50 protein-coding genes, 1 tRNA gene, 1 pseudogene and 1 other annotated feature (1 of these 53 running past the window's edge) are annotated in these 57,671 nt (G+C 69.7%); of the genes and pseudogenes, 29 read left to right on the top strand and 23 right to left on the bottom strand.

All coding sequences use genetic code 11. The features are described 5' to 3' along the window. From der to IE250_RS00245, 3 genes are all read left to right on the top strand, one after another. Window positions 1-419, top strand: the end of a protein-coding gene (der, locus tag IE250_RS00255; protein WP_189667295.1) for a ribosome biogenesis GTPase Der. Its footprint begins 1,129 nt before the window's first position; only the last 419 of its 1,548 coding nucleotides appear in the window; the start codon falls outside the window, past its left edge; the stop codon is at window positions 417-419. A 72-nt stretch (window positions 420-491) separates the two neighbouring features. After that, complete coding sequence (gene lgt / locus IE250_RS00250; protein ID WP_189667294.1) at window positions 492-1,472, top strand: prolipoprotein diacylglyceryl transferase; 981 nt, start codon at window positions 492-494, stop codon at window positions 1,470-1,472. A 3-nt stretch (window positions 1,473-1,475) separates the two neighbouring features. Further along, window positions 1,476-2,672: an MFS transporter gene (locus tag IE250_RS00245; protein ID WP_189667293.1), complete on the top strand. Its 1,197-nt coding sequence runs from the start codon at window positions 1,476-1,478 to the stop codon at window positions 2,670-2,672. Window positions 2,673-2,741: 69 nt separating this feature from the next. Here the strand turns inward: IE250_RS00245 and IE250_RS00240 are convergent, their stop codons facing one another. Both IE250_RS00240 and IE250_RS00235 read right to left on the bottom strand, forming a co-directional pair. After that, window positions 2,742-4,016 (bottom strand): glycoside hydrolase family 6 protein, encoded by a 1,275-nt coding sequence (locus IE250_RS00240; RefSeq protein ID WP_308434097.1) that lies wholly within the window; start codon window positions 4,014-4,016, stop codon window positions 2,742-2,744. A gap of 361 nt (window positions 4,017-4,377) precedes the next feature. Then, window positions 4,378-5,847, bottom strand: a complete 1,470-nt coding sequence (locus IE250_RS00235) for a glycoside hydrolase family 43 protein (RefSeq protein WP_229872014.1) — start codon at window positions 5,845-5,847, stop codon at window positions 4,378-4,380. Window positions 5,848-6,145: 298 nt separating this feature from the next. Between IE250_RS00235 and IE250_RS00230 the strand changes: the two genes are divergently transcribed. Then, a complete protein-coding gene (locus IE250_RS00230) occupies window positions 6,146-7,438 on the top strand; it encodes a pectate lyase family protein (RefSeq protein WP_229872013.1) in 1,293 nt (430 codons plus the stop codon). Between the two features lie 54 nt (window positions 7,439-7,492). Here IE250_RS00230 and IE250_RS00225 read toward each other — a convergent pair whose 3' ends face one another. Next, a complete protein-coding gene (locus IE250_RS00225; protein WP_189667291.1) occupies window positions 7,493-8,350 on the bottom strand; it encodes a UbiA family prenyltransferase in 858 nt (285 codons plus the stop codon). Window positions 8,351-8,417: 67 nt separating this feature from the next. On the opposite strand from IE250_RS00225, the gene IE250_RS00220 reads away from it, so the two are divergent. Genes IE250_RS00220 through IE250_RS00210 form a run of 3 tightly spaced genes read left to right on the top strand, consistent with a single transcriptional unit; the run spans window position 8,418 to window position 11,174 of the window. Next, a complete protein-coding gene (locus tag IE250_RS00220; protein ID WP_189667290.1) occupies window positions 8,418-9,533 on the top strand; it encodes a type III polyketide synthase in 1,116 nt (371 codons plus the stop codon). A gap of 1 nt (window position 9,534) precedes the next feature. Then, window positions 9,535-10,062: an isoprenylcysteine carboxyl methyltransferase family protein gene (locus IE250_RS00215; protein ID WP_189667289.1), complete on the top strand. Its 528-nt coding sequence runs from the start codon at window positions 9,535-9,537 to the stop codon at window positions 10,060-10,062. Further along, window positions 10,059-11,174 (top strand): NAD(P)/FAD-dependent oxidoreductase, encoded by a 1,116-nt coding sequence (locus IE250_RS00210; RefSeq protein WP_189667288.1) that lies wholly within the window; start codon window positions 10,059-10,061, stop codon window positions 11,172-11,174. The genes IE250_RS00215 and IE250_RS00210 overlap by 4 nt, the downstream gene beginning before the upstream one ends. Window positions 11,175-11,185: 11 nt before the next feature. Here IE250_RS00210 and IE250_RS00205 read toward each other — a convergent pair whose 3' ends face one another. Then, window positions 11,186-13,162 (bottom strand): thioredoxin domain-containing protein, encoded by a 1,977-nt coding sequence (locus IE250_RS00205; RefSeq protein WP_189667287.1) that lies wholly within the window; start codon window positions 13,160-13,162, stop codon window positions 11,186-11,188. Window positions 13,163-13,258: 96 nt separating this feature from the next. Here IE250_RS00205 and IE250_RS00200 point away from each other — a divergent pair, with 96 nt between their 5' ends. Continuing rightward, the gene (locus IE250_RS00200) at window positions 13,259-14,296 is read left to right on the top strand and encodes a DNA topoisomerase IB (RefSeq protein ID WP_189667286.1); all 1,038 of its coding nucleotides are present in this window, start codon (window positions 13,259-13,261) and stop codon (window positions 14,294-14,296) included. Window positions 14,297-14,311: 15 nt separating this feature from the next. Here IE250_RS00200 and IE250_RS00195 read toward each other — a convergent pair whose 3' ends face one another. Continuing rightward, window positions 14,312-14,770: a hypothetical protein gene (locus IE250_RS00195; protein WP_189667285.1), complete on the bottom strand. Its 459-nt coding sequence runs from the start codon at window positions 14,768-14,770 to the stop codon at window positions 14,312-14,314. A 406-nt stretch (window positions 14,771-15,176) separates the two neighbouring features. Between IE250_RS00195 and IE250_RS00190 the strand changes: the two genes are divergently transcribed. Both IE250_RS00190 and IE250_RS00185 read left to right on the top strand, forming a co-directional pair. Beyond that, a complete protein-coding gene (locus IE250_RS00190; protein WP_229872012.1) occupies window positions 15,177-16,544 on the top strand; it encodes an MFS transporter in 1,368 nt (455 codons plus the stop codon). A 46-nt stretch (window positions 16,545-16,590) separates the two neighbouring features. Then, window positions 16,591-18,441, top strand: coding sequence for a glycoside hydrolase family 15 protein (locus IE250_RS00185; RefSeq protein ID WP_189667283.1), 1,851 nt, complete (start codon window positions 16,591-16,593; stop codon window positions 18,439-18,441). Here IE250_RS00185 and IE250_RS00180 read toward each other — a convergent pair. The 4 genes from IE250_RS00180 to IE250_RS00165 form a co-directional block, all read right to left on the bottom strand. Next, a complete protein-coding gene (locus IE250_RS00180) occupies window positions 18,438-19,493 on the bottom strand; it encodes a hypothetical protein (protein ID WP_229872011.1) in 1,056 nt (351 codons plus the stop codon). The genes IE250_RS00185 and IE250_RS00180 overlap by 4 nt on opposite strands. A 47-nt stretch (window positions 19,494-19,540) precedes the next feature. After that, entirely contained in the window at window positions 19,541-20,347 is an 807-nt protein-coding gene (locus IE250_RS00175; RefSeq protein WP_189667281.1) for an ABC transporter permease, read from the bottom strand. Beyond that, the gene (locus IE250_RS00170) at window positions 20,344-21,378 is read right to left on the bottom strand and encodes an ATP-binding cassette domain-containing protein (RefSeq protein ID WP_229872010.1); all 1,035 of its coding nucleotides are present in this window, start codon (window positions 21,376-21,378) and stop codon (window positions 20,344-20,346) included. Before IE250_RS00170 ends, IE250_RS00175 begins: the two co-directional genes overlap by 4 nt. 73 nt (window positions 21,379-21,451) lie before the next feature. Further along, entirely contained in the window at window positions 21,452-22,336 is an 885-nt protein-coding gene (locus IE250_RS00165; RefSeq protein ID WP_189667280.1) for a PhzF family phenazine biosynthesis protein, read from the bottom strand. Window positions 22,337-22,537: 201 nt separating this feature from the next. Here IE250_RS00165 and IE250_RS00160 point away from each other — a divergent pair, with 201 nt between their 5' ends. The 3 genes from IE250_RS00160 to IE250_RS00150 all read left to right on the top strand — a co-directional run bounded on the left by IE250_RS00160 (window position 22,538) and on the right by IE250_RS00150 (window position 26,555). Beyond that, window positions 22,538-22,948, top strand: a complete 411-nt coding sequence (locus IE250_RS00160; protein ID WP_189667279.1) for a hypothetical protein — start codon at window positions 22,538-22,540, stop codon at window positions 22,946-22,948. Between the two features lie 776 nt (window positions 22,949-23,724). Next, window positions 23,725-25,242 (top strand): GGDEF domain-containing protein, encoded by a 1,518-nt coding sequence (locus tag IE250_RS00155; RefSeq protein ID WP_189667278.1) that lies wholly within the window; start codon window positions 23,725-23,727, stop codon window positions 25,240-25,242. 32 nt (window positions 25,243-25,274) lie between these two features. Continuing rightward, on the top strand, window positions 25,275-26,555 hold the full coding sequence (locus IE250_RS00150; protein WP_229872009.1) for a wax ester/triacylglycerol synthase domain-containing protein: 1,281 nt from the start codon (window positions 25,275-25,277) through the stop codon (window positions 26,553-26,555). A 103-nt stretch (window positions 26,556-26,658) separates the two neighbouring features. Here the strand turns inward: IE250_RS00150 and IE250_RS00145 are convergent, their stop codons facing one another. Continuing rightward, on the bottom strand, window positions 26,659-27,630 hold the full coding sequence (locus tag IE250_RS00145) for an NHL repeat-containing protein (RefSeq protein WP_189667277.1): 972 nt from the start codon (window positions 27,628-27,630) through the stop codon (window positions 26,659-26,661). Window positions 27,631-27,756: 126 nt separating this feature from the next. After that, entirely contained in the window at window positions 27,757-28,218 is a 462-nt protein-coding gene (locus IE250_RS25130; RefSeq protein WP_505909242.1) for a DUF8836 family protein, read from the bottom strand. Here IE250_RS25130 and IE250_RS00135 point away from each other — a divergent pair. Together IE250_RS00135 and IE250_RS00130 are read left to right on the top strand one after the other, a co-directional pair. Further along, complete coding sequence (locus IE250_RS00135; protein ID WP_189667275.1) at window positions 28,217-28,954, top strand: phosphatase PAP2 family protein; 738 nt, start codon at window positions 28,217-28,219, stop codon at window positions 28,952-28,954. The two genes, IE250_RS25130 and IE250_RS00135, sit on opposite strands and share 2 nt — an antisense overlap. Beyond that, window positions 28,954-29,703 (top strand): phosphatase PAP2 family protein, encoded by a 750-nt coding sequence (locus IE250_RS00130; RefSeq protein ID WP_189667274.1) that lies wholly within the window; start codon window positions 28,954-28,956, stop codon window positions 29,701-29,703. Before IE250_RS00135 ends, IE250_RS00130 begins: the two co-directional genes overlap by 1 nt. 96 nt (window positions 29,704-29,799) lie before the next feature. On the opposite strand, the gene IE250_RS00125 is transcribed toward IE250_RS00130, so the two are convergent. Continuing rightward, window positions 29,800-29,985: a Flp family type IVb pilin gene (locus IE250_RS00125; RefSeq protein ID WP_189667273.1), complete on the bottom strand. Its 186-nt coding sequence runs from the start codon at window positions 29,983-29,985 to the stop codon at window positions 29,800-29,802. Between the two features lie 606 nt (window positions 29,986-30,591). Between IE250_RS00125 and IE250_RS00120 the strand changes: the two genes are divergently transcribed. From IE250_RS00120 to IE250_RS00095, 6 genes are all read left to right on the top strand, one after another. Beyond that, complete coding sequence (locus tag IE250_RS00120) at window positions 30,592-31,392, top strand: SDR family oxidoreductase (RefSeq protein ID WP_189667272.1); 801 nt, start codon at window positions 30,592-30,594, stop codon at window positions 31,390-31,392. Between the two features lie 682 nt (window positions 31,393-32,074). Next, entirely contained in the window at window positions 32,075-33,532 is a 1,458-nt protein-coding gene (locus IE250_RS00115) for a non-reducing end alpha-L-arabinofuranosidase family hydrolase (RefSeq protein WP_229872008.1), read from the top strand. Between the two features lie 307 nt (window positions 33,533-33,839). Then, window positions 33,840-35,309, top strand: coding sequence for a non-reducing end alpha-L-arabinofuranosidase family hydrolase (locus IE250_RS00110; RefSeq protein WP_229872007.1), 1,470 nt, complete (start codon window positions 33,840-33,842; stop codon window positions 35,307-35,309). Window positions 35,310-35,441: 132 nt separating this feature from the next. Next, on the top strand, window positions 35,442-37,220 hold the full coding sequence (locus tag IE250_RS00105; protein WP_189667269.1) for a family 43 glycosylhydrolase: 1,779 nt from the start codon (window positions 35,442-35,444) through the stop codon (window positions 37,218-37,220). A 144-nt stretch (window positions 37,221-37,364) separates the two neighbouring features. Beyond that, window positions 37,365-39,431, top strand: coding sequence for a family 43 glycosylhydrolase (locus tag IE250_RS00100; RefSeq protein ID WP_229872006.1), 2,067 nt, complete (start codon window positions 37,365-37,367; stop codon window positions 39,429-39,431). Window positions 39,432-39,743: 312 nt separating this feature from the next. Next, the gene (locus tag IE250_RS00095) at window positions 39,744-40,367 is read left to right on the top strand and encodes a hypothetical protein (protein ID WP_189667268.1); all 624 of its coding nucleotides are present in this window, start codon (window positions 39,744-39,746) and stop codon (window positions 40,365-40,367) included. Window positions 40,368-40,520: 153 nt separating this feature from the next. Here IE250_RS00095 and IE250_RS00090 read toward each other — a convergent pair whose 3' ends face one another. From IE250_RS00090 to IE250_RS00075, 4 genes are all read right to left on the bottom strand, one after another. Next, window positions 40,521-40,688 carry a hypothetical protein gene (locus IE250_RS00090; RefSeq protein WP_189667267.1) on the bottom strand — a complete coding sequence of 56 codons (168 nt, stop codon included), beginning with the start codon at window positions 40,686-40,688 and terminating at the stop codon, window positions 40,521-40,523. Continuing rightward, complete coding sequence (locus IE250_RS00085) at window positions 40,685-41,695, bottom strand: zinc-binding alcohol dehydrogenase family protein (protein ID WP_189667266.1); 1,011 nt, start codon at window positions 41,693-41,695, stop codon at window positions 40,685-40,687. The genes IE250_RS00090 and IE250_RS00085 overlap by 4 nt, the downstream gene beginning before the upstream one ends. Then, on the bottom strand, window positions 41,692-42,246 hold the full coding sequence (locus tag IE250_RS00080) for a PadR family transcriptional regulator (RefSeq protein ID WP_189667265.1): 555 nt from the start codon (window positions 42,244-42,246) through the stop codon (window positions 41,692-41,694). The genes IE250_RS00085 and IE250_RS00080 overlap by 4 nt, the downstream gene beginning before the upstream one ends. 117 nt (window positions 42,247-42,363) lie before the next feature. Further along, window positions 42,364-43,572, bottom strand: coding sequence for a Glu/Leu/Phe/Val dehydrogenase dimerization domain-containing protein (locus IE250_RS00075; RefSeq protein ID WP_229872005.1), 1,209 nt, complete (start codon window positions 43,570-43,572; stop codon window positions 42,364-42,366). 23 nt (window positions 43,573-43,595) lie between these two features. Here IE250_RS00075 and IE250_RS00070 point away from each other — a divergent pair, with 23 nt between their 5' ends. After that, complete coding sequence (locus tag IE250_RS00070) at window positions 43,596-43,991, top strand: VOC family protein (RefSeq protein ID WP_189667264.1); 396 nt, start codon at window positions 43,596-43,598, stop codon at window positions 43,989-43,991. 255 nt (window positions 43,992-44,246) lie between these two features. On the opposite strand, the gene IE250_RS00065 is transcribed toward IE250_RS00070, so the two are convergent. Then, a complete protein-coding gene (locus IE250_RS00065) occupies window positions 44,247-44,918 on the bottom strand; it encodes a DUF6183 family protein (protein WP_229872004.1) in 672 nt (223 codons plus the stop codon). Between the two features lie 20 nt (window positions 44,919-44,938). Between IE250_RS00065 and IE250_RS00060 the strand changes: the two genes are divergently transcribed. Both IE250_RS00060 and IE250_RS25115 read left to right on the top strand, forming a co-directional pair. Beyond that, a protein-coding gene (locus tag IE250_RS00060; protein WP_229872003.1) for an IS3 family transposase occupies window positions 44,939-46,173 on the top strand; the annotation gives its coding sequence in 2 pieces (ribosomal slippage) (window positions 44,939-45,218 and window positions 45,218-46,173; 1,236 coding nt in all). Beyond that, window positions 45,217-45,330: a sequence feature (AL1L pseudoknot), on the top strand. It overlaps the preceding gene by 114 nt. Window positions 46,174-46,179: 6 nt before the next feature. After that, window positions 46,180-46,377: pseudogene (locus IE250_RS25115) on the top strand (IS481 family transposase); the annotation flags it as partial. 62 nt (window positions 46,378-46,439) lie between these two features. On the opposite strand, the gene IE250_RS00055 reads toward IE250_RS25115, so the two are convergent. Continuing rightward, window positions 46,440-46,513, bottom strand: a tRNA-Pro gene (locus IE250_RS00055). 143 nt (window positions 46,514-46,656) lie between these two features. After that, a complete protein-coding gene (locus tag IE250_RS00050) occupies window positions 46,657-47,328 on the bottom strand; it encodes a VOC family protein (protein ID WP_189667262.1) in 672 nt (223 codons plus the stop codon). 50 nt (window positions 47,329-47,378) lie between these two features. Between IE250_RS00050 and IE250_RS00045 the strand changes: the two genes are divergently transcribed. Beyond that, window positions 47,379-49,088, top strand: a complete 1,710-nt coding sequence (locus tag IE250_RS00045; protein ID WP_189667261.1) for an acyltransferase — start codon at window positions 47,379-47,381, stop codon at window positions 49,086-49,088. A 34-nt stretch (window positions 49,089-49,122) separates the two neighbouring features. Here the strand turns inward: IE250_RS00045 and IE250_RS00040 are convergent, their stop codons facing one another. Next, window positions 49,123-50,142 (bottom strand): LacI family DNA-binding transcriptional regulator, encoded by a 1,020-nt coding sequence (locus IE250_RS00040; protein WP_189667260.1) that lies wholly within the window; start codon window positions 50,140-50,142, stop codon window positions 49,123-49,125. Window positions 50,143-50,272: 130 nt separating this feature from the next. Between IE250_RS00040 and IE250_RS00035 the strand changes: the two genes are divergently transcribed. Both IE250_RS00035 and IE250_RS00030 read left to right on the top strand, forming a co-directional pair. After that, entirely contained in the window at window positions 50,273-50,980 is a 708-nt protein-coding gene (locus tag IE250_RS00035) for a ThuA domain-containing protein (protein ID WP_189667259.1), read from the top strand. Further along, window positions 50,965-52,047 (top strand): Gfo/Idh/MocA family protein, encoded by a 1,083-nt coding sequence (locus IE250_RS00030; RefSeq protein WP_189667258.1) that lies wholly within the window; start codon window positions 50,965-50,967, stop codon window positions 52,045-52,047. The genes IE250_RS00035 and IE250_RS00030 overlap by 16 nt, the downstream gene beginning before the upstream one ends. A 44-nt stretch (window positions 52,048-52,091) precedes the next feature. On the opposite strand, the gene IE250_RS00025 is transcribed toward IE250_RS00030, so the two are convergent. Genes IE250_RS00025 through IE250_RS00015 form a run of 3 tightly spaced genes read right to left on the bottom strand, consistent with a single transcriptional unit; the run spans window position 52,092 to window position 54,651 of the window. After that, entirely contained in the window at window positions 52,092-52,961 is an 870-nt protein-coding gene (locus IE250_RS00025; protein ID WP_189667257.1) for a metal ABC transporter permease, read from the bottom strand. Further along, window positions 52,958-53,719, bottom strand: a complete 762-nt coding sequence (locus IE250_RS00020; RefSeq protein WP_189667256.1) for a metal ABC transporter ATP-binding protein — start codon at window positions 53,717-53,719, stop codon at window positions 52,958-52,960. Before IE250_RS00020 ends, IE250_RS00025 begins: the two co-directional genes overlap by 4 nt. Beyond that, window positions 53,716-54,651, bottom strand: a complete 936-nt coding sequence (locus IE250_RS00015) for a metal ABC transporter substrate-binding protein (protein WP_189667255.1) — start codon at window positions 54,649-54,651, stop codon at window positions 53,716-53,718. Before IE250_RS00015 ends, IE250_RS00020 begins: the two co-directional genes overlap by 4 nt. 203 nt (window positions 54,652-54,854) lie before the next feature. Between IE250_RS00015 and IE250_RS00010 the strand changes: the two genes are divergently transcribed. Both IE250_RS00010 and IE250_RS00005 read left to right on the top strand, forming a co-directional pair. Further along, window positions 54,855-56,714, top strand: coding sequence for a PA domain-containing protein (locus IE250_RS00010; protein WP_189667254.1), 1,860 nt, complete (start codon window positions 54,855-54,857; stop codon window positions 56,712-56,714). A 243-nt stretch (window positions 56,715-56,957) separates the two neighbouring features. Next, window positions 56,958-57,671 (top strand): 13E12 repeat family protein (locus IE250_RS00005; RefSeq protein WP_189668232.1); only part of this gene is annotated, 714 nt, incomplete at its 3' end.

Below are 57,671 nucleotides of genomic sequence, written 5' to 3'. Positions count from 1 at the left end.
TCATGGACGAGGACCGCCGTCCCTTCCTCGAGCGTGAGATCGAGAAGGAGCTGGTGCAGATCGCGTGGGCGCCGCGGGTCAACCTGTCGGCGCGCACCGGCTGGCACAGCGAGCGTCTGGTTCCGGCGATCGAGCGGTCGCTTGCGTCGTGGGACCGTCGCGTCCCTACGGGCAAGCTGAACGCGTTCCTGGGCGAGCTCGTGGCCGCTCACCCGCACCCCCTGCGCGGCGGCAAGCAGTCGCGCATCCTGTTCGCCACGCAGGCCTCGACCCGTCCGCCGCGGTTCGTCATCTTCGCCACGGGGTTCATCGAGGCCGGCTACCGCCGGTTCATCGAGCGTCGCCTGCGCGAGACGTTCGGCTTCGAGGGCACGCCCATCGAGATCTCGGTGCGGGTGCGGGAGAAGCGCAAGCGCTGAGGTAGGGCCCCCGGAGGCTCGGCGCGTGGGCTCGATGCCCACGATGTCACCGTCTCGCGGTACCTTCGGGTCGTGCTTCCGGCCAGTATCCCCAGCCCCGACCCGGTGTGGTCCCAGTTCAGCCTGGGCCCGCTCACCATCCACACCTACGCCCTGTGCCTGCTCGCGGGCATCGTCGCCGCCGCGTACATCACCGACCGGCGCCTCCGCGCACGCGGAGCCGCCCCCGGGCTCGCTCTCGACATCGCGATGTGGGCGGTGCCGATCGGCATCGTCGGCGCCCGGATCTACCACGTGCTCACCCACCTCGACGACTTCACCGGGCCTGAGGTCGACGCGTGGGCCTGGGTGCGGATCTGGGAGGGCGGCAACGCCTTGTTCGGGTCGCTGCTCGGCGGCGCCGTGGGCGTCTGGATCGGGTGCCGCCTGACGGGCCTGCGGTTCGGGTCGTTCGCCGACGCGCTCGCGCCCGGCCTGCTCGTCGCCCAGGCGATCGGGCGGCTCGGCAACTACGTGAACCAGGAGCTGTTCGGGCTGCCGACGACGCTGCCCTGGGGCCTGGAGATCCGGTCCGACGCACCGATGTTCCCGGCCGGTACGCCCGAGGGCACCTTGTTCCACCCGCTGTTCCTGTACGAGATGATCTGGAACCTCATCGGGGTCGCGCTGCTGCTCGCCATCGAACGGCGGGTCGAACGCCGGAACGCCGCCCTGGAGAACCCGGGGCCAGGCCTGCGCTGGGGCCGCATGTTCGGCCTCTACCTGATCTGGTACGGGCTGGGCCGCATCTGGCTCGAGTCCATCCGGATCGACCCCACGAGCGACGCCCCCCTGGGCGTCCCGGCGAACATCTGGACGTCGGGGGTAGCGATCCTGCTGGGTATCGCGATCGTCGTGGTGCAGGGACGGCGGCACCCGGAGCCCGAGCTGTCGGTCTACCAGCCGGGGCGGGAGCCCGCGGAAGAGGACGCCGAGAGTGCAGCCGAGACCGAGAGCGCCGGAGACGCCAAGGGCGAGGGCGCCGAGCCGACCGGGCCGTCCGACACCAAGTAGCCCATGGGACGGCGAACCTGGTGGGCGGTCGCCGCCGTCCTGGTGGCCGTGGCGTGGGGCGGTAACGAGTTCACCCCGCTGCTCGTGATGTACCGCGAGCAGGGGAACATGGGGCCCGTCACCGTGGACGCCCTGCTGGCCGTGTACGTGTTCGGACTCGTGCCCGCGCTGCTGCTGGGTGGGCCGCTGTCCGACCGGTTCGGCCGCCGTCCGCTCCTGCTGCCCGCGGCGCCGGTCTCGGCGCTCGGTTCGCTCGTGCTCGCCCTGGATCCGGCCAGCCCGGTGGTGCTCGCGATCGGGCGGCTGCTGTGCGGCGTCGCGCTCGGCCTCGCCATGGCAGTCGGGTCCACCTGGCTCACGGAGCTCAGCGCCGCGACCGGAGACCGGGGCGCCGGGCCGCGCCGCGGATCGCTGGCCCTCACCGCCGGATTCCTCTCGGGCGCGGGCGTGGCCGCCATGCTCGCGCAGTTCGCCCCCTGGCCCACGCTCCTCTCGTACGTGCTGCACGCGGCCGGCGCGCTGCTCGCCGGTGCGTGGCTGCTGCGTGTCCCGGAGACCCGTCCGGCCCTGCCGGCCGGCGAGCGGGCGCCCCTGCTCGACGACCTGCGCATCACCGCCGTCCGGCACCCTCGGTTCCTGCGCGTCGTGGTGCCGCTCGCGCCCTGGGTGTTCGGCTGCGCCGGCAGCGCCTTCGCGGTCCTGCCCAGTCTGCTCACCGATCATGCCGGCGGCATCCCTGTCGCCTTCGCCGGGATCATGGCCGTGCTCGCCCTCGGTTGCGGCATCGGCATCCAGGTGGTGGCGCGGCGGATCGACACGCCGTCGTCGGCCCGCGCGTCCATCGTGGCGCTCGGCATCGTGACCGTGGGGATGGCGCTCGCCGCCTCGGCGTCGGTGGCGCTCTCGCTGCCGCTGGGCGTGCTGGCGGCCGTGGTGCTCGGGACGGGTTACGGGCTGGCTCTCGTGGCCGGGCTGAGCGAGGTAGCGCGCATCGCAGGGCCCGGCCGGCTCGCCGGGCTGACCGCCGTGTTCTACTCCCTGACCTACCTCGGGTTCTTCGTCCCGATGGTGCTCGCCTGGCTGCGCGAGACCTGGTCCTACGGCGAGATGTTCGGCTTCGGCGCGGTCGCCGCGGCGCTGTGCCTGACGATCGTCGCGATCTCGTCGCGGAGCGCGCTCCCGGACCCGATTCGCCGGTAGGCCCGGGCGGCATGCTGTCGCACGTCGGGACCTCGGGTGTGTACCGGGTCCCGACGTGCGACACGATGCCTATGGGATGGTCGGCACCGCCTGCACGATCAGCTCGCGCGCCTGCTGCACGAACCAGCCGCCGGCAGCGGGATCCTCGATGCCACGCGCGGGGTCGAGCGGGCCGCTCGTACCGCGATAGCACTTGCCGTCGGACTCACCCGGGACCTTGATCCACAGGTGGGCGTCGACCAGCTCGTTGCCGGTGTCGAGCGTGGGGCGAGGCCCGAGGCCGCGTCCCGGCGGGTTGCACCATTCCTCAGGGTCGCTGTAGACGCCGTTCGGGGAGTCCCAGGCACCGCGTCCGTTGCGCGACGTGTCGATCACGTAGTGCGTCGACGGCTCCACCGACCCGAGGATCAGGTCGTAGCGGGAGTCGATGCCCGACGTGTTCAGGGCCGGATCCGGGTTGCCCGCCGACCACACGCCGTAGTTGTTCATCGCCACACCGGACCAGCCGGTGGCCGGGCCGCCGTTCCAGTACTGGTTGGGGCAGCCCGAGTAGTTCAGGGGGACCACCTGCGTGACGTAGGCGATGCAGGACGAGACCCAGCTGCCGTAGGCCGTGACGTTCGCCGTGTACTGGAAGTTCGACGTGTTCACGAAGAAGCCGTCCGCGTCCTGCACGCCGGCGCGGATCAGGCGCGAGGCGTTGTCGCCGACGGTGAGCCAGGCACTGTGACCGCCGTCGAGATAGACGGTGGTGCCAGGCAGCGCGCCGAGCTCGTCGACCGCGTAGTTCAGCATGTCGAAGCGATCGATCGCCGCCGTGACCGGATTGGCCTCGGCCGGGCGGCACCACTCCAGCGTGCCCTCGATGCTGGTGTACCACGGGATGATTCCGAGCCCGTCGGGCTCGAGGATCACGATGGCCGTGTCGTCGCCGATGCCGGCGACGACACCGTCGATCCACGCCTTGTACGCGGCGACGCTGGTCGCGCCGCCCGCGGAGTACTGCGAGCAGTCGCGGAACGGGATGTTGTACGCGACGAGCATCGGGATAGCGTCCGCGGCGTTCGCACGGCCGACGACGTCGGCCGTCCGGGTTTCGACCTGAGCGGGCGTGCCCGAGGTCAGCCACGTCGCCGTGGGGTAGCTGCCCAGCAGCTCGGCGTCGGCCTTCGCCTGGCCGGTGAGACCGGCTGCCGCAGCGAGGGTCGTGCTGAACGGGTCCACGTAGAGCTCGGGCGGATCGACCAGAGCGCTCGACTGCGTTCCGGTCGCCTGGGGTGGCGGCGCGGCCAGTGCGGGACCCGCGAAGGCGAGGCTCGCAACAAGACCGGCCGTGACAGCCAACCCCCTGGCTGTAGTCCGAAGTGCATGGCTGCGTTCGAGATGGAGCATGGGAATCCTCCGACCTGGGATGACGGCACTGTCTCGTGGTCGAACTGGCGAAACGCCGGGAGCAAGCGCAGCCAGCGCTAACCGGACAAAATTATCGCAGAGGTCGTATCGGACGGCAAGTATTTTCCAGGTCAAATGCGACTTGCAGCATCCCAGACGAGAACGCCCGCGGGATCCCAGATGTGGCTGGTGCCACCGTTCGACCAGACCGCGTGGAAGCCGGCCCGCAGCGCGGGGCTGCGGGCGGACGCCTCAAGGCGGTGGCGCGCCCCGTGCGGGAGACGCGCCACCGCCGTCGGGCGGCTAGGCCGGGTCAGCCCACGGCGCGGAAGGTCGCGTCAGCGCGACCGGTCGCATTGGTGATGGTGTCGAGCCGGAGCTCGTAGCCCCAGTGCCTGATGTACCGGTCGGGGTAGTTGTACGACTGGTAGGACGTCCACGAGGACTCGGCCAGACCGGCGACGGCCTTGAAGCTGGCGTCGGCCCGGAAGCTCGACGTGCCGTCGTAGCGTGCGAGGACGAAGTCGAAGCCCGCGTGCCGCATGTAGTGGTCGGGGTGGTTCACGGACTGGAACGAGACCGTGCCGGTGCCGGCCAGGCCCGGGACGATCCGCCACTGCCCGTCCTGGGCGGGCGACACGTTCGGGTCGATGCGCACGTCGTAGTTGGCGTGGCGCACGTACCGGTCCTGGAAGTTGTAGGACTGGATCCGGGTGGCCGCCGTGCTGCCCCAGCGGGCGAGGACCCGGCTCTGCTCGGCTGCGGTGATCTGCAGGATCGACCCGTGCCGCTTCTTCGTGCCGCCCAGGTTGTAGGAGCTCACGGTCTGGAAGTTCTGGGTGCTGCCGAGGTTGGTCGAGCGGATGGGCATGTACCCGCGGCCGGTGGCGTACTGGTCGAGCCAGAGTCCCCACGAGGTGCCGTTGTTGAACGGCATCCACATCGGGCCCTCGACCACGTTGCCGCCGCCCGTGCCGTTGGAGATGCCCATGTGGGAGAGGTTCCCGATCGTGGTCCACGTGCCGAGGATCGAGTTGCTCCCCTCGATGGTGATGTGGCCGTCGGCGGAGGCGCGGTAGTAGCGGAAGCCGCCGACGCTCGTCGGCGACTCGACGATCTGGGTGTCGATGATGCCCTGCGTGCTGCTGGGGCGATCGATGTAGAGCTGCGCGGTGGTGAACGTCCGGAAGTCCGTCGTGCGCGAGTAGTAGATACGGTGCTTGGTGACGCCGTTGAGGGGAGCGCTCGTGGCCCAGTAGACGACGTAGTCACCTGTGGCGGGGTTGTAGATCGCCTCGGGGGCCCAGGCGTTGCCCGCGCCCGGGATGCCGCCGGCGACGTCGACGAGGCGGGGCTCGGACCAGTCCACGAGGTTGGTGGACTCCCAGACGACGAGCGACTTGCTGCCGCGGCTGACGGCGTCGGACCATGACGTGCCGCTCGCGATGCGCAGGTCGGTCGCGATGATCCAGTACTTGTCGCCCTGCGGGGAGCGGACGATCGCGGGGTCACGGACTCCGCGGGTGCCGACAGTGGACACCACCACCGGGGCGCCGTTGTTCAGGTCGGACCAGTTCAGCCCGTCGGTGCTGTGGGCAAGGTAGATCTGCTCGCCGTTGGTGGACTCGCCGGTGAAGTGGGCCATCAGGTAGCCGGTGAACGGGTCGAGGGCGGCCGCGCGCTGGGCGGTCGCGACCACCCAGGTCGCGGTCAGCAGGGCCAGGGCGACGAGCATCGCGACGGTGGTCGTCATTGTGCGCCGCAGGGGGCGGGTGGGGTTCACGTGCACACTCCTTCGTGTCATGTGGCTCGATCGGGACCGAGGCCGGGGCCGCCTGGTTCTCTCCTTCGAGGACCGCGACGGGCGGGCGTCAGCGCCCGAGTCGCGCCAAGCGTCGCTCATGTTAGCGCTCACACAGGGGGAGGGGAAGGTCGTTCCTCGGCGGAGGGGCACCGCAAAGCCCAGATCGGACGGTTGAAGGCTTGACGACCTGCACGAACACCGGCAAGGTCAGGCCTCAAGCCGAGGGCGGCGCGCCCCTGCGGCCTTCCCTCCATCACTCACGACAGGGAAGACCCCCATGGCATCACTCGTGGACCGTCTGCGTCCTCGCTGGCTCCTCCTTGTCATCGCCGGTATCGCGGTCGTCCTGGGTGCCGCCGCCGCTCTCGCGCCGACGATCGCCGGTGGCGACGGGCCCGGCCGGTCGGACGGTCCGGTGACGTCCGGGGCGAGCCCCACCGCCATCGCGGCCATCCCGAGCCCCAGCCCTTCGAAGTCGTCGTCGGCGGAGGAGGCAGCCGCCGCCAAGGCAAAGGCAAAGGCGAAGGCCAAGGCAAAGGCCAAGGCGAAGGCGGAGGCCGAGGCGGCCGCCCTGGCCGCCGCCACACCCGTGGGCTACGCGGCGATGAACGGCGGCACCAGCGGCGGCCAGGGCGCGGCCACCGTGCACGAGTACGTGCTCTCCGCGGTGGCAGGCACCTACGGCGGCGCCGGCGACGCGCTCTACACGCTGCTCGACGAGCACCAGGATCGCGGTGCCGACGAGGGCCTCGTCATCTATGTCGACACCACGATCTCCGAGGAGAACCTCTCGGAGAGCGCTATCGACGTGAAGGACGTGCAGCACGTCTCGATCCTCGGCGTCGGGACGAGCGGCCGGCTGGACGGTGTCGGCATCACGGTCACGCGGTCGCACGACGTCGTGATCCGGAACCTGACGATCCACCACGTCGACACCGGCGAGAAGGACGCGGTCAGCATCACCGACCACTCGACCAACGTCTGGGTCGACCACAACGAGCTCTTCAGCGACCTTTCGGTCGACGAGGACTACTACGACGGCCTCGTCGACGTGAAGCGGAACTCCGAGTACGTGACCATCTCGTGGAACTACATCCACGACCACTGGAAGACCTCCCTTGTGGGGCACGAGGACGACCCGTCGCTGGCGCCCGACAACATCACCTACGCCTTCAACCACTTCCAGCGCGTCAACTCACGCGTGCCGCTGGTCCGGTACGCGCACGTGCATGTGCTGAACAACTACTTCGACTCCATCGGCAGCTCGGCGATCAACGCCCGCGGAGGCGCCCAGATCCTGGTGGAGGGGAACTACTTCTACCGGGCGGGCAGCGGCGAGGAGGACTCGCACGCCAACCAGGTCCAGGGCCCGGTCGGGTGGTGGTACGGCACCGACACCACCGGCTACTGGAACCTGCGGGACAACGCGTTCGAGGAGACGGCTTACGAGCACCTGAGCTCGACCACGGACTTCACCGTCCCGTACGACTACGCGGCACTTTCACCCGGGAAGGCGCGGGCCGCCGTCCTGTCCGGCGCCGGCACGGGTGTGCTGAACATCCGGCCGTGAGCCGGGCGATCGTGTCCGGCGATCGCTCGCACGGGCCTGCCGCCGGCGATCGGGTCACGGGGCGACCGCGATGTCGGCCGTGGCCAGGGCCAGCAGCGCCACGCACACCACGGCGACCCCCATGCTGAGGCCGAACGGCGCGCGGCTGCGCGGCCGGGCGACCGTCACGGCGCCTGCGGCAAGGGCGAGACAGACGGCGACCGCGCCGCCGATCCACGACGCGGGCCTCGGGGCACCGGCCGGGCCGGCAAGCACCACGGCGACGGCGACCACCAGGAGGCACGGGGCGAGGATGCCGGACCCCCGGCGACCGAGTCGGTGGGGCAGCCCCCGCACGCCCGTCGCGGCATCGTCCTCCAGGTCGGGGAGGGTGTTCGCCACATGCGCTCCCACGCCCAGCAGTGCCGCCGCTGCGACCGCCCAGCCGGCGGGGACGCGTGGGCCGGGCGCGGCCAGCACGACGCAGACTGCCAGCAGGCCGAACGACAGCGCGTAGGGCAACCAGGACCAGGCGGTCGTCTTGAGCCGGGCGTTGTAGGCCCACGCCCCGGCCACCGCCACGAGATGGGCAGCCCCCGGCGCCAGGCCGAGCGCGAGCGACGCGACGACGCACACGGCCAGCGCCGCGAGCGCCGCGTCGCGCAGGGTGCGGGCGGTGAGAAGCCCTGCTACCACCGGCTTCTCGGTGCGGCCGACGGCGACGTCGCGCGGGGCGTCGATCCAGTCGTTGGACCACCCGACGGAGAGCTGGCCGGTTCCGACCGCCACCGTGATCAGAGCGACGGTGCCCCATCCGGAACCGAGGGCAGCGGCGAGCGCGGCGGCCAGGCCGGTCACGACGGCAGCCGGAGCGGCGTGGCTCGCGGTCACGAGACCGCGGGCCAGGCGGCGGGCTTCGGTGCCGGACGTCATGGGCCGCACGCTAGTCGCCGTGCGTTCTCGCCGCGCGGGCTGACGGGTCCTGCGTCACGATGCTGAGATGTCGAGTGTCGTCGCGGTCGAGCCGGTCCTGCCAGGGCACGTGTACGCCCAAGAGGCGATCACCGAGGTAGTGGGGCCGCTGGTGGCGCCGGATCCGGAACGGACCGCGCTGCTGCACCGCCTGCACGGGAGCGCCGGCGTGAGCCAACGCCACCTGGTGCTGCCGCTCGAGGAGTACGCGGGCCTGCGTTCCCTGGCTGCCGCCAACGCGGTCTTCGTCCGCGAGGGCGCTTCGCTGGCCGAGGAGGCGTGCCGGCGGGCGCTGGCCGCCGCCGGGCTCGAGCCGGAGGATGTCGACCACGTGTTCGCCACCTCGGTCACGGGGGTGTCGGCGCCGTCGCTGGACGTGCTGCTCTCCGAGCGGCTCGGCCTGCGCAGCGACGTGCGACGCACGCCGTCGTTCGGCCTCGGCTGTGCGGGCGGCGCCGCCGGGCTGGCCCGCGTGCACGACCATCTGCTGGGCCGGCCGTACGACGTGTCCCTCCTGGTGTCCGTCGAGCTCTGCTCCCTGACCATCCAGCATGGCGACGACTCCGTGGCCAACATGGTGGCCTCCGGCCTGTTCGGCGACGGCGCCGCGGCCGTCGTCGTCGTGGGCGCGCTGCACCCTCTGGCGCAGCCGCCGTCGACCAGTGCCGCGGCGCAGCCGGCGGCGGGCGGCAGGCGGCGCACGGCCCGAGTGATCGACACCCGCTCGCGGCTGTACCCCGGCACTACTGCCGCGCTCGGCTGGGACGTGCGCGACACCGGTTTCGCGATAGTGCTCTCCGCCGGTCTGCCGGACCTGCTGCGTGCTCACCTGCTCGCGGACGTGAAGTGCCTGCTCGCCGAGCACGGCCTCACGCCCGACGAGGTGCCCACCTGGGTGGTGCACGCGGGCGGACCCCGCGTGATCGACGCCGTGCGGGACGCGCTCGGGCTGTCCGAGGTCGACGTCCGGGAGAGCCGGGCGAGCCTTGCCGGTGCGGGCAACCTGTCGTCGGCCTCCGTGCTCGACGTCCTGGCCAGGACGCTCGCGCGCTCCGACGCCCCGGCGGGTTCGCCCGCCGTGCTCATGGCCTTCGGCCCGGGCGTGTCGTGCGAGCTCGTGCTGCTGCACCTCGAGGGGCGCTGAGATGCTCGGGTTCTATGTCGCGCTCGTGGCCGCTACCGCGGTCGAGCGCCTTGCCGAGCTCGTCGTGTCGACCCGCAACGCCCGGTGGTCGTTCGCCCGCGGCGGTGTCGAGTCGGGGCGGGGGCACTTCCCGGCGATGGTGGCTCTGCACAGCGGGCTGCTGGTGGCGTGCGTCGCCGAGGCCGTGCTCGCCGACCGGCCGTTCCTGCCGTGGCTCGGCTGGCCGATGTTCGTCCTCGTGCTGGCGAGCCAGGCGCTGCGGTGGTGGTGCGTGACCACGCTGGGGCACCGCTGGAACACCCGCATCATCGTGGTGCCGGGCCTGCCGCTCGTCTCGGCCGGCCCGTACCGGTGGATCCGCCACCCCAACTACGTCGCGGTGGTGGTCGAGGGTGTCGCCCTGCCGATGGTGCACACCTCCTGGGTCACGGCCCTCGCGTTCACCGTGCTCAACCTGCTGCTGCTGGCCCGCTTCCGCATCCCGGCCGAGAACCGGGCGCTCGGGCTGGCCGCGCACGGGGCGCGGTGAGCAGCAGGAGCCACGGCGCCGGGGACGCGGACGTCGTGGTGGTGGGGGCCGGGCCGGTCGGGCTGGCGGCGGCGATGCACGCGCGGGCCGCCGGGCTCGAGGTGCTGGTCGTGGACAGGAGGACAGGCACGCTCGACAAGGCCTGCGGCGAAGGCCTGTTCCCCGGCGCGCTGCGGGCCGTGCAGGCGCTCGGCGCCGACCCGCCGGGCCACCCGCTCACCGGGATCAGCTACAGGGCACCCGGCCGGCACGCCGACCACCAGTTCGCTGCCGGGCCTGGCAGAGGCGTCCGGCGCACCGCGCTGCACGAGGCGCTGCGGAAGCGTGCCGCCGACGTCGGCGCGCCACTCCTGCACGGCAGGGTCACGGGCCTGCGGCAGGACGCCACGGGCGTCGAGGTCGAGGTGGTGCCCCCCTCACGTGCCGACGGCGGCGAGGGGAGAGCCGCTGTCACGCTGCGCGCCGGATGGGTGCTGGGGTGCGACGGCCTGCACTCCACGGTTCGTCGGCTGGCGGGGCTCGACGCGGCCCCCGACCAGCGCGGCGGCCGACCGGAGCGCAACCGGTACGGCCTGCGCCGGCACTTCCACGTAGCGCCGTGGACCGACCTGGTCGAGGTGCACTGGTCGCAGCACGCCGAGGCCTACGTGACGCCGGTCGCCGCCGACCTTGTCGGCGTCGCGCTGCTCGGGTCTCGTGCCGTGGCCGGGGTGGGGTTCGACGCGCTGCTGCGCTCGCAGTTCCCGGAGCTCGGCGCCCGGCTTGCCGCCGCCACGGCCGCAGGGTCGCTTCTCGGCGCGGGTCCGCTGCGCCGTCGGTCGCGGCGGCGCTCCGCGGGACGGGTGCGACTCGTGGGCGATGCGTCGGGCTACGTCGACGCCCTGACCGGCGAGGGGGTCCGTGTGGGCCTCGCTCAGGCGGAGGCGGCCGTCCGCCACCTGGGCGACGCCGCCGCGTACGAACATGCGTGGCGCACGGTGACCCGCGACTACCGCACGCTCACCACGGGGCTGCTCGCCTGGGCCTCGAGTCCAGCCCGCGGTGCCATCGTGCCCGCGGCGTCGCGGGCGCCATGGCTCTACGGCGCGGTGGTCGAGCGGCTGGCCCGTTGACCCGAGTCCTCCTAGGCCCCGAGCGCCGCCGTGAGGTCCTCGGTCGTCGTCACCGGCCGGTCGCACACGAATCCCCGGCACACGTACGCCGCCGCCCGCCCGTCGACGAGCGGACGGTCGGCGAGCAGGGGCACGCCCGGTGCGTCCGGCTCGCCGACGGCGACCACCAGCCCCGGCGACATCGCGCCCCGCGCCACGTCCGCGAGCGCGGCGCGCGCCTCGTCGTCGTGCCCGACGACGGCGACCTGCAGCGGGCCGGCCGCGAGCGCCTCCGCGACGGCGAGCGCCCATCCCGCGAACCGCGGCGCCTGCCGGGCCAGCCCGCCGGCCGCGGCGACCGCCGCCTCGGCGGCAGCGCGGTGCCGGGGCGAACCGGTCAGCGCGGCGTAGGTGCACAGTGCGCCGGCGAGCGAGGACTGCCCCGCGGGCTCGGCCCCGTCGGATGGATCCTTCGGCCGGCTCACGAGGCGCTCGGCGTCATCGGCCACGTCGAAGAAGCCCCCGGCACCGTCGCCGAACCGAGCCAGCGCGACGTCGAGCAGGTCGCCGGCGGCCTCGAGCCACCGCGCCTCGCCCGTCGCCTGGTGCAGCGCGAGGAGGCCTTCGGCGAGATCGCCGTGGTCGGCCGCGACGCCGGGCGCGGCCCCGACGACGCCCTCGCGCGACGCCCGCCGCAGCCGCCCGTCGACGACGTGGAGGCGCAGGACCAGCTCGGCGCACTCTCGCGCGGCGGAGACGTAGCCGGGGACGCCGAGCAGGGCGCCCGCCTCGGCGAGGGCGGCGATCGCCAGGCCGTTCCACGCGGTGACGACCTTGTCGTCGCGCGCGGGCTGTAGCCGCGCCGTCCGGGCGTGGGCGAGCCGTGCCCGCACGCCCGTCCACCAGTCCGGGTCGGGATCCTCGGGCAGCTGGAGGGTCGAGGTGCCCTCCTCGAACGTGCCCTCGGGCGTGACGGCCAGGACCTCCGCGGCGCGAGCGCCGTCGTCGGGCCCGAGGACCTCCGCGAGCTGCTCGGGAGTCCAGACGTAGGTGAGGCCCTCGACGCCGTCGGTGTCGGCGTCGAGCGCGGAGGCGAACCCACCCTCGGGCGTGCGCAGGTCCGCCAGGAGGAAGCCGGCGGTCTCCCGGGCGACGCGTGCGGCGAGCGCCGAGCCGGTGGCTCGGTACAGGTGCAGGTAGACGCGCAGGAGCTGGGCATTGTCGTACAGCATCTTCTCGAAGTGCGGCACGACCCAGGCGGCGTCCACCGCGTAGCGGGCGAACCCGCCAGCGAGCTGGTCGTAGATGCCGCCGCGGGCCATGGCGTCGCACGCGCGCTCGACGAGGTGCAGCGCCTCGGCGTCGCCCGTGCGGGCGTGGTGGCGCAGGAGGTGCTCGAGCGTCATCGACGGAGGGAACTTGGGCGCGCCGCCGAACCCACCCCGTGCCGGGTCGGCGTAGCGCGCCATGAGCCGCGTGGCACGATCGAGCGCGGTGCCGTCGAGCACCTCGGGGGTCAGCGGCGAAGACCGGCGCGCGACCGCGTCGGTGATCGCGGCACCCTGCTGCACGACGGCATCGCGACGCTGGGTCCAGGCCTCCGTGATCGCGTCGAGCAGCGCGAGGAAGGTCTCGCGGGGGTAGTACGTGCCGCAGTAGAACGGCTCGCCGTCCGGGGTGAGGAAGCAGGTCATGGGCCAGCCGCCCTGCCCCGTGAGCTCGGTCGTCGCGGTCATGTAGACGGCGTCGACGTCGGGACGCTCCTCACGGTCGACCTTCACCGCGACGAAGCCGGCGTTGACTGCCGCGGCGACGCCGGCGTCCTCGAACGACTCGTGCGCCATGACGTGGCACCAGTGGCACGCCGCGTACCCGACGGACAGCAGGACCGGCACGTCGCGCCGCCGGGCCTCGGCGAACGCCGCGTCGCCCCATTCCCACCAGTCGACGGGGTTGGCGGCGTGCTGGAGAAGGTAGGGACTGGTCGCGGTCACCAGACGGTTCGGCATCTCACCAGCCTGACATGCCAGCCAGTGGGAGCGGGGCCATAGTGGCTGGAGGGGAGAACTGCGGACACGGGGACGAGGGCGCGGAAAGGAGCGGCGATGAGCGGCGTCGGGGACCTGCTCACCCACAGCTGCGACGCCGACCGCGGCATCCACCGCCGCCGGCGCGGCAGGGGCTTCACGTACGTGGACCACCGCGGCGCCAGGATCACCGACCCGGAGACGCTCGCGCGGATCCGCTCGCTCGCCATCCCGCCCGCGTGGACCGACGTGTGGATCTGCGTGGACGCCACCGGCCACATCCAGGCCACGGGGCGCGACGCCAAGAAGCGCAAGCAGTACCTGTACCACCGCAAGTGGCGCGAGTTTCGCGACGCCGCCAAGTTCCAGGAGCTGGTGGAGTTCGGGGAGGCGCTGGCGGCGCTGCGCAAGCGCGTCGACGCCGACATGCGCTCACCGCGGCTCAGCCTGGATCGCGTGGTCGCCACCGTCGTCTGGCTGCTCGACGCGACGCTGATCCGCGTCGGCAACGACGAGTACGTGCATTCCGGCGAGTCGTTCGGGCTGACGACGCTGCGAGATCGGCACGCCACGATCGAGGGCGCCGAGCTGCAGTTCCGCTTCCCTGGCAAGTCCGGCAAGCCCCACGATCTCGTGGTCCACGACCGACGGGTCGCGAACATCGTCCGCCGCTGCCGGGAGCTGCCCGGTCAGCAGCTGCTGCAGTACGTGGACGGCGACGAGGTCCGGAGCATCGGCTCGCGCGACGTCAACGCCTACATCGGGTTGGTGACCGGGGCGGACTACACGTCCAAGACGTTCCGGACGTGGGGAGCCAGCACCGTCGCCTTCGGCCATCTGCGCCGCCTCGACCCGGCAAACGGGCGTGAGCACGACGCGCAGCGCGCCGAGGCCGTCCGGATCGCCGCCGCCCAGCTCCACAACACCCCGGCGGTGTGCCGCAAGAGCTACATCCACCCCGCGATCCTCGCCGACGACCGCGACGAGCTCGACCGCCTGATCGAGCGGTCGCGCGCCAACGCCGCCCGCGCGTCCCGCTGGATGGATGCCGACGAGCGCGCCCTCCTGAAGTTCCTGACCGCCGCAGAGCGGGCGGACCGTAGCCTCGCCGCGTGAGCACCGAGCGCCCGGTCAGTGGCCTGAGGCGTGCTGCTGGGCTGCCCGGGCTCGACCGCGGGAGCCGTCGACGCCCCGTGCGCCGTTGGACTTTCCCGCGTCCCACGCGCGCGCGATACCGAGGCGCCGCAGGTGGTCACCGGTCACGGTGACCCCATCGGGCCCTATCCAGTGTTCGGGACCGAAGCGTTCATCGGTCGCCGCGTCCCAGCGCCGCATGAAGGGCGTGCCGTTGTCGGCGATGACGACCGACCCGTAGGTGGCCGGCAGCGGCTCGGCGGGCAGATGGATGAGGGTGTAGATCTCTGCGAGGTCAGACGGGCCGACGGAGGACACGCTGTACCAGTTGCCGTCCACGTCCCGCTGAACCGCGTATCCGCTGGCGTCGAGTGCGACGCTGAGGTGGGGCAGGTCGGCGTCGAGGAGCTCCTGGCTGGTCTGGTAGACCGTGCCGACCTGGGCTGCCTGGGTCATCGCGGGATCTCCTTGAGGTCGACGGCGGGGACCCACCTATCAAAGCGGATTTGTCATGATTTCGTTGGTCTAACTGATCCCACCTCAGGTTCGGCGTGCCCGCCACGTCGATCGCCCAGACCTTGCTCACGAGCAGGAGCACGCGAAGGACCCTGTGTGGCGCCGGTAAGAGGGTCCACCTAGGCTGGCTGAACCACACGAACGTCACGCGTCGGCGGCGGGGCCCGAAAGGCTCCTCCAATGCGCGGTGGCGATTGGGCCGACCCTCGACCGCACATCGCCATCGCGATCCGCACGGCGTGCTGGACGGCGACAAAGGCGGTCCCCGATGCACAACGTCGTAGCTCGGTAGAGCCCGATGGCATCCCCGGCTGAGGTGCGGAGCGCAGCCCCCGCGAAGTGGGCCTTGCTGCCCCTCGCGCTCGCGCAGTTCATCTGTTCCTTCGCCGGTTCGAACATGAACGTGATGCTCACCGACATGAGCAGGGACCTCGGTACGACAGTTCAGGGCATCCAGATCTCGATCACGCTGTTCCTGCTGGTGATGGCAGCGCTGATGATCCCCTTCGGCAAGCTGACCGTTCAGCTCGGGAGGAAGACGTGCTTCGTCCTCGGGCTCTCGGTCTACGGGGCCGGGGCGGTCATCAGTGCGTTGTCACCGAATATCGGCGTGCTCATCCTGGGCAACTCGGTGCTGGAAGGGGCGGGAACCGCCCTGCTCATCCCTCCGGTCTACATTCTGGTCACCATGTACTGGACCGGTCTCGCCGAGCGGGTTCGCGCGTTCGGGATCGTCAGCGCCGCCGGAGGGATCGGCGCCGCGACAGGCCCCCTGATCGGCGGATGGATCACCTCGACCGTCGGCTGGCGGGCCGCGTTCGGATTCCAGGTGCTCATCATCGTCATCATCCTGATCTTCGCGATGCGCCTGAAGGATCCGCTCGCGCGCGAACCGGACCGGCCCTTCGACATCGTCGGTGCCGTGTTGTCCGCCCTCGGGCTGATCGTGTTCGTGGTCGGCATCCTCGCTGCTGACAACGACCTGTTCCTGTCGGTAGGGCTGATGGCGGCGGGCGCCGGCGTGATCGCGATGTTCTTCGGCTGGGTGCGTCGCCTGGAGCGTCGCGGGCGAGAGCCGTTGCTCTCGACGGGGTTGTTCCGCAATCGGCTCTCCAACCTGGGCCTGGTGACGCAGAACCTCCAGTGGCTGCTGCTGATGGGGATATCCATGCTCGTGGCGAGCCATCTGCAGGTGGTCCGCGAATACGATGCGATCGAGACCGGGGTCATCTTCAGCGCCGCCACGCTCGGCATCCTGCTGTCGTCCTTGGCCGCCAGCTCGCTCGTGCGCCGGTTCACACAGCGCTCGCTTATCGTGGCCGGTTTCCTGATCACCGGCGTCGGCCTGCTCCTGCTGCTCATCGTGGCGGCCGTCCCGGGCGCTTGGGCGTTCGCACCCGGCCTGCTGGCGATCGGTCTGGGAATCGGCTTGATGCTCACCCCGAGCGTCAACGTGGTGCAGTCGGCCTTCCCGGAAGAGCTTCAGGGGGAGATCTCCGGGCTCTCGCGCAGCGTCTCCAACCTCGGCTCGAGCTTTGGCACCGCGATCGTCGGAACGCTCCTCGTGCTGTCCGTGACCGGACCGGCCGACGGGTACGTGCTGGCGATGGTGCCCCTGATCGCGGTCGCGATCGCAGGAATGATCGTCGCCAGCTTCCTGCCGGGGCGCACAACGATCTCAGCGCGGACTGAGGCATCCGCGAAGCAGCCATGAGCGTCACACTCCGCGGACCGGAGTGTGGGAATCGAGGACCACCATGATGAACAGCCAACCCGCGATCGCCGACCACGGCTTGATCGGTGACCTGCAGACGTCGGCGCTGGTCGCGACGGACGGCACGATCGACTGGTTCTGCAGCCCTCGCTTCGACTCGCCGAGTATTTTCGGCTCGCTGCTGGATCGCGAGCGCGGCGGACACTTCAGCGCGCATCCCCACGACGACACTTTCGAGACGAAACAGCTCTACTTTCCCGACACCGCGATCCTCATCACCCGCTTCCTGACGGAACAAGGTGTGGGCGAGGTGATCGACTTCATGCCGGCGACCTCCGACACGCCGAGCGAGCACCACCGACTCCTGCGGGTGGTGCGCTGCGTGCGCGGGACGATCCAGTTCGACATCGAGATCGCTCCGCGCTTCGAGTACGGTCGGCAGGCACATCGGTTGACGACCACCGACGACGGTGCAACCTATACAGCGGGCGACACCACCCTGACGCTCAGTGTCATCCGAAACCCCGACGACGACCGGCTAGCGCGGCTCAAGCCGACGGACGAGGGCGACCTGCGCCTCTCGCTGCGCCTCGTGGAGGGCCAGATGCGCGGCGTCGTCCTCCAGACGGGCGGCGACACGCCTCCGAAGGCCATGCCCGTCGCCGAGGCCCAGCGCCTCTTCGACGGCACCGTGGAGTTCTGGCAGGACTGGGTCGGGCAGTCCACGTACACCGGCCGATGGCGTGAGGAGCTCCAGCGGTCGGCGATCACGCTCAAGCTGTTGACCTACGCACCGTCGGGCGGCCTCGTCGCGGCACCGACGGCGGGCCTTCCTGAACAGATCGGAGGCGAGCGCAACTGGGACTACCGCTTCACGTGGGTGCGCGATGCCTCGTTCTCGGTCAACACGCTGGTGCGCATGGGTTTCTACGACGAGGCAGCGGCGTTCGGGCAATGGCTCCGCGCCCGCGTGGCCGAACCGACGGGCAGCGACACCGGCCCGTTGAACATCATGTACCGGGTCGACGGGGACCCGCACCTGTCGGAGGAGACCCTCGAGGACTGGGAAGGGTATCGCGGCTCCTACCCGGTGCGGATCGGCAACGGGGCCGCCGGACAGCTGCAGCTCGACATCTACGGGGAGGCGATGGAGGCGATCTGGAACGCCGACCGCGCCGGCGTCGAGGTCGGACAGCCCGGCTGGCTGGCCATCTGCAGACTGCTCGACTGGCTGGCCGACAACTGGGACCAGCCGGAGGAGGGAATCTGGGAGACCCGAGGGGGACGCAAGAACTTCACGTACGGGCGCCTGATGTGCTGGGTCGCGTTCGACCGCGCCATCCGGCTCGCTACAGTGCGCGGGCGGCCGGCCCCCCTGGACCGCTGGATCGCGGAGCGCGATGCGATCTACGACCAGATCATGGCCAAAGGGTGGAGCGCCGAGCGCCGAGCGTTCGTCCAGCAGTACGGAGAGCCCGTGCTCGACGCCTCACTGCTGAAGATGGCGCAGGTGGGTTTCGTGTCGCCGCACGACCCGATGTGGACGGACACCCTGACGGCAATGGAAGAGCTCGTGTCCGACAGCCTCGTCTACCGGTACGACCCGAGCGCATCGCCCGACGGACTTCGGGGTTCTGAGGGGACCTTCTCGCTCTGCACCTTCCTGTACGTCGATGCGCTCGCGCGCGCCGATCGGCTCGACGAGGCTCGCGTGACGTTCGAGAAGATGCTGACCTACGCCAACCACCTCGGCCTGTTCTCGGAGGAGATCGCGCTGACCGGCGAGCAGATCGGCAACTTCCCGCAGGCGTTCACGCACCTGGCGCTGATCGACGCCGCCATCACGCTCAACGATCGCCTCGACGCGGCGTCGGCCCGGCGTCGACGGCGGCGCTAGGTCGAGCTCGAGCTCGCCCGCTGCCCCGCCGGCGCGTCCGACGCGGACGCGCCGGTGTTGCGGAGGAACAGGATGACCCAGCTGAAGATGAGCACAGCAGCGACCAGCTCGACCGCGGTGAGGTTGTAGTACCCGGTGAAGAAGAAGATCGCCAGGGCCACGATGACGCCGACGTAGACGTAGCCGAGCAGGATGAAAACCCGGGGCATCGATGGAAGCAGCCATCGAAGGCTGACGACCATCGCGATGTACACGATCGCCATTCCGCAGGCCGCAGCGGTGTGTGCCGCGAAGAACTCGTCGACGGGAAGGATCCCCACGCAGGCGAGGAACACGCCGATGAGCACGAGTGCGAGGCGGACGAGATTACGTCCCCGCCGCTCCGCGCCGGTCGCGTGCGGGAGGAACGCTGTGGCGTAACGGGCGATCGTCGTCACCATGACGCCGGCGATGATGAGCGTCAGGTTGAATGCCAGCGCGGAGATGTCGTCGCTGATCCCGAGAGTGCTGAGGTTCTTCTGCCACCAGAGCGGATCGGTGGCGCTGAGCATGCTGGCGAGGGCCCCGACGGCCAGGAACAGCGCCAGGACGAGCGACAGCATCATGGGGGAGAGGTTCACCGCCGAGAGGTAGACCATGTACGCGGTGACGGCCAGGGCGACACCGGCGAGGATTCCGGCGGAGAGCGAGTACAGGCTCGCCCCGATGAAGCTCTTGCTCAGGACGGATGCGAGCCCGGCCCACCCGAGCAACGCGATGACCCCGTGCGCCAAGGACACGGCCGCGATATCGAACCAGTGCAGGTGCGGTCGCGTTCCGCCTCCGGCCGGCACATCCCTGGCCTGGGCACGCCTCAGTGCACCTCCGAGCAGGAACGCGGCAATCGCGATGAGCCCTCCGCCTATTGCCACGAAATCGCCCACGGAGCCCCGGCCGGAGATCGGCGCATCGCGACCCCAGAACACGAAGAGCCCCACGACAGCTCCCAGGACGAACGCGCCGGCGCCCACGATGAGGGCAGAGGACTCCCGGGATTCCATGTTGGTGGCCATGATCGGTCCTTCCATGGGTAGGACCGATGCTACGCCGACCGGAGGTCCTAGGTCCTGGTGCGGTAGATCCGCATGGCGATAGGGCCCAGCACCGCCGTCAGGATGACGGACGCGATCAGGACCCAGACGATCTCACCGGTGTCCGGGCTGCCCGCCATCAGGCCGCGCACGGCGGTGACGAGGTGGCTCACCGGGTTGATCTCCACGAACGCGCGCAGGCCCGATGGCATGGTGGCCGGGTCCACGAAGACGTTCGAGGCGAACGTGAGTGGCATGAGCACCAGCATCGACACCCCCATCACGGCGTTGGGCGAGCGCACCAGCAGCCCGAGGATGATGAATGTCCAGCTCAGCGCGAAGGCGAACACCAGAAGGAGCAGCACGCCGAGCAGGACGCCCAGGAAACCGCCGTCGGGCCGGAACCCCAGCAGGAGTCCCAGCGTGATGGTGATGACCGAGGCGGTCGTGTAGCGCACGGTGTCGCCCAGCAGCGCGCCCACGATGGGCGACGGCCGCCAGATGGGCAGGGAGCGGAACCTGTCGAACACGCCCTTGGAGATGTCGGTGTTGAGGGTGTAGCCCGTGTAGATCGTGACGAACAGGATGGTCTGCACCAGGATGCCGGGCAGCAGGAACTGGATGTACGCCTGCGTGGAGCCGGCCAGCGCCCCGCCGAACAGATACGTGAACATCAGCGTGAAGATGATGGGGGAGACCAGCACGTCGAACAGCTGCTCAGGGACGTGCTTGATCTTCAGCAGCGCGCGCCAGCCGAACGTCAGCGTGGTCGACACGGGCGACGGACGGGAGGGCCGGTCGGTGAGGGCGATGGCATCACGCAGGGTGGTCGTCATCGGGACGCCTCCGTCCTCTCACGAGGGCCCGGCTTCGCGGGAGCCCTCTCCGCGCCCTCCTCCTCGTCGGGGGGCAGGGGCTGGCCCGTGAGGGCGAGGAACACCTCGTCGAGGCTCGGCTGACCCAGGCTGAACTCGGGCACGCTGATCCCGGCCGCGACCAGGGCGGGCAGGAGGCCGGGCACGGCGTCGGCACCGTCGTCGGGCACGCGGGCGGCGATGGCGTGCGGGTCGGAGTCAAAGGTCACCTCGGCGCCGAGCACGCGCTCGGTGATCTCGGCCGCCCGGGCGCGGTCGGCCACCTCGGCGACGCGCAGGTGCACGGCCCCCTCGCCGACAGACCGCTTGAGCTCGCTCGGGGTCCCCTCGGCGATGGTCCGCCCGTGGTCGACGACGGCGATGCGGTCCGCGAGCTGGTCCGCCTCGTCGAGGTACTGGGTGGTGAGCAGCACGGTGGCGCCGTCGTCCACGAGCACGCGGATGATGTCCCACACCTGGTTGCGGCTGCGCGGGTCCAGGCCGGTGGTCGGCTCGTCCAGGAACAGCACGCGCGGCGCGAGCACCAGCGAGGCGGCGAGGTCGATGCGCCGGTGCATGCCGCCGGAGTAGGTCTTGACCTGCCGGGACCCGGCGTCGGCCAGGTCGAACGCCTCCAGCAGGCCCTGGACGCGCCGCCGTGCGGCGGCGGGCGCGAACCCGTACAGCCGGGCGAGCATGATCAGGTTCTCGGTACCGGTCAGGTCCTCGTCCACGGAGGCGTACTGCCCGGTGAGGCCGACGGCGGAGCGCACGGCGTCGGCGTCGTGCACGACGTCGTGCCCCAGCACGCTGGCGGTGCCGGCGTCGGGCCGCAGCAGGGTGGCGAGCATGCGGACCACCGTGGTCTTGCCCGCACCATTGGGGCCGAGCAGGCCGAAGACGCTGCCCTCGGCGATAGAGAGGTCGATGCCGTCGACCGCCTTGGTGACGGACTTTCGGGTGGTGAAGTGCTTGACGAGGCCTCGTGCCTCGACGGCGAGCGAGTCGGACATGTGATCCCTCCTGCATGCCACTGTCGCACCGCAGGACCCAACCCTCAATCCGTTTCGGCCGGGGAAGTCGGTGTCAGAGGTGGAGCACTCCCTCGGCGGCGACGACCCCTGTGCCGGTGATCGTGACGAGGGGTCCGTCGACGCTGAGGCCGATCCGGCTGGGGCGGCCGAGCTTGCGGCCCTGCTCGATGATGATCCGTGCATGGTCGTGAACGAGTCCGTCGCGGACCAGCACGGCGGCGAGCGGACCGGCGGCCGTGCCTGTCGCAGGGTCCTCGACGATACCCACGGTCGGGTTGAAGAACCGCGCGTAGGCGCTGACACCTGCAACAGGGTCGAGGTCGACGGTGTAGAGGTAGCAGCCTTCGGCACCGGCGTCGGCCAGCAGCTTCCGTAGTCCAGCGGTGTCCGGTTGGGCGGCGTCGACCGCCTCGATGTTCCGCACGGGCACGAGCAGGTGCTCCGCGCCGGTGGAGGCCACCTCGGCCAGGCGGTCGCCGGCGAGGTCCTCGACGTCGAGACCGAGGACCGCGGCCAGCGCCACCCGGTCTTCTACGCGCCCCAGGAACCGTGGAGCGGACTGCTCCATCGACACCTCGACGCCGGACTCAGATCGCCCGGACACACGTACCTGCAGCAGCTCGTCCCCGATCTGCTGAACGAACGTGTCCCGGCCCGGGTCCAGGCGGCCGGACCGGGCCAGCCAGATCCACGCGCCCATCGCGTTGTGCCCCGCGCCGAAGACCTCCACGCCCGCAGGGGTGAAGGAGCGGAGCCGGTGATCGGCGCCGGGCCGGTCAGGACGGACCAGGAACGTCGTCTCGGACTGGTTGAACTCCCGTGCGATCGCTCGCATCGTCTCGTCCGGGAGCGCGTCGGCGTCGGGAACGAGAGCGAGCGGATTTCCCGCCAGTGCTGTGGTTGCGAATGCGTCTACCCAGAAGAACGGCACGTCCACGAGTCGGCTCCTTGTTGTTCATCGACGACGAGGGGTCCCATGTTAGGGACCGCGCCCCCACCGCTCTCGCTCAGGGGAAATCTGCGTCGGGGCAGGTCACAGGACCAAACCACTTGCGCGTTTCACCCCGGCCGGTGCCGCGAAGATGTTAGCGTTCGGCCAGTCGGCGCCGGCGTGGTGCCCCACCCCTCGGAGGTCGTCTTGATCCGGATCGATGCTGAAATTCCCGGGATTGACGCCTTCCTCGAGGAGGGCGGCGACCCGGTCAGCGGTGACCCATTTGAGGGCGGGCTGCTCTGGTCGGGCTTTGACGCCCTGTTCACCATCGTCCCGATTCTCATCGTCGGTGGTTTCGTCCTGATGGTCATCCTCGCCGTCGTCAACGCCCGGCGCCTCAAGCGCAAGGGCATCAATCCGCTGGCGACAGAGGCGGAGATCATGGCCGACGCCATGCGCGGCTCCTCGGCACAACGGCCCGGTGCGCAGCCGGCGGTGGCCCCAGCGAAGACGCTCGAGGCGCGTCTGGAGGAGATCGAGCACCTGCACGCGGCGGGCAAGATCACTGCGGCCGAGCGTGACGCCGCGCGGGCCTCGGTGCTTGGCACCCTCTGACGACCGTAGGACGGCGCGCTACGAGCGCGCGCCACGGCATTGTCGAGGCTGTACGCGAGCCCGACGATCGAAAGAGTAAGAACGACAACGACGATGATCCTGGCGCGCCACGAGACCCCGTTGGGCGTCGGCTTGGGATAGTTGTGCTCCCAGATCCACGTCGCCTTGGGGGAACCGGGACCGATGAGGACACAACAACCCCTATGTCGGGAAAGCCGAACTAAACATGACTTGTCATCCGCGCAAGCAAGGCAATTCTTGGGTGTAGCTCGAGCTGCTCTGCACCCTCGGAGTGGAATCCGCCCCGAACCGGCCGATGAATCCGGCCGAAGTCAGTTAACTTTGGCTCCCTGACAGGTGCACCGTCCCAATTTTGCCACCGGTCGCGGACCTGACCCGGTCAGTGTGAGGGTTCGAGGGTGGCCCTCGACGGGACGATCGTGATCGGCCGGGTTCGTAACCCGGGTGACGGCGTCGTTCGTTAGCCTCGAGGGCTCACCCGAACAGTGCGAAGAGGGGGAGAAGCGATGAGCGAATTTCGTGCGTGGTTGCTGAACCGGTGTGGGAACGCTGCGGTTCAGGCTGCCGGGCTGTTCGCTCTTTCGGGTGTGCTCGCGCTGATGGCCGTTCCGACCAGCCCTGGTCGGGAAACGTTGCTCGTAGTGATCGCCGTGGCGGACCTGGCCACGGCGGGCCTGACTCTCGCCTGTCCGTGGGCATCATGGCCGGCTGAGCGGACGGCGGTCCTGGCTTGGCCGGCATTCACGTTGATCGGTGTGTCCACGTGGGCGTTCGGCGGGTTCGCGGCGGGCACGGGGCCGTTCTTCGTGCTCTTCTTCGCCTGGCTGGGCCTGCATCATCGCCTGAAGGTCATCATGTGGTGCGCCCCCCTGGGGGCCGTGGCCTACGCGGTGCCCCTGGTGCTCTCGGGCGCGGATGCGCGCCTGATCGGCTCCACGGTGATCCTGATGCCGATCGCGGTCGGCGTCGCAGTGGTCATCTCCACCCGAGTGCACGCGCTGGCCCGCACCCAGGAACGCCTGGCCTTCCAAGCGACCCACGACCCGTTGACCGACCTGCCCAACCGCGCTCAGGCGATGCGAACACTGCACGCGGCCCTGAGCCGTGCACAGCGCAGCGGGGACCTGATCGCCGTGATGTTCATTGACCTCGACGCGTTCAAGACCGTCAACGACACCCACGGCCACCAGGCCGGTGACAAGGTCCTGCGCACGGTCGCCGACCGGCTGCGAGCCAACAGCCGTGCCGGAGACGTCGCCGCCCGGCTTGGCGGCGACGAGTTCGTCGTCGTTCTCGAACCCGTCGACCGCGAGACCTCAGCCGTAGCGGTTGCCCAACGGATCATCGAAGCGGTCTCCCTACCGATCGATGTCGGGGATGGCAACGAGGTGCGCGTCGGCGCCAGCGTGGGGATCACCTTCAACCTGGACGCTTCCACCGATGCCGACGCCGTGCTGAACGAGGCCGACCAGGCCGTCTACCGCGCCAAGAACAGCGGCCGCGGCCACGTCGTCGTCTACGGCAAGACACCTGGGTCGACCCGAGTTATCGAGCCGGTGCCGGACGCCGCACCTACCAGCGACAGGACGGCCACGACGGGGCAAGGGGCCGAGGACGACGAGTCGCCGCCGCCTCCCGCCTCGACGCGAGTGGAGCCCGCCGACCTGTTCGACGTGGGCACGCAGGCCCCACCGGACGGCACCGTGGAGGTCTACCTGCCCGCGCCCCTGACCGTGTCCCTCGCACGCGAAGCGATGGCAAAATCCACCGACTCCCGCCGCGGCTTCCTCCTCGAGTGGCTGACCAACCTCCACGTCGACGCCGTCGACGTGGCGGTCAGGTGGCTGCAGCGCGAGGCCGGCCACGTGGAGGTGGAACACGGGGTCAACGACCCGGCGCGACTGTCGATCACCCGGGTTGCGCACAGCCAGATCCCCGGGCACGACTTCTCCCAGCTGCATGCGCACCTGTACATCGGTCCCGTCGGGACCTCTCTCGAGGACGGGCAGACATACCCCGTGGACCGGTCCCGCCTCGAGGGCGCCCTGGACTCGCTGTACGCCGAGTACCGCCGCGCGCTGGAGCTCACCACGGCCGCCTTGGGCTTCAAGTGGGGCCCGGTACCGGGCCACGACCCGGCGCACCGCGAGATCATCGCCCCGCCGTTCGCGAAGCATCTGAGTGACGACCTGAGGGCCGACTGTCCGCCGGCCTACCCCGGCGTCAGGAGGCTCGACGCAGAGGCCCGGGCTCGCCGACCCGACGTCGACTGACTCAACCAGGCTGGCGCCGATACCCTGGTGGTATGCGCCAGGCGACACAGCGGCTCGCCGCGGTCGACGAGGCGAACCTTGTGCTCGACCACGCCGGCCAGGTCAACGTCTTCCTCGTCGCCGGCCTCCTGGTCCCGGGCGGGTTGATCGGTCCCGACGGCACGCCTGACGTCGCGACGCTGCGCTCCGCGCTCGCCAAGCGAATCGCCGAGCTGCCACCGCTCCGCAAAGTCCCCGTCGCCACCGGTCGTCGGCACCGCTGGGACGAGACGTCGCCGGACCTCGAACACCACATCCGGCTCGTCGCGTCCGTCGATGGCCTCGCGGGCCTCGAACGGCTGTGCGGAGAGCTGATGGGGGTGCCACTACGGCTCGACCGTCCGCTCTGGGAGATCTTGGTCGTGCCCGGTGCGAGTCCCGGACAGATCGGGGTCGTGCTCCGCATCCACCACGCGGTTGCGGATGGAATGGCCGCGGTTGCGATCGCGCAGCAGCTGTTCGATTCCGCGGAACCTGGACTGACCTCGGCGTGGGCGCCTGCGGTCCCACAGTCCCGGCCGGGCGCCGAATCAAGACCACGACGCGACTTGCGGCGCGTTCTCCGGAGGCTCGGCTACGCTCTGCGCCGCATCCGGATGGTGCTCGCCGGTCGTGAGGTGGGGTCCACGGTGCTGCTCGGCGAGATCAGTCCGCGCCGCGGCGTCGCCTTCGTGGACGTGGACCTCGCAGCGCTCGAGGCGCGTGTGCGACCGTTGGGTGCCACCGTCAATGACGCGCTGCTCGCGTCCGTCGCTTCGGGCTACCGAGCGGCGCTGCCAGCAGCCGGTGAGCAGGTTCCTGCACGACTGCCCGTCTCCGTGCCGGTCGCGCTGCAGCGGCGTGGCACATCGGGCAACCAGGTCGGGGTCATGCTCGTGCGGCTGCCGCTCGACGTGCCGGCGCCCGACGAGCGCCTTCGGCTGATCGCGGAGCAGACCCGAGCGGAGAAGGTACAGGCGCGGGAGCAGGGGACACTCGAGTTCATGCGCGGCCCGGTCGGGGCGCGCATCATGGATCGCATCGGGCAGCGGCAGCACGTTGTCGGCGGGTTCGTCACCAACGTGCCGGGTCCGGCGGGAGCGCTGCGCCTCGCTGGCGCTCCCGTGGTCGCGATCTGGCCGGTTGCGGTGCTCGCCGCGAACGTCCGGCTGGGCGTCGCGGCGGTCTCGTATGCCGGCCGGCTCTCGTGCGGCGTCCACTTCGACGCGGCGAACGTGCCCGGTGCCGCCTTTGTGCGCGCCATGAGCGAGGAACTGACGCGCCTCAGTGCGTAACCGGTCTCCTGACCTCCGCGGTGGAAGGAGACGACGTCGCCGGCGTCGACGAGTTGCATCAGGTCGGCGCCTGGAGAGGCGTTGACCTATGGCTGGGTGGCTCTCACACCAGCGAGGCCAATCCCGAGACGGACGCGACGTGCAACTTCTTCGTGCGCCACTCGCTGCCGTCGTACTCCGACGCGCCGCTCTCGAACAGCAGGTAGACCTTTCCCTGGTAGACAGCCATCCCCTCGGCCATTGGCGGCGCATGGAAGCACCGGGACCGTGCCTGCGTCTCGAAGTTCGTCGTGTAGTCCCGAGTGGTCACGTAGACGTTCGAGCGGATGCCCCGGCCCCACGACGTCGAGAAGAAGTAGCGGTCCTGCTGCACGACGAGGCCCTGCGTCTTGAGCGGCACCTGTCGCCGGGCCCAGTCGGTGTCCCGCGAGAGCCGGCCGTCCGTGCCGAACTCGTACCGGTACATCCAGTCGCGTGAGGAGGAATTGAACTTCCCGGCGTACAGCCTGCCGTCGTACACGTACATGAAGCTCGCGGCATAGCCGAGGCTCTGCAGAGTGCCGTAGTAGGTCACGTACGGCATCCGGGCGGCGCTGGCAATCCGCTGCGCCACCGCGTTCCGCACTGACGTCTTCGAGTAACGGCGAACCTTCGTGTTGTCCGCGTCCGTGATGTAGATGTAGCTCCCGCGGACCGCGATGCCGCCGGCATGGGTCTCCTTGATCTTGAACCCGCCGACCACGTTTCCGTCCGGCGTCATCGCGTAGACGAGACTGTTGCCCCCGTCAGCGTGGTACATCGCCACCAGGAAGACGTCCGCCGTGCCACCGTTCCAGTCGTGCCACGTCGTCACCGACTGCGGCACGTAGCTCGTCAGGTAGTGGTCGCCGTCTATCCGCCCCGTGAAGTTGTTCTCGTAGGTCGGCGACGCCCATTCGTCGCCGCCGCTCTGGCACGTGATGGCGGACGCCGTCGCGAGGGTCGGTACCACTTCCTGCGGCGCGACGACGGTCGCAGTGGTCGCCATCGCGGCCACACCTGCGACGGCTGCGAGCCTGCCGAGCAACTTCTTCATCGTCCGCCTCCGACGGTCCGGATCCGGGCCGCTGAATGCGACCCGGCTTCCCGGAGCGTTACACAGGTGTCGTCCACGAACGATGGGGAGAACTCCCCGGCCGCACCCATCCGCACAGGAACGGGCCTACAGCGCTGGCCGGTCAGCCGGGCGCGGCAGGTGTGTCACCTGGGCGTCGTCCGGTTGCGCGGGTCGGGGCGCGGGGTGCTCGACCAGGGCGAGGACCCTGGCGGACATGAAGCGGGCCGTTCGAACCGGCGTGCCGCCGCGGGTGACCTCGGTGACCTCGACGATCCCACGGCCCTGCGTCACTTCGACCCGTCGACCGGCACGGGTAGCTTCAACCTCATAGGTTCGGGTCGCTCCACCAGCGTCGATGACGACCTCGACACGATCACCCTTCACTGCGCCTCTCCCTTCGCCGAGCGCTGGACGGTCAGGCGACGAGTGGGCGTCGAAGTCTCGATCGCCCGGCACTTGATACAACCGGAGATCGGCAGTTGGTCTTCCCACCCAGGCCACTGACGGCGCCCTCGCCGGCCCGTCACGACGAGCCAGTGGCGGCGCTCTGTGGCAGCGTGTCGTCATGAAGCCCGCACTGCACCGCAGTCCCGAGAGCGGTCCGCAGACCGTCGGGCCAGCGCGAGCGACCGCGGGTCGTGCGCGCCGCCTCGTACGTGCTGTGCTCGCTGGTGTCGCCACCGGCGTCGCCGTCGTCGTCATCGCCCTCCTCGTGCGCGAGCAGTGGCCGCCGCTCGTCCTGCTCGACGAGCGCGCCGTGACCGCGGGCACGGCGCTCGCCGCGGAGCACCCCGGGCTGCTGCGCACGCTCGTCGTCTGGCAGTGGATCTTCCTCGCGGCGCACGTGGTGTTGCCCGTCGCCGCGTTCTGCTTCATCTACTGGTGGCGCACCCGCAACGCCACGCGCACATGGTGGGCGCTCTCGACAATCCTTGCGGCCTGGGGGCTGTCCAACCTGCTGAAGGAGCTCGTGGGACGCGCGCGACCGGTGCTGGACCAGCCGGTGGAGAGCGCGGGCGGCTTCTCGTTCCCGTCGGGGCACGCCGCGAACACGGCGGCGATGACCACGGCGCTGGTGGTGCTCGTGTGGCCGTCGCTCAGATCGCGGGCCCTGCGGGTCGCTGCGGTGGCGGGGGCGGCGGTGCTTACGGTCGCCACGGCGGTCGACCGGGTCATGCTCGGCGTCCACTACCCCTCCGACGTGGTGGCCGGGATCCTCTTCGGGGTCGGTTTCGTGCTGGCGTCGTACCTCACCTACCGGCACTGGTCGACGCCGCCCCGCGAGCCGGATAGGGCGTCCTGATGGTCGACCTCGAGCGGTGGACGGACGACATGTCGGCACCCGAGGGGCGCGAGGCGCGGCGCGACCTCGGCCTGCGTGTCGGTGTCCCGGCAGCGGTGTGGTGGGTGCTCGTCGTGGGGCTCGGGCTCCTGCACGTCGGCCCGCTGGCCGGGCTCAGAGAGCGGGAGACCGCGGTCAGCGAATGGTTCGTCGAGCAGCGCACGGCGACCCTCGACACCCTCACGGAGGTGTGGGGGGTGATGGGGAACACCGAGACGATCATCGGGATCTGCCTCGTCGTGTCCGCCGTCGTCCTGTGGCGTACCAGGCAGTGGTGGTACGCGGTGGTCCCGGCGATCGCGGTCGCCGTCCAGGCGGGGGTCTTCATGCTGGCGGCGCTCGTCGTGGGCGGCGAACGCCCCGACGTGGAGCAGCTCGACCCGGCACCACCGACCTCGAGCTTCCCGAGCGGCCACTCGGGCGCCTCGACCGCGCTCTACGTCTCGCTGGCGCTGATGGCCCAGCGGATCGGGCACGCGTGGCTGCGCGTGAGCGTGACCGTCGTGCTGCTCGTGCTGCCCCTGCTCGTCGTATACGCCCGGCTGTACCGGGGGATGCACCATGTGAGCGACGTCGTCGTCGGGGTGCTCAACGGCCTCGTGTGCGTCGTGCTCGGGTGGTACTGGCTGCGGCGGACGCCCGGTGGCGTCGAGGAGAGCGGCGCCGACGACGACGGCGTCGAGAGGGTGCCGGGTGGGCTACAGGAGTAGCCGCCGATGTGCGCTGCGGCCCGATTTTCTTGCTGGTCCCGGCTCATCCAGATCGTCAACGCTGCCACTGGCGAGAAGGAGCTGGCCGTGGCCCGGTCAGACGACGGGCAGCCCGTTGAGCGCCTTCACGTAGAGCGCGTCGAGCTTTGGGCCGATCAAGACAAGTGTCGCGACGATCGCCATCGCAATGATGCCGGCGAGCAAGGCGTACTCGACAGCGGTCGCACCCCGGTCCTTCTTGTGGCCGTCGGAGCGATCCATGAGGACATGGAGCGTGGTCATGAGGACAGCAGCAGCACGAGACATCATGGCGGGTCCCTGGCGGTCGGTGCTCCAAGGCTGGAGCGGTAGTGGTAGCTGCAATCTGCAACCAAGAACGACAGTATGGCAAACATGCGCGTAGCGCAAACGTCACACGCGCGCATGTTTGCGCGTTACGCAGATCTGGCTGTCCGGCCACCGACGCCAGGCCGGGACCACCGGTGCCTCGCCATGAGGGTCACCGACAGCACCGTGATCACGATGGAGATCACAGCGCTCACGATCCGGGCGAAGCCTGACGACTCAGGGCCGAGGGCGATCGTGTAGAGAAACGCCTGGGCTGTAAGGCTCAGGACTGGGACCTGCCAGACGAGGCTGTCCTGCTGGAGGCGTCGAGCGGTGACGGTCGCATAGATAAGGCGCCGCTCATCGGGATCGATTGCTGGTTCGTCGGACACCTGGTTGAACTTAGCGGCCTCAATGGCATCACCGATCGGATCGAGCGGGTGAATCTACGCTGCTGCAAGGCGGCTTGCCCCCTGCATGCATAGACCAGGGCCGCCTACGAAATCCGCTCAGCGCCGGCACCAGGTGGCGAGCTCCTCGCTCCGTCGCCAGCCTTGGTCCATGACCAACGCATCGCGCCCCGTAGCCGTCGTCACCGGGTCCGAGTCAGGTATCGGGCGAGCCACCGTCGTAGCACTCGCCCAGGACGGCTTCGACGTCGGCTTGTGCTGGTATGCCGACGAGTCGAAGGCACAGGCCACCGCCCGCGAGGCCGCCGAGCACGGTGTCCGCACCGAGCTCCGCCGACTGGACGTGACGGACGTGCCGGCGATCCCGACCGTCGTCGACGACCTTGCCGACACGTTCGGCCGCCTCGACGTCCTGGCCAACGTGGCCGGAATCGGCTCGTCGACACTGCTCCTCGACGTCGACTACCCGCAGTGGCGCTCCGTCATCGCGACCGACCTCGACGGGCCGTTCCTCCTCCTGCAGGCCGCCGCCCGGCACATGATCGCCGGCGGCCGCGGCGGGCGGATCGTCAACGTGACGAGCGTGCACGAGCACCAGCCGCGCGTCGGCGCCGGCCCCTACTGCGCGGCCAAGGCGGGCCTGGGGTTGCTCACCCAGGTCGCGGCGCTCGAGCTCGGCGAGCACGGCATCACCGTGAACTCCGTAGCCCCCGGCGAGATCACGACCGCGATGACCGGCCAGGAGGACGAGAGCCCCGAGGGCAAGCACCGCCCCGGGATCCCGCTCGGCAGGCCGGGCGACGCGCGCGAGATCGCGGCGATCATCGCGTTCCTGTGCAGCCCGAAGGCGGCGTACGTGACCGGGGCGTCGTGGGTCGCAGACGGCGGAATGCTGCGCATGGGTCCCATGGCCGGGTCGCACCTGACGAGCGACGACTGGCGCAGGCCCTGAGTCGGCTCCACGTGGTGCGCCCCGCCCGCTCGCGGAATGCTCCGCAGCATCCGCGCCGACATGAGCCACGCGACCGGCTGCACGGGTTCCACCACGAGGGCCGACCACCATCGCGTGTACGCCAGGGCCGCGCCGAGCGTGGCTACGGCTCGCGTGGTGGGCTGGCCTTCGAGCCACCCGAGACCTTGACGGCGCGATCGGCCAATGCCGGCGACGGCTTGGAGTGCCGAGGTAAGCGCCGGGGCCGGGCGCACGTCAGCCCGCCACGGGAGCGGCCGATGCCATGACCGGCAGGTTCACGCTTCCCGGCGAGCAGGCGGTGGACGAACCCATTCTGGGTCGGCGTGTAATTCGACGTCGCCCCCGCTTGCGGGTCTGGAACGTCGCCTCTTGACGGACGGCGTTGTTAGCGCTCACAATCGGGTCAAGCCTGGCGATTCCTGTCTTACCGGGCAGGCTTGCTTCGTCGGAGCTTGGAACAGGCTGCCTGCCGCATCGGAGATGTTAGCGCTCACATCGTCGTGCGCGGGCATGCGTCGCGGTGCGCCCCTCTTCGGGGGAACTGTTCGGCTCTTGATCAAGGAGGATCATGTCTGCCCTTTCTAGTTCTCAATCGATTTCCAGTTCTCAATCGATTTCCAGTTCTCAATCGATCGCGCCGCCGTCGCGGCGACCTCGGTGGTTGAAGCGGTTCGTCGCCGCCACCGTGGCGGCAGTGGTGGCCGGAGGCGGCATCTTCGCGGTCACCGAGACGGCCGCTGCCGCCACGGTCGACCCCACCGCCTGGTATGTGCTGCTGAACCGCAACAGCGGCAAGGCGCTGGACGTCAGCGGTGTGTCCACCGCCGACGGAGCCCTGCTCCACCAGTGGACCCGCACCAACGCCAACAACCAGCAGTTCCAGTTCGTGGACGCCGGCGGCGGCTACTACAAGCTCAAGGCCCGGCACTCGGGCAAGGTCATCGACGTGTCCAGCTGGTCGACAGCCGACGGCGCCGCCATCCACCAGTGGACCGACACCGGCGGCGCCAACCAGCAGTTCCGGCTGGCCGACTCCGACAACGGCTACGTCCGGTTGATCAACCGCAACAGCAACAAGGCGGTCGAGGTCCAGAACGCGGCGACCAACGACGGCGCAGGCGTCGTGCAGTACAGCGACTGGGGCGGCACCAACCAGCAGTGGCAACTCGTCCGGGTCGACGGCGGAAGCGGCGCCTGCACCCTTCCGTCGACGTACCGCTGGTCATCGACCGGCCCCCTGGCGCAACCGCAGAACGGGGAGGTCGCGCTCAAGGACTTCACCGCAGTCCGCCACAACGGCCAGTACCTCGTCTACGGGACCACACACAACGCGGTAGCGCCTCCCAACGGCAGCTGGGGCTCGACGGTCTTCAGCCCCTTCACGAACTGGTCCGACATGGCAACCGCCACCCAGACCAAGATGCCCTTCAATGCCATCGCGCCGACGCTTCTCTACTTCGCCCCGAAGAACACCTGGGTGCTCGCCTACCAGTGGGGCTGGCCGTACAGCTTCTCCTACCGCACGTCGAGCGACCCGACGAACCCCAACGGCTGGGGCGAGCACAAGGAGCTCTTCACGGCAACCCTTCCCGTCGGGGCCCCCATCGACCAGACGCTCATCGCTGACGACAAGAACATGTACATGTTCTTCGCCGACGACGAAGGCAACATCTACCGGTCCAGCATGCCCATCGGGAACTTCCCGAGCAGCTTCGGCTCGAACTACACCAGGATCATGACCGACACGAGAGACAACCTGTTCGAAGCGGTTGAGGTCTACAAGGTTCAGGGTCAGAACCAGTACCTCATGATCGTCGAGGCCATGGGGGACAGGGGTCGCTTCTTCCGCTCGTTCACGGCCACCAGCCTCGACGGCGAATGGACACCCCAACCCCAGGCCGAGACCCAGAACAGCCCGTTCGCCGGCAAGGCCAACACTGGTGTCACCTGGACCAACGACATCAGCCACGGCGACCTGGTTCGCACCAACCCCGACCAGACCAAGACCATCGACCCCTGCAACCTGCAGTTCCTCTACCAGGGGCGCGACCCCAGCTCCGACGGCGGGGACTACGGCCGCCTGCCCTACCGGCCGGGTGTGCTGACCCTGCAGCGCTAGTGGCGTGACGCAGGTCCGGTGTTCCTGACGTTCGCCCGGCAACAGCTCACGCCGAGTCGGGTGAGCGTTGTCGCAGGTTGCTGCGATCAGGATCGCGTGGGGATGTAGCGGGCGGGCTCGGTGCAAGGCCGAGCCCGCCCGGATCACGCAGTTGCGTTGCGGAAGTCGGGTTGTCTTCGTCGAACAGTTCCCTCGCTTTGCGGTGTGCCCACTTCGGGTGGGCCGTCCGTTTCTTGGTCAAGGAGGATCAATGTCTGCCCTTTCCAGTTCTCAATCGATCGCGCCGCCGTCGCGGCGACCTCGGTGGTTGAAGCGGTTCGTCGCCGCCACCGTGGCGGCAGTGGTGGCCGGTGGCGGCATCTTCGCGGTCACCGAGACGGCCGCTGCCGCCACGGTCGACCCGACCGCCTGGTATGTGCTGCTGAACCGCAACAGCGGCAAGGCCCTTGACGTCAGCGGCGTGTCCACCGCCGACGGAGCCCTGCTCCACCAGTGGACCCGCACCAACGCCAACAACCAGCAGTTCCAGTTCGTGGACGCCGGCGGCGGCTACTACAAGCTCAAGGCCCGGCACTCGGGCAAGGTCATCGACGTGTCCAGCTGGTCGACAGCCGACGGCGCGGCCATCCACCAGTGGACCGACACCGGCGGCGCCAACCAGCAGTTCCGGCTGGCCGACTCCGACAATGGCTACGTCCGGTTGATCAACCGCAACAGCAACAAGGCGGTCGAGGTCCAGAACGCGGCGACCAACGACGGCGGCGCCGTCGTGCAGTTCAGCGACTGGGGCGGCAGCAACCAGCAGTGGCAGCTCGTCCGCGTCGACGGCGGCAGCGGCGCCTGCACCCTTCCGTCGACGTACCGCTGGACATCGACCGGCCCCCTGGCACAGCCGAGCGCGGGGTGGGCATCGCTCAAGGACTTCACCAACGTCGTCCACAACGGCAAGCACGTCGTCTATGCCACGACGCACGACACCGTCGCCGGTGACCAGGGGAAATGGGAATCGACGCTCTTCAGCCCCTTCACGAACTGGTCCGACATGGCGTCGGCCACCCAGCACAGAATGTCCTTCGGTGCCATCGCGCCGACGCTGTTCTACTTCGCCCCGAAGAACACCTGGGTGCTCGCCTACCAGTGGGGGGGTTGGCCCGACCCGTTCTCCTACCGCACCTCGAGCGACCCCACCAACCCCAACGGCTGGGGCCCGCAGCAGCAGCTGTTCTCGGGCACCCTCCCCGCCCCTGGGGCCCCCATCGACCAGACCCTCATCGCCGACGACAAGAACATGTACCTGTTCTTCGCCGACGACCGCGGCGGTATCTACCGGGCCAGCATGCCCATCGGCGACTTCCCGAGCAGCTTCGGTTCGTCGTACACGAAGATCATGAGCGACACGCCGGAAAGGCTGTTCGAGGCGATTGAGGTCTACAAGGTCCAGGGTCAGAACCAGTACCTCATGATCGTCGAGGCCCAGAACTACACAGGGTTTGGTCGCTACTTCCGCTCGTTCACGGCCACCAGCCTCGACGGCGAATGGACACCCCAACCGCAAGCCGACACCGTGACCAGCCCCTTCGCCGGCAAGGCCAACAGCGGCGCCACCTGGACCAACGACATCAGCCACGGCGACCTGGTTCGCACCAACCCCGACCAGACCAAGACCATCGACCCCTGCAACCTGCAGTTCCTCTACCAGGGGCGCGACCCCAGCACCGACGGCATGGACTACGGCCTCCTGCCTTACCGGCCGGGCGTGCTGACACTGCAGCGCTAGAAGTCCGGCTTCTGGCGGCCCCCGCCGACGCCACCCCTTCATATCCCAACCAAACAAGGGACTCAAACAGTGACATTCACACTTCAGCGCTCGTGGAAACGCGTCCTCGCCTTGACGTTAAGCCTTCTATGTATGACGGCATTTCTTCCGGCCGCGGCCCCTCCGGCCCAGGCGGACAACCCGATCGTGCAACACATCTACACCGCCGACCCCTCACCGCTGGTCCACAACGGCCGGGTGTACCTGTACACCGGGCACGACGAGGACGGCTCCACCTCCTTCGTGATGAAGGACTGGCGGGTGTCGTCCTCCGCCGACATGGTCAACTGGACCGACCACGGCTCACCGCTCAGCCTGGACACCTTCAGCTGGGCGGGCGCCAACGCGTGGGCGGGCCAGGCCGTCGAACGGGGCGGCAAGTTCTACTGGTACGTGCCGGTGTCGGTCCGGGCGACCGGCCAGTTCGCCATCGGCGTGGCGGTGGCGGACAGCCCCACCGGCCCGTTCCGGGATGCCCTCGGCCATCCGCTGGTGGAGAACAGTGAGATCGACCCGACCGTCTTCATCGACGACGACGGTCAGGCCTACCTGTACTGGGGTAACCCGAACCTGTGGTACGTCAAGCTGAACGCGGACATGACGTCCTATTCAGGCAGCCCCACCAGGATCCCGCTCACCACCGAGGGCTTCGGAACCCGCACCGGCAACCCCGACCGTCCCACGCTGTACGAAGAAGGACCCTGGGTCTACAAACGGGGCGGTCTGTACTACAACGTGTATGCGGCCAATTGCTGCCAGGAGTTCATCGCCTACTCCACGGCACCCAGCCCGACCGGGCCGTGGACCTACCGTGGAACAGTCATGCCCGCCCAGGGCGGCAGCTTCACCAACCACCCGGGGATCGTGGACTTCAAGGGCAGCTCGTACTTCTTCTATCACAACGGCGCCCTCCCGGGCGGTGGTGGCTTCACCCGGTCGGTCGCGGTGGAGAAGTTCAGCTACAACGCCGACGGCACCATTCCGACGATGAATATGACCACGGAGGGGGCGCCGCAGGCCGGCACGCTCGATCCCTATGTCCGGCAGGAGGCCGAGACCATCGCGTGGGGCAGCGGCATCGAGACCGAACCCTCCAGCGAGGGCGGGATGAACGTCAGCTGGATCGAGAACGGCGACTACATCAAGGTCAATGGCGTAGCATTCGGCGCCGGTGCCGGCTCGTTCAGCGCCAGGGTGGCCTCAAACACCAGCGGCGGCCGAGTTGAGCTGCACCTGGACAGTCCTACCGGGCCGACGGTCGGGACATGCACGGTGTCGGGCACCGGAGGCTGGCAGGCGTGGAGCACGGTCTCGTGCCCGGTGACCGGTGCGACCGGGACCCACGATCTGTACCTGCGCTTCGCCGGTGACAGCGGGTTCCTGTTCAACATGAACTGGTGGCGGTTCACTTCTGGTCAGACCGCCTTCTCGTCCACCGCCGTCGCTCAGCACAGTGGGTACTGCCTGGACGACCCCGACCGGAGCACCGCCGACGGCACCCAGTACCGGCAGCACACCTGCGGCGCCGGTGAGGAACAGCGGTTCGACTTCCGCCCGGTGGCGGGGGTGGCGGACACCTACTCCCTGGTGAACCGCCACAGCGGCAAGTGCCTCGACATCCGCGGCGTCTCCACCGACGACGGCGCGGCGGTCCATCAGTGGACCTGCCACGGCGGCACGAACCAGCAGTTCACGCTGCGGCAGGTCGCCGCCAACGACTACCAGCTCGTCGCGGTGCACAGCCGCAAGTGCGTGGACGTCAGCGGGATCTCCACCGCCGTCGGAGCACTGGTCCACCAGTGGACCTGTGACTCCGCCAGTGACCTGGCCACCAAGAAGAACCAGATCTGGCGCCTCGCAGGCAAGAGCTGAACCAACACCTGAACCAACACAGGGTCGGGCCCGGGCCGGCAACCCGGCGCCCGACCCTGCGGCGGGCGCGGGCGCCGTCATCGGCACCGCGACGCCCGCGCTGGCACGGACCGCGCCGACCCTCGACTAACGAAAGGAACCACCATGTCCGGGCTCGAACTCCCCATAAGCCGAAGGCGGATGCTCATCGGCGGAGCCGGCGTGCTCGCCGGGGTCGCCGCCGCTACCGCCCTCGACCCGTTCACCCAAGCCGAAGCCGCGGAGTCGCCTTACGCGAACCCCGTCATCTGGCAGGACTTCGCCGACCTCGAGATCATCCGCGTCGGCTCGGACTTCTACATGACCGCGTCCACGATGCACTACTCGCCCGGAGCCCCTGTCCTGCATTCCCGGGACCTCGTGAACTGGGAGTTCATCGGCCACTCCGTGCCGAGGCTCGACTTCTCCGACTGGTACGACCTGAACGGCGGCCACCGCTACGTCGTCGGCATCTGGGCCTCCTCGCTCACGCACCGCGCCAGCGAGAACCGCTTCTACTGGCTCGGGCAGATCGACTTCCACCGCTCGTTCATGTACACCGCCACCAACCCCGCCGGGCCCTGGACCCGCCACGCCGAGTTCCCCCGCTCGTACTACGACGCAGGGCTTCTCGTCGACACCGACAACACCATGTACGTCGCCTACGGCAACACCGAGCTCTACGTCGCGCAGCTTTCGGCCGACGGCAAGACCGAGGTGCGCAACGAGCACGTCTTCTCCAGTCCGTCGGACATCGGCGGCATGGAGGGCGCCCGGTTCTACAAGATCAACGGCAGCTACTACATGTTCCTCACCAAGCCGCCGAACGGCCAGTACATCCTCAAGTCTTCGTCGCCCTGGGGCCCTTACGAAATCCGGGAGGTGCTGCTCGACATGCCGGGCCCGATCCCCGGCGGCGGCATCCCGCACCAGGGCGGGCTCGTCTCGACCCCCGGCGGCGACTGGTACTACATGGGGTTCGTCGACGCCTACCCCGGCGGCCGCGTGCCCGCCCTCGCGCCGATCACCTGGACCTCGGACGGCTGGCCGAAGGTCACCACCGTCAACGGCACCTGGGGGAGCAGCTATCCGTTCCCGAACCTCACCCCGCATCCCGTGCCGTCCCTGATCGGGACGGACGAGTTCACCGCCGCGACCTTGGCCGCGAAGTGGGAGTGGAACCACAACCCCGACGACTCGAAGTGGACCACCGGGAACGGCCTCAGGCTCCAGACCGCCACCGTCACGAACGACCTCTACCGGGCCCGCAACACCCTCACCCACCGCATCCAGGGTCCTTCTTCTACGGCCACCATCGAACTCGACCCGGCCCAGATGGCGAACGGCGACCGCGCCGGTCTGGCGATCCTCCGCGACTCCTCGGCCTGGATCGGCCTGCGCCGCGAGAACGGCGTCACCCGGATCTCCATGACCGACGGCCACACCATGGACTCGGGCTTCAACACCGTCGGTACCGGCACCGAACGCGCGAGTGCGGACCTGGACCTGTCCGCCAGGGTCGACCCCACCGCCTGGTATGTGCTGCTGAACCGCAACAGTGGCAAGGTGCTTGACGTCAGCGGCGTGTCCACCGCCGACGGAGCCCTGCTCCACCAGTGGACCCGCACCAACGCCAACAACCAGCAGTTCCAGTTCGTGGACGCCGGCGGCGGCTACTACAAGCTCAAGGCCCGGCACTCGGGCAAGGTCATCGACGTGTCCAGCTGGTCGACGGCCGACGGTGCCGCCATCCACCAGTGGACCGACACCGGCGGCGCCAACCAGCAGTTCCGGCTGGCCGACTCCGACGGCGGCTACGTCCGGTTGATCAACCGCAACAGCAACAAGGCGGTCGAGGTCCAGAACGCGGCGACCAACGACGGCGCAGGCGTCGTGCAGTACGGCGACTGGGGCGGCAGCAACCAGCAGTGGCAGCTCGTCCGCGTCGACGGCGGCAGCGGCGGCAGGCGAGTCTGGCTGCGCGTCACCGCCGACATTCGACCTGGCTCCGGACGCCAGGCGACCTTCTCCTACAGCACCGACGGCACGACCTTCACGTCGCTCGGACCCGCCTTCACGCTCGGTGACCGCCCGAATTTCTTCATGGGCCACCGGTTTGCGATCTTCAACCACGCCACCGCCGCCCTCGGCGGGGCCGTCACCGTCAAACGGTTCTCCCTCACCACACCCTGATCGAATTCTCGACTGCAGCAGCAAGGAGCCGGAACGCTCAACGAAGGCGGCAGCACCTGCCGGTACGACTGACGCAATGAACGGACACCGGGAGCATCGATGAGCTCCCGGTGTCCGCGTTCGGGCTCAGGCGGAGCGGCGGGGCGCGCGCCGCCTCGGCGCAGGCATCGAATATTGGCCGGTGCCAGGTCCGCGTCCGGACGCCGAGCCACCAGGTGAGCACGGCCGCGACCCTACCGAGCAGGCCACATCGTTGCTCGAACGTCGCCACAACGCGGTGTGTCCGTGACCCTCTTGGGTTTCCCTGGAGACATGTCCGAGTCACCGATGCCCGTCGCGCCCCCCGTCGCGCCGCCTGCTCCGGCCAGGCCCTGGAACCGCGCCCTCATCCTGGTCCTGCTCGGCGTCACGGCAATCGCCGCGGCGGCGACGGTGTACGTCGCTCGGCTGGACGCGGACCCCGCGACCCTCCTGCTGTTCGGCTCGGAACCCGGGCATCGCCTGGTCACCCTTGGCTGGTTGGCCACCGGCCTGTGCCTGCTGGCCGTCTGCATCGCGGGCTGTGTCGAGTTCGCGCGGGGCAGTCGTGGGACCGGCCTCTACCTCGTGATCGGCGTCGGCCTCGTCGGCGGCGTGCTCATCCCGATGATCGGTGGGTTCGTCGCCTACATCGCCTCGTTTCACGGGCCCTGGTACACGGTCCCGCCCGGCCTGGACGACCGGGACTACGACGTCGTGGTCCAGAACAACTTCCGGTACGGCCACGAAGACTTCGTGTACCAGGTCTACTACGGAGGACCCGTCACGTTCGAGCGGCTCGGCGTGCTCACCGCGCGGCTCGACGAGTGCACCGGCCGCTGCATCCCCACGGTCGAGACCGCGGCTGACGGCACGCAGTCGCTGATCCTCGCCGGCGACCGGGTCGAACTGCCCTGAGGCGCGAACCGAGCCAGGGCTGCGCGACGGCGTCGGGCAGCGAGAGCCCGCTGATCACGGGCATGTGGAAGGGCGACCCGGCTGTGGACCGGACGATGGAGTCGAGGGCCGGGTACGGCACGGCCAGGATGACGACGTCGGCCAGCGGCATGCTCAAGTAGTTCGACGGGGATCGCTCGTCGGCGGTCGCCGCCAGCGCCGGGCGATCAGGTCGCTTGCGGCGGCGGCAAGCACCAGTGGGTTACCAGCGGCGAGCGCGGCGGTGAGGATCGTTGGGTGGGGCAGTTCGTCCGGTGTGGTTGGGGTCTTGGCGGAGCTCATGCGGTGCTCGCTCCCTGGCGGCTCCAGGGCAGGACGACGAGCTTGCCGCGGGCGTCGCCGGACTCCATGAGGGTGTGCGCGTCCCGGATGTGGTCGAGGTCGAAGACTCGGTCGACGGGTACCACGGCGCTTTCGGCCGCGACGTCGTCGAGGAATCCCTGCAGGACGTCGGCGGGGAGGTCGTCGGCCTCGCCGGAGTAGGCGGTCAGGCGCACACCCGAGGGCAGGTAGTCGATCGGGTAGAAGTCCTTGACGGTCCACACGTTGGAGAGCATGCCGGTGAAGCAGACGGTGCCGTGGACGCGGACGGCGCGCAGGGTGTCGGGCAGTGTGGGGGTGCCGACCAGCTCGATGGCGCCGTCGACGCCGTGGGGGAGGATGGCGCGCACCTGTGCGGCGACGTCGCCGTCGTCGAGGAGGACGTGGTCGACGCCGATCTGGGTCAGCGCATCGTGCTTGGCCGGGCTGCGGGTGGTGGACAGGACTGTCATCCCGAGGCGTTTGCCGAGGACGGCGGCGGCCATGCCGACCGAGGAGGTGCCGCCGCGGACGAGGAGGCTCTGGCCGGGCTGGGCGTCGAGGCCGACGGTCAGGGAGCCGTAGGCGGTCTGGAGCATCTCGGCGACGGCGCCGAGCGTCTGCCAGGGCAGGTCGGAGCGGAACGGGATGACCTGGTCGACCGGGACGCAGGTGTACTGGGCGTAGCCGCCGTCGTAGGCGCGGCCCATCCCGCCCATCATGGTCGCGACCTGCTGGCCCGGGGCGAACGTGCCGGTGGGGTTGGTATCGATGACTCCCGTTGCCTCGATCCCGAGCACACGTGGGTAGGTGACGGCGTCGCCGGCGAGCCCGAGCCGGGTGTGCAGCTCGGACCGGTTGAGCCCGAAGGCCTCGACGCGGATCCGCACCCAGCCGGCCTCGGGCTCGGGTACCGGGAGCTCGCGGATGTGCAGGCTGGTCACGGGGCCGGGTTCGTCGAGCACGACGGCGCGCATGGTGTCGGTCATGGCGTCTCCTTCTGGCTGGCGTTGTCCTGGGTGGTGGCGTGGTCGAGCAGCTCGCGGATCCACGCGCGCTCGGCGCGGCTGGTCGCGCGGGCCGAGAGCAGGATGCCGCGGCGGTAGGGGTCGGTGAGGTCGGCGGCGCGCAGCGGGCGGTCGCCGTCGTAGAAGAAGCTGGCGGGCTGCTCGAGGTAGTCGAGGCGGCGGCGCAGGACGGCGTCGCGCTCGGCACGATCGGGCAGCAGGGACAGGAACGACAGCACGACGAAGAAGCGGCTGCCGTCCGTGATGTCGTGCCCGTCGGCCCCGCGGAGCCGCTCGAGCATGCGGGTGCGTCCCACCTCGGTGAGGCGCAGGGTCTGACGGGGGGCGCCGGCGTGGCCGGGTTCGCTCTCGCGCGTGACGAGGCCGCCCTTGGTGAGGCGGGTGATCGCGGGGTACAGGGTGCCGTCGCTGATGGTGCGGGCATAGCCGTGCAGCTGCTCCATGCGGCGGCGCAGCTCGTACCCGTGGAGGGGCTCCTCGGCGAGGAAGCCGAGGATCATCAGTTCGATCACGGCCACAGCCTAGTACCTCGATTCGAGTTACCTCGAATCGAGGTACATGACCGGCGAGCCACCGACCCGTGCGACAGGCCGTTGCGCGTATAGCGTCGGGGGTTGAGACAGGGCGTGTCAGCGGGAGCGGAGGCGCGCCCTGGCCAGCGCGAGCGCGGCCTCTGTCGGCGAAGCACCGGAGCGACGCGCATGCTCGATGACCGTCGCCACGCGCTCGCCGACCTGACGGACCCGGTGCTCCGCCCGAGCGTTGTCATGGCCGAGGAGCCGCTCCTCGAGGAAGATCAAGCCGCCCGCGTTGATGCAGAAGTCGGGCGCATAAAGAATTCCGCGAGTTTCGAGTGCGGCGGCGTGCTCGGGTCCGGCGAGCACATTGTTCGCGCCGCCCGCGATGATCCGGCAGCGCAGCTCCGGCAGTGTGCGGTCGTTGACGACGTCTCCGAGGGCGCAGGGGGCGAGGACATCGCACTCGGCGACCGCCGCGGTCGCGGGGTCGATGACGCGCGCTCCAACGGTTTGGGCGACGGCATCGGCTCGTCGAGCGTCGGTGTCGGACACCAGCAGCTCCGCGGACTCCGCCGCCAGAAGACGGGCGAGCGCGGCACCCACGTTGCCAGCGCCTTGTATGCACACCCGAACACCCTGCAGACTCCCGTCGCCACCGGTGGCACGCAGACACGCCCGTATCCCTTCGAGGACACCGAGCGCTGTCATGGGGGAGGGGTCGCCGTCGGCGCAGACCGGTGAGGCTTCGTTGCCGATCACCTTCAGGTCGGCTTGCGTGGTGCCGACGTCGTTGACGGGGATGAAACGTCCGCCGAGGGTGGCGATGAAGCGGCCATGGGCACGCAACAGCGCCTCGGTCTTGTCGCGTGACGGATCACCGATGATGACGCTCCAGCCTCCGCCGAGATCGAGGCCGGCGGCGGCGGCTTTGAGGGTCATGGCCTGCGCGAGGCGTAGGCCGTCTTCGAGGGCAGCGGTCTCGTCCTCGTACGGGTGCATGCGGACTCCGCCCAGCGCGGGGCCGAGCGTGGTGTCGTGGCTGACAACGAGGGATCGCAGCCCGGTCTCGGCGTCGTGACTGAACAGTGCCTGCTCGAAGCCGCCGGATCGGAGCCGGTCGAAGATCGTGGAGGTCATCCGGCCATCGTCGCAGCGGCCACTGACACCTGGGGTCGGGCCGACCTTGTATTCCTCGGCCCACCGGGCGATGTCGGTGCCCTTGCGGCCGGACAGATGGTCCCAGGACCGCTGGAGACTTCGTTGACGAATACCCGGCTGACCGCCCCTTATCTCGATGGCCTCCGCACGGGCCGTGCGCACCCGAAGCCACCTAACATCGGGTCATGGCTGAGTACTGGACCATCGGGGCGGACGCCGGAGACCCGCAGCGGCTTGCTGAGTTCTGGGCACTGGCACTCGGCTACGTCCCAGAGCCGGGCTATGACGACCCTGACGGCGCCTCGTTGGTCGATCCGGACGGAGCCGGCCCAGCGATCGGCTTCTTGCGAGTTCCGGAGCCGAAGACGTCCAAGAACCGCTTCCACATCGACATCCGGGTTGCCGGTGAACCCCCGTGGGACTGGCTCGAGCGGGCTGACCTGATCCGTGCGAAGGTCGCTGAGCTCGAGGGTGCGGGAGCGACCACGGTGCGCTTGGAGGAGTACACCTACGAACGTGGTCCAGTTCTTGGGCACGTCGTGATGCTCGACCCCGAGGGCAACGAGTTCTGTGTCGCTTGAGCGAGTAGCTCCCGCATGTTGTACCGCCTGAGGCACTCGCGCCTTGGGGATCCGGTCGTCCGACGACCTGAATAGGGCGGTGCGGCCGTGTTCCGGAGCACACCGGTGCCGGGACGGTGCCGGGACCAGCGCGTCTGCATAGGCGACGGTACGATCATGAGCGGCCTGCATCTGGGTGTGCTTTCCATCGGGTGCTGAGGCACGCGAGATCGCAGTCACACCCATGGTGGACTCGACGGAGCCGTTGGGCCGGGTTCAATCGGTGTCGGTCGCCGCGATGACGGCCACACGTTCCGGTTCGGGGCCGATGCAGGCCAGCGCGACGTCGGAGAGCCACCACACGTCCCAGAACCAGTCACTGGTGATGTCCAGGGCGAACCATCGGCAGGCACGAGCCAGGTCGACGACGTCGGCGGGGGTTGCCGTAGTTGGCGCCGCGGCGAGTGCGGCGATCGACTGCCAGGCGTGCAGCCTCCCGTGGGCGCCACCCTGGCGAGGCCCATAGAAACTGGAGCCGCTGGCGGCTTGGTAGAGCCTGGTCCAGACCTGCCTGAGAGTGGCCGGGATCGCCCGGAGCGTGCGGGCATCGCCGCCGGCGAGGAACGCAGGCGCTGCGCGGGCGAGTAGATCGCGAAGGTCGTCATCGCGGACCGGATCCGCGGCGAGGTACTCCTGGGCGTCGATCTTGCCGTTGGAGTGCTCGGCCCAGTGTGTGAAGGGCCGTCCTGCACGGGCGGCGAAGTCCTCGGTCGTTGTCACGACCATCTCAAGGTTGCTACCAGCGGCGACAACGGACTTGCCGGCGAGTAGTCCCTCCCAGCCCTGGTCGAACGGATTGGGCTTCTCGAAGTCCGCGAGCTCGACTGGGAGCCATCCGAGCCCGTGATGACGCCAGTGTCTCGCCCCGGGTCTGATGGAGGCTCTCATTCCACGGAAGGATGAGAGTCATGGCTGCACCGAGAAAGTACCCCGAGGAGCTTCGGGAGCGAGCGATCCGGATGGCGGTGGACCTGCGTAAGGACCCGGCCACGAAGCCTGGCGCGTTGCGGCGGGTGGGTGAGCAGCTCGGGATCCACCCGGAGACGCTGCGGAACTGGGTCAACCAGGCCGAGATCGACGCCGGCGAGCGGCCGGGCACGAGCGCTGACGACGCCCAGCGGCTGGCGGAGCTGGAACGCGAGGTGCGGGAGCTGCGGCGGGCGAACGCGATCTTGCGTAGTGCGTCGGCTTTCTTCGCGGCGGAGCTCGACCACCCACAAAGGTGATCGTCGACTACATCCAGGCCTACCGTCAGGAGTTCGGGGTCGAGCCGATCTGCAGGGTGTTGCAGGTCGCCCCGTCGACGTACTACGCGGCCACCTCCCGTCCTCCCTCGCGCCGGTCGGTCAACGATGCTGCCTCGACGGCCTTGATCGAGCAGGTCCACGCCGCCAACTTCGGTGTCTACGGTGCCCGGAAGGTTCATGCCGAGCTGCGCCGGCAGGGCCACCAGGTCGCGCGCTGCACGGTCGAACGACTGATGCGAGCCGCGGGGTTGCGGGGCATCACCCGTGCCAAAGGGCCTCGCACCACGGTGCCGGGTACGGGCCCGGAGACCCGCCCGGACCTGGTGGAGCGCGACTTCACCGCCACCGGCCCGAACCAGCTCTGGGTCGCTGACATCACCTACTGCCGCACGTTCTCCGGCTGGGCGTATGCCGCGTTCGTCATCGACGTCCACTCCCGGCGGGTGGTCGGCTGGCAGCTCTCGAAGTCTCTGCGCACCGATCTGGCGCTGGACGCGTTGGAGATGGGGATCTGGAACCGGACCCGCGACGGGGCCGACCTGAGCGGTCTGAAACACCACAGCGACAAGGGCGTTCAATATCTCGCAGTTCGCTACACCCAGCGCCTGGCAGAGGCCGGTGCCGTTGCCTCGGTCGGGTCCACCGGCGACTCCTACGACAACGCGCTGGCCGAGGCGTTCAACTCCCTGTTCAAGGCCGAACTCGTGCGTAACAAGGGCCCCTGGAAGAACATCGACGACCTCGAGATCGCCACCGCCGAATACATCGACTGGTTCAACCACCGCCGCCTGCACGGCGAGATCGGCCTGGTCCCACCAGCCGAGTTCGAAGACACCTACTACCGTCACAACCCCACGCCGACTACCGTCGACGCGTCAGAAACGAGCCTCCACTAAACCCGGGGCGAGACAACCCTCCGCATCGCCGGCAAGCTACGCCACATCGGCGTCGGACGAACCCACGCAGGAACCCACGTCCTGCTCCTGGTCCACGACCTCGACGTCCAGATCATCAACGCCGCCACCGGCGAGATCCTGCGCGAGCTCACCATCAACCTCGCCCGCGACTACCAGCCACGCGGCACCAACCCCCGGACATGACAATGGCCCGAACCCACATTTCGTGGGTTCGGGCCATTCCGATGTCCTGCGACATCACACTGTCGGGCTGACAGGATTTGAACCTGCGACCCCTTGACCCCCAGTCAAGTGCGCTACCAAGCTGCGCCACAGCCCGCGGTGTTTCGAGCATGCTCGACACTACCGGTTTTGGCCCCTTGGGGCCGACGGAAATACTACCCCACCACGGGGCCAGTGCCCGACCAGGGTGGGCTCGAACCTCCGCCCATGCAGCAGATCACAGCTCGGGGGCGCCGGGACCTACTCGTAGGTGTCGGTCCAGGCTGCGACGTCGACACCATGGTTGTCCGGTGATGCGAGCGTCCACCACGCGGGAGCGTACGAGTCGTCGACGATGCGGCCCCCCGCACTCACCGCGGCGTCGACCCGTGCCTTTGCTTGATCGGCGGGGACGGACACGTCGATATGCGTCCGTCCCCGGCCGGTGCGTGCGGGACGAATGTCCTGGAAGGAAAGCTGCGGACCGCGGCGTAGCGGGTCCACCGCGTCCACGTCGCCGGTGGGCTCGTAGCCCAGCACCGTCGCCCAGAACGGCCGAGTGTCGAGCTCCGGGTGCTGAGCGACAGCGATGTCGACCGTCTGGATCAGTGTGGGCTCGGGCGTAAGGTCCAGACGGCGTGCGGCCGAGGAGATGGTCGCCGCGAGGCCCGAAGCCTGCGACGGGATCCGATCCGCACCGCGATACGGGATGCGGACGATGACCGCTTCCGGACGCACGTCCACGTCCGGGCTCAGGTCGAATCGTGCGGCGGCGTCGACGACGGCGGGCAGCAGCCCGGCCGCCTGACTGAGCGACGCCGAACGGAAGCACGCCTGCGGCCCCCAGGATGTGACGCGCCAGTCTTCGACGCCCGGGCTGGCATGAAACTCCGCCGCCGTCAGCCCGGCGGCCATGTTGGCTTCTTGGTCCATCCCCCCATTGTGGATGGGACCACTGACATCGCGCGGATAGTCTTGCCGGCGTGCATCACTCAGCGGCCGAGGGCGTCCGACGCATCGACTTCTTCCCCTGGGAGTACGACCCCACGTCGCCGGAGGCCGAGGCACAAGCGATCCGGCAGCAGGACCTGATCGCCTCGGGCGCGCAGATCGGTGAAGGTGTGTTCATCGCCCCGAACGCGGCGGTCTTCTGCGACCGGCTCAGCGTCGGCGACCGCACCTACATCGCGGCGCTCGCCTACGTCACGGGCGAGCTGACGATCGGCGCGGACTGCTCGATCAATCCCTACGCCGTGGTCCGCGGCGAGATCCGGATGGGCGACGGCGTCCGGATCGGCGCGCACAGCTCGATCCTCGGCTTCAACCACCGCATGTCAAACGACCTGCCGATCCACAAGCAGGGCACGTGGAGCAAGGGCATCACCCTCGGGGACGACGTGTGGATCGGCTCGAACGCCACGATCCTCGACGGCGTCACCGTCGGCGACCACGTCATCATCGGGGCGAGCGCCGTCGTCACGAAGGACGTGCCCGACTGGGCCGTCGTCGCGGGCAACCCGGCGCGCGTGATTCGCGATCGCCGAACCGAGACCCGCAGCCCGCAGCCTTCCGACCTTGGGGCAGAGCTCCAGGCCTTCGCGGAGCGGGCGCGCGAAGAGGCCGGGGATCTGCTGGCGCGCTGCTTCGAGGACGGTCGATTCGTCGACCGTCCGTCAGCCCTCGCGGGGCCGCTCGAACCGGCCATCCGGCCGTGGGCGGACGCCGTCGAGGTCGCCGACCTGCTGCTCGGCTCTCCGCCACCCGGGTTCGACGCCGCGGACCTGGTCCGGCGGCTCACCGCCCGCCAGGAACCGGCGTCCGGGCTGATTCCGGCGGGGGACATCTCCGATCGCGGCCTGGCGCAAGCGCCGGCGTCCGACGAGGTCCTCACGCCAACAGACGGCAGCGCGAGCTATCACATCCTGAGCGTCGGCTACGCGGTCCGGCTGCTCGGCGGGCGGCTCCCGCACCCCGTGCGCGCGGTGCACGCGCTGACCGAGCGGGACGTCGTCCGCTCCCTCGAAGCGCGCGACTGGGGCGCGCAGGCCTGGGGGAGCGGCGCCGCCGTCGACTCCCTTGCCACGGCGTGTGCCCTCAACATCGCGGACTTCTCCGAGGAGCTCGCCGACGGCGGGACCGGCCCCGTCTACGGGCTCATGGGCTGGCTGACGGCGCGAGCGAACCCCGAGACGGGCATGTGGGGCGCGCCGCAGCCGGCCCCGCGCTGGCTCCAGGCGGTGAACGGGTTCTACCGGCTGACCCGCGGCTCTTACGCGCAGCTCGGGCTGCCGCTGCCGTATCCCGAGGCGGCGATCGACACCGTGCTGGAGCACGCGTCCGACCCACACCTCGCGACCCCCGAGGGATACACCGCCTGCAACATCCTGGACGTCATCCACCCGCTCTGGTTCGCGGCCAAGCAGACCGCGCACCGCCGTACCGAGGTCGCGGCCTGGGCGCACGACCAGCTGCGGCAGGCGCTGCAGCACTGGTCCGACGGCGCCGGCTTCGCCTTCGCTCCCCGGAGCGGCGGCCCCGACGGCGTCGCGGGCCTGCAGGGGACCGAGATGTGGCTGAGCATCATCTGGCTGCTGTCCGACTACCTCGGCCTCGCGGACGCGTTGGGCTACCGGCCGCGCGGCGTGCACCGCCCGGACCCGCTGGTCCGGCTGACGCCGATCGACGCGCGCTGACGCCTGGTGTCCGCGGCCGGGCGCGCGCCCCGGCTCAACTCCCGGCGACAGCCGCCGTCGACCCGCGCACGACGAGCGACGTGGCGAGCTCCTCGCGCGGCGCCTCGCGCGCCGGATCGGAGCTGATGCGCAGCAGCATCCGGAGCGCGGCGGAGCCCATCTCCGCGATGGGCTGACGCACGGTGGTGAGCGCGGGGCTGACCCACTGCGCCTCGGGCAGGTCGTCGAAACCCACCACGCTGACGTCGTCAGGGATCCGGAGGCCCAGGGCGGCGGATGCGTCGTACACGCCGAGTGCCATGGTGTCGGAGCACGCGAAGACCGCCGTCGGGGCGGGCGTGGCCCGCAACAGCTCGGTGGCTTGCTCGGCGGCGCTCGCGCGCTGCCAGTCGGTGTGCGCGACCCGATGGTCGGGGAGCTCGAGGCCGGCCTGCGTGACGGCTGAGCGGAACCCGTCGATACGGGCCTGGCTGTAGAGATGCGTGCGCCGCCCCGCCAGCACGGCGAGGCGCCGGTGGCCCAGCGAGAGCAGATGCTCCGCGGCCGCACGGCCACCGGCCCAGTTGGCGGCTCCCACGCTGGCGACCGTGCTCGGCGGCTGGGACACCGGATCGAGCAGCACGATCGGCACCTGGGCCGCGGCCAGCGTCGCGAGCTGTTCGCTCGTGGTGTCGACGAGCGCCAGCACCGCTCCGCGCAGCCTCCGCGTGAGCAGCCTCGTGAGCCAGGCGTCGTCGGGTGGCCGGGCCACCGAGACGACGACGTCGAGGCCTGCCTCCTCGGCGGCATGCGCGACGCCGCTGAGCGCGCGGTTCGCCCAGGTGCCCTCGACCCCGCTGAGCACGAGGTCGACGAACGGCGATCGTCCTCGGTGCGTCGCGGCGTTCCGGCCGGACCGCCCGCGGTACCCGAGCTCCGCGACGATCTCCATCACCCGCGAACGGGTCTCGGCCGAGACGTCGGAGCGGCCGCTCAGCACCTTCGAGATCGTCGGCACCGTGGTCCCGGCCGCCTTCGCCACGTCCGCGAGCGTCGTCCGGCGAGCGTTCTGCATACGGGGACGGTAGCCGCAGCGGAAAAGTTGCGCAACATTGGCGCGCTTGATCTCCCGCCTGACGTCATGTATCAAAGGGGGCGGCACTGTGTGCGTCCCGATGTTGCGCAACTTTTGGAGCAAGGGCAGGATGACAACTTCGAAGAAGAAGCACGCGCTGATCATGCGCGGGGGATGGACGGGGCATGAGCCCGTCGAGACCACCGACTCGTTCATTCCCTTCCTGACCGAGCACGGGTACGACGTGCGGGTCGAGGAGACGACGGCGGTGTACGCCGACGCCGACTACCTGGCCGGCGTCGACGTCGTCGTCCAGACCAACACGATGAACACGATCGACGGTGACGAGCTCCGCGGGCTGATCGCGGCCGTGGGCAACGGCACGGGGCTGGCGGGGTGGCACGGCGGTATCGCCGACTCCTACCGGAACAGCTCGGACTACCTCCAGCTCATCGGCGGCCAGTTCGCCACGCACCCGGCGAAGGCCGCCCCCGGCGAGCTCCAGGGCGACGCCACCGACAACTTCGTGCGGCACACGATCGACATCGTGCCCGAGAAGGCCGACCACCCGATCGTCGCCGGGATCTCCGACTTCGAGCTGACGACCGAGCAGTACTGGGTGCTGTCCGACGACTACAACGACGTGCTCGCGACCACGACGCACCCCGCCCGGGACTTCGACCCGTGGCACCGGCCGGTCACGTGCCCGGCCGTCTGGACCCGCCTGTGGGGCGAGGGCCGCATCTTCGTCTCGACGCCGGGCCACAACCTCGCCGTCGTCGACGACCCGAACGTCCGGACCATCATCGAGAGGGGCATCCTGTGGGCCAGCCGCTGAGAGTCGGGATCGTCGGCCTCGGAGCGATCTCCGGCCAGTACCTGTCCACGTTCGAGCGGCTCGGGGCCGTGCGCCTCGTCGCGGTCGCCGACCTCGACACCGCCCGTGCGGAGTCGGTCGCCGCGGAACAGGGCGTGCGCGCGCTGACCGTCGATGAGCTCACGTCCGACCCCGAGGTCGATCTCGTGCTGAACCTCACGACTCCGGCCGCCCATGCCGAGATCGCCCTGAAGGCCATCACCGCCGGCAAGGACGTGTACGGCGAGAAGCCGCTCGCGGCCACGCTCGAGGACGCCCGGACCGTGATCAAGGCAGGCAGCGCGGCCGGGGTGCGGGTGGGCTGCGCACCGGACACCGTGCTCGGGACGGGCGTGCAGACGGCCAGGAAGGCCATCGACGACGGCGCGATCGGGAAGCCGGTCGCGGCGACAGCGACCATGATGACGCCCGGCCACGAGCGCTGGCACCCGAACCCCGACTTCTACTACCAGCCCGGCGGCGGCCCGTTGCTGGACATGGGTCCGTACTACGTGACCACGCTGGTCACCCTGCTCGGCCCGGTCGTGTCCGTCGTCGGCGCCGCGAGCCACACCCGGGCCACGCGCGCGATCGGGTCAGGGCCCCGCGAGGGGACGGTCATCCCGGTCGAGGTCGATACGCACGTGACCGGTGTGCTGCGGCACGAGTCCGGAGTGCTCTCGACCCTGGTGATGAGCTTCGACTCGGTGGCCACACGGGCCTCCGAGATCGAGGTCCACGGCCAGACCGGGTCGCTCGTCGTCCCCGATCCCAACCAGTTCGACGGCGACGTGCAGCTGCACGAGCTCGGTGGCGCCTGGCGGACCCTGCCGCCCAGCGCCGGATACCGGGATGCGGCGCGTGGGTGCGGCGTCGCCGATCTCGCGACCACGCCGCCGGGAGTCCCCGCGCGTGCGAACGGCGATATCGCGTACCACGTGCTCGACGTCATGACCGCGCTGCTCGCGTCGGCCGACAGCGGCACGCTGGTCACGGTAGAGAGCACGTGCGAGCGGCCGGCGGCCGTCCCGCTGTCGGACGCGCCGTAGCCGGACGGGTCCCGGGGGCCGGCGCGGCCCCCGGGACGTTGTCGTCACACCCGGGCCGGCGCGGTCCGCCGTCGAGCAGTGAGCTGCTTGCCGAGCAGCCCGTGGCGGGGGGCGAACAGGTAGACGAGGGCGAACGCGACGCCCTGCACGACGACGACCAGCCCGCCGGAGGCGGCGTCGAGCCAGTAGCTGAGGTAGATCCCCACCACCGAGCAGACCACTGACAGCACCGGGGCGATCACGAGCATCCGCCCGAACCGGTCGGTGAGCAGGTACGCGGTGGCGCCGGGGATGATCAGCATCGCCACGACCAGGATCACCCCGACCACCTGGAGGGCGACGACGGCGGTGAGCGCGAGGAGCCCGAGCAGCAGCGCCCCGAGGAACCGGGGCGAGAGCCCGATGGCGTGCGCGTGCATGGGGTCGAACGCGTACAGGGTCAGGTCGCGGCGCTTGAGGACCAGGATCACGAAGGCGATGGTCGCCAGGACGGCGATCTGGACGAGGTCGGCGTCCGAGACGCCGAGGATGTTGCCGAAGATGATGTGGTTCAGGTCGGTCTGGCTAGGCGTGACGGAGATGAGCACGAGGCCGAGGGCGAACAGGGTGGTGAACACGATGCCGATCGCGGCGTCCTCCTTGACGCGGCTCGTGCCGCGGATCGCGCCGATCAGGGCGACGGCGAGGAACCCGAACACGAGTGCCCCGAGCGCGAACGGCGCGCCGAGCACGTAGGCGATCACGACCCCGGGCAGGACGGCGTGGGAGACGGCGTCGCCCATCAGCGACCAGCCCACCAGGACGAGCCAGCACGACAGCAGCGCACAGACGACGGCGGCGATCGCCGTGGTCACGAGCGCGCGGACCATGAAGTCGTACTGCAGGGGCTCCAGCAGCAGGTCGAGGGCGCTCATGCGGAAGCCCCTTCGTCGAGCACGTCGAGGCCGAACGCGCGGGCGAGGTTCTCCGGCCGCAGCGCCTCGGACACGTCGCCGTGGAACAGGATCCGGTGCAGCAGCAGCACCGCCTCGTCGGCCAGCTGCGGCAGGGCGTGCAGGTCGTGGGTGGACACCAGGACCGTGCGGCCGTCGGCCGCCAGCTCCTTCAGCAGCCGGACGATCGTCGCCTCGGACCGCTTGTCGACGCCGGCGAAGGGCTCGTCGAGCAGCAGCACGCCGGCGTCCTGGGCGATGCCGCGGGCGACGAACGCGCGCTTGCGCTGCCCGCCGGACAGCTGCCCGATCTGCCGGTCGGCATACGCTGTGAGCTCGACCCGGTCCAGCGCCTCGGCGACCGCTGCGTGGTCGGCCGGCCGGGCTCGCCGGGTGGGGCCCTGGCGCCCGTAGCGGCCCATCATGACCACGTCACGCACGGACACGGGGAACGCCCAGTCGACGTCCTCGCTCTGCGGCACGTATCCGACGACGCCCCGCCTGCGTGCCAGGGCCGGGTCGGCGCCGTCGATCAGCACCTTTCCGCGCTCGGGGCGCAGCATGCCCATGATCGCCTTGAAGAGCGTCGACTTGCCGGACCCGTTCATCCCGATCAGCCCCGTCACCCGCCCCGGCTCGACGCTCAGGGACACGCCGTCGAGGGCCAGGACCTCGCCGTAGCGGACGACGACGTCCGCGACCTCGATCGCGGCGGGCCGGAGCGTTGCGGGCCCGGTCATGACTGGCCTCCGGCGAGCGCGTCGATGATCGTCGTGGCGTCGTAGCGGATCAGGTCGAGGTAGGTCGGCACCGGTCCGTCGGCCTCGGAGAGGGAGTCGACGTAGAGGGTGCCGCCGAAGGCCGCGCCGGTCGCCTCGACCACCTGCTGCATCGGCTTGTCCGAGACCGTCGACTCGCAGAACACGGCCGGGACGTCGTTGGTCTCGACGAACTCGATGGCCGAGGCGATCTGCTGCGGCGTGGCCTGCTGCTCGGCATTCACCGGCCAGATGTACCGCTCGGTCAGTCCCGCGTCGCGGGCGAGATAGGAGAACGCGCCCTCGCAGGTCACCAGCGCCCGCTCGTTCTCCGGCAGCGCCGACAGCCCGGCGACGAGCTCGTCCTGGACCTCTTGCAGCTCCGCCTGGTACGCCGCGCCGTTGGCCTCGAAGTCGTCGGCGTGCTCCGGGTCGAGGCCGCTGAACGCGTCGACCATGTTGTCGACGTAGACCTGCACGTTCACGGGGCTCATCCACGCGTGCGGGTTCGGCTTGCCGGCATAGGCGTCCTCGGTGATGTCCACCGGCTCGACGCCGTCCGACACGACCACGTGCGGCACGTCCACCGACTCGACGAACTGCCCGAACCATGACTCGAGGTTCAGCCCGTTGTCCAGGATCAGGTCCGCCTCGGACGCCCGCGCGATGTCGAGCGGCGTCGGCTCGTACCCGTGGATCTCCGCGCCTGCCTTCGTGATCGACTCCACCCGCAGGTGCTCGCCGGCCACGTTCTGCGCGACGTCCGCGAGCACCGTGAACGTGGTCAGCACCACCGGCCGGTCGTCCGCCGCGCGCTCCAGGGCCGACGCCGAGCAGCCGGACAGCGCACCCGCGGCCAGCACGACGGGGAGCGCGAACCGGGCGACGGCGTGGGTACGGCGAGTGCTGGGCATACCGAAACCCTAAAAGTTCGGGTATCCGAACACAAGTCCTCAAAGGTGCGAATCCACTGGTCCTTGCGCCAGGCCAGGCCCGACAAAGTATCCGCGCTCCGTTCTTCACGGACCGGATGGTCATCTCTAGGCTGGTCCCCGGCGCCCACCATTCCTGGGCGCACAACCCCCGACTCAGCCGGGACTACCACCTCGGAGTCATCATGCGATTGCGATCCACCGTAGGTTTCGTTCTCACCGCCTTGCTGACCGCGTCGTTCGCGGGTGCCGCCCAGGCCCACCCCGACCACGACGGCGGTTACACGTTCGCCGACGGTGCGCGCGACGCGCACCAGCACGGCGACACCGCGGGTCACCTGCCGGCCAGCACCTCGGGCAACATCGAGGTCGTCGGCAAGACCGCACTGAAGAACGTCGTCCCGGAGAAGATCGCCGACGTCGGGGTTCTCGACGACCACGCGTATCTCGCGGCATGGGGATCGACGACGTGCAAGTACAACGGCGTCCACGTCGTCGACATCTCCGACGTCTCCGCTCCCGAGGAGGTCGCGTTCATCGCCTCCAAGGAGGGCAGCTATCCGGGCGAGGGCATCCAGGCCATCCCGATCAGCACCAAGCAGTTCAGCGGCGACATCCTGGTGTCCAACAACGAGAAGTGCCTCGACAAGAGCACGGCAGGATTCGGAGGCCTGAACCTCTACGACGTCACGGATCCGGCACACCCGACGCCGCTCGCCGAGGGCCTGGGCGACACGACGGTGAACGGTCAGGGCAAGAAGGCTGCCAACGAGATCCACAGTGTCTTCGCCTGGGACGCCGGTGACCGTGCCTACGTCGTGATGACCGACAACGAAGAGGGGACGGATTTCGACATCATGGACATCACGAACCCCCGCAAGCCGTTCCTCGCGGCCGAGTACGACCTCGACGCGACCTTCCCCCAGATCTTGCAGGCCGGGCCGAGCAACTTGGTCGAGGTGTTCCTGCACGACATGATCGTCAAGGAGATCGACGGCCGGCAGGTCATGCTGCTGTCGTACTGGGACGCCGGCTACGTCAAGATCGACATCACGAACGTCACCGCCCCCCGGTACCTGGGCGACACCGACTTCGCCGACCCCGACCCCGAGCTGCTCGAGTCCGCGGGACTGAGCGAGAAGCCTGAAGGGAACGCCCACCAGGCCGAGTTCACGATCGACAACCAGTACGTCATCGGCGCGGACGAGGACTTCGGTCCTGACTCCGCCGAGGGCTTCACCGACGACGACTCCGCCGTGTTCCCTTCGTCCCAGGGCAGCGACACCACGCACGTCCCGGGCGGTGAGACGGTGAGCGGTGACGCGGTGTACGTCGGCCAGGCGTGCGACGCGGATGCGGCAGTGCCGCCTGCTCCATCGACCACGAGCGGCAGCCAGATCGCCGTCGTCTCCCGGGGTGTCTGCACCTTCACCGAGAAGCTGGCGAACGTCGACGGGAAGGGCTACGAGGGCGCAGTCATCGTCAACCGTGAAGGTAGCGACGGCTGTGGCCTGTTCGGAATGTCCGTAGAAGGCGAGACGCCGACCTTCGCGGCCGACCGCGAGACCGGATACGGGTTCTTCGACGTCACCGGGTACGACGACGCCGCCTGCCTGGCGGGGACCGCGACGACCATACCGGGCGTGGCCATCGGCACCGTCGGTGACGCGATCACCATCAAGGCGATCTTCGACGGCTGGGGCTACGTGCACCTGTTCGACAACGAGGACGGCAAGATGACCGAGCTCGACACCTACGCCATCCCCGAGGCGCACGACGAGGATTACGCGACCGGCTACGGTGACCTCTCCGTGCACGAGGTTGCCGTCTCGGAGACGATCGCCGACCGGCTCTACTTCTCCTACTACTCCGGCGGCTTCCGAGTTGTGGAGATCGAGAACGACGAGCTGGTGGAGAAGGGTCACTACATCGACGAGGACGGCAACAACTTCTGGGGCGTCCAGGTCTTCCAGCAGGACGGCCAGGAGTACGTCGCGGCCAGCGACCGCGATCACGGGCTCTGGATCTTCAAGTACAACCCCTGACACAGCCGCACCATAGTGGGGCCGGCCCGCCGTTGGCGGGCCGGCCCTTCTTCTGCTGTCGGCAGACGCCGTTCGTCTCGTCGAGCAGGTCGAACAGGTGTCCGCTATATTGATAGCATGACGCGAATCGGTGACACGCCACCTCGATCGGCCGACGGCCAGCCTCCGTCCACGCCGCTCGGCGCCGGCGGCGCGGTAACCGACGCGGCGGAAGTCCGGGCAGTGCGCTTGCACCTGGCCAGCATGATCTTGCCCGGTGCCACTGACACGGTTTCCTCCGCGTCCAGGCAGGTGCGGGCCGAGTGGGTGGACCTGCTGGGTGAGCTCGAGGCGGTGAAGAACACGGTGACGGCGACCCAGGCGCGGCTGGCCGTGGCGCTGGAGCAGGCGACGAGGTCCGAGGAGGCTCGGCAGGGTGTCCGGGCTGAGCGGCGCGGTCGTGGTGTGCCCGGTCAGGTCGGTGCGGCGATGCAGTCCAGCCCGCACACGGGCGCATCGTTTCTGGGCACGGCGCGGGTGTGGCTGACTGGTATGCCGTTCACGTTCGACGCGCTGCGCACCGGTGTGTTGTCGGCGTGGCGGGCGACGCTGATGGTGCGGGAGACGTCGCATCTCTCGGCGGAGGACCGGGCCCGGGTCGACGAGGAGATCTGCGGGCCTGCGGGTCTTCCGGGGCTGGCCGGGATGGGTACGAGGCGGTTGATCGCCCGGGTCAAGGAGGTGGCCGCGGAGCTGGATGCGCGGGCGTGCGTGAAGCGGAACGCGAGGGCGGTCTCGGAGCGGTGTGTCTCGGTGCGTCCGGCGCCGGATCTGATGGTGTATCTGACGGCGTTGGTGCCGATGCAGCAGGGGGTGCAGGCCTACGCGCTGCTCAAGGCGCACGCGGATGCGGCCAGGGCCACGGGTGATGAGCGCGGGGCCGGGCAGGTCATGGCCGATACATTGATCGAGCGGGTC

It is taken from the genome of Promicromonospora soli, from assembly GCF_014653785.1.
GTDB classification, from domain to species: Bacteria; Actinomycetota; Actinomycetes; order Actinomycetales; family Cellulomonadaceae; genus Promicromonospora; species Promicromonospora soli.
This window is presented reverse-complemented; position numbering and strand designations above follow the sequence as displayed.

Bases quoted from the DNA above. Each gene is read 5' to 3' on its own strand.
- IE250_RS00215 (WP_189667289.1), top strand. From the start codon at position 9,535: ATGCTCGGGTTCTATGTCGCGCTCGTGGCCGCTACCGCGGTCGAGCGC.
- IE250_RS00200 (WP_189667286.1), top strand. From the start codon at position 13,259: ATGAGCGGCGTCGGGGACCTGCTCACCCACAGCTGCGACGCCGACCGC.
- IE250_RS00125 (WP_189667273.1), bottom strand. From the start codon at position 29,985: ATGACCACGCTCCATGTCCTCATGGATCGCTCCGACGGCCACAAGAAG.
- IE250_RS00195 (WP_189667285.1), bottom strand. From the start codon at position 14,770: ATGACCCAGGCAGCCCAGGTCGGCACGGTCTACCAGACCAGCCAGGAG.
- IE250_RS00230 (WP_229872013.1), top strand. From the start codon at position 6,146: ATGGCATCACTCGTGGACCGTCTGCGTCCTCGCTGGCTCCTCCTTGTC.
- IE250_RS00070 (WP_189667264.1), top strand. From the start codon at position 43,596: ATGGCTGAGTACTGGACCATCGGGGCGGACGCCGGAGACCCGCAGCGG.
- IE250_RS00095 (WP_189667268.1), top strand. From the start codon at position 39,744: ATGTCCGAGTCACCGATGCCCGTCGCGCCCCCCGTCGCGCCGCCTGCT.
- IE250_RS00130 (WP_189667274.1), top strand. From the start codon at position 28,954: ATGGTCGACCTCGAGCGGTGGACGGACGACATGTCGGCACCCGAGGGG.
- IE250_RS00090 (WP_189667267.1), bottom strand. From the start codon at position 40,688: ATGAGCTCCGCCAAGACCCCAACCACACCGGACGAACTGCCCCACCCA.
- IE250_RS00220 (WP_189667290.1), top strand. From the start codon at position 8,418: ATGTCGAGTGTCGTCGCGGTCGAGCCGGTCCTGCCAGGGCACGTGTAC.
- IE250_RS00145 (WP_189667277.1), bottom strand. From the start codon at position 27,630: ATGAAGAAGTTGCTCGGCAGGCTCGCAGCCGTCGCAGGTGTGGCCGCG.
- IE250_RS00105 (WP_189667269.1), top strand. From the start codon at position 35,442: ATGACGGCATTTCTTCCGGCCGCGGCCCCTCCGGCCCAGGCGGACAAC.
- IE250_RS00170 (WP_229872010.1), bottom strand. From the start codon at position 21,378: ATGTCCGACTCGCTCGCCGTCGAGGCACGAGGCCTCGTCAAGCACTTC.
- IE250_RS00150 (WP_229872009.1), top strand. From the start codon at position 25,275: ATGCGCCAGGCGACACAGCGGCTCGCCGCGGTCGACGAGGCGAACCTT.
- IE250_RS00100 (WP_229872006.1), top strand. From the start codon at position 37,365: ATGTCCGGGCTCGAACTCCCCATAAGCCGAAGGCGGATGCTCATCGGC.
- IE250_RS00035 (WP_189667259.1), top strand. From the start codon at position 50,273: ATGACAACTTCGAAGAAGAAGCACGCGCTGATCATGCGCGGGGGATGG.
- IE250_RS00085 (WP_189667266.1), bottom strand. From the start codon at position 41,695: ATGACCGACACCATGCGCGCCGTCGTGCTCGACGAACCCGGCCCCGTG.
- IE250_RS00050 (WP_189667262.1), bottom strand. From the start codon at position 47,328: ATGGACCAAGAAGCCAACATGGCCGCCGGGCTGACGGCGGCGGAGTTT.
- IE250_RS00225 (WP_189667291.1), bottom strand. From the start codon at position 8,350: ATGACGTCCGGCACCGAAGCCCGCCGCCTGGCCCGCGGTCTCGTGACC.
- IE250_RS00120 (WP_189667272.1), top strand. From the start codon at position 30,592: ATGACCAACGCATCGCGCCCCGTAGCCGTCGTCACCGGGTCCGAGTCA.
- IE250_RS00015 (WP_189667255.1), bottom strand. From the start codon at position 54,651: ATGCCCAGCACTCGCCGTACCCACGCCGTCGCCCGGTTCGCGCTCCCC.
- IE250_RS00010 (WP_189667254.1), top strand. From the start codon at position 54,855: ATGCGATTGCGATCCACCGTAGGTTTCGTTCTCACCGCCTTGCTGACC.
- IE250_RS00180 (WP_229872011.1), bottom strand. From the start codon at position 19,493: ATGGCCACCAACATGGAATCCCGGGAGTCCTCTGCCCTCATCGTGGGC.
- IE250_RS00205 (WP_189667287.1), bottom strand. From the start codon at position 13,162: ATGCCGAACCGTCTGGTGACCGCGACCAGTCCCTACCTTCTCCAGCAC.
- IE250_RS00175 (WP_189667281.1), bottom strand. From the start codon at position 20,347: ATGACGACCACCCTGCGTGATGCCATCGCCCTCACCGACCGGCCCTCC.
- IE250_RS00020 (WP_189667256.1), bottom strand. From the start codon at position 53,719: ATGACCGGGCCCGCAACGCTCCGGCCCGCCGCGATCGAGGTCGCGGAC.
- IE250_RS00245 (WP_189667293.1), top strand. From the start codon at position 1,476: ATGGGACGGCGAACCTGGTGGGCGGTCGCCGCCGTCCTGGTGGCCGTG.
- IE250_RS25130 (WP_505909242.1), bottom strand. From the start codon at position 28,218: ATGACGACACGCTGCCACAGAGCGCCGCCACTGGCTCGTCGTGACGGG.
- IE250_RS00040 (WP_189667260.1), bottom strand. From the start codon at position 50,142: ATGCAGAACGCTCGCCGGACGACGCTCGCGGACGTGGCGAAGGCGGCC.
- IE250_RS00185 (WP_189667283.1), top strand. From the start codon at position 16,591: ATGAACAGCCAACCCGCGATCGCCGACCACGGCTTGATCGGTGACCTG.
- IE250_RS00065 (WP_229872004.1), bottom strand. From the start codon at position 44,918: ATGAGAGCCTCCATCAGACCCGGGGCGAGACACTGGCGTCATCACGGG.
- IE250_RS00135 (WP_189667275.1), top strand. From the start codon at position 28,217: ATGAAGCCCGCACTGCACCGCAGTCCCGAGAGCGGTCCGCAGACCGTC.
- IE250_RS00025 (WP_189667257.1), bottom strand. From the start codon at position 52,961: ATGAGCGCCCTCGACCTGCTGCTGGAGCCCCTGCAGTACGACTTCATG.